General features: G+C 61.4%; 57 protein-coding genes (1 of these 57 running past the window's edge). 32 read left to right on the plus strand and 25 right to left on the minus strand.

All coding sequences use genetic code 11. From position 1 onward, the window contains the following. Window positions 1-131 precede the first annotated feature (131 nt). Window positions 132-368 (plus strand): DUF1127 domain-containing protein, encoded by a 237-nt coding sequence (locus tag ACZRN6_RS21990; protein ID WP_464008835.1) that lies wholly within the window; start codon window positions 132-134, stop codon window positions 366-368. 1 nt (window position 369) lies between these two features. Here ACZRN6_RS21990 and ACZRN6_RS21995 read toward each other — a convergent pair whose 3' ends face one another. Continuing rightward, window positions 370-1,662 carry an NAD(P)/FAD-dependent oxidoreductase gene (locus tag ACZRN6_RS21995; protein ID WP_322148391.1) on the minus strand — a complete coding sequence of 431 codons (1,293 nt, stop codon included), beginning with the start codon at window positions 1,660-1,662 and terminating at the stop codon, window positions 370-372. Between the two features lie 115 nt (window positions 1,663-1,777). Between ACZRN6_RS21995 and ACZRN6_RS22000 the strand changes: the two genes are divergently transcribed. Then, window positions 1,778-2,131 (plus strand): YkgJ family cysteine cluster protein, encoded by a 354-nt coding sequence (locus tag ACZRN6_RS22000; RefSeq protein WP_008439419.1) that lies wholly within the window; start codon window positions 1,778-1,780, stop codon window positions 2,129-2,131. A 62-nt stretch (window positions 2,132-2,193) separates the two neighbouring features. On the opposite strand, the gene ACZRN6_RS22005 is transcribed toward ACZRN6_RS22000, so the two are convergent. After that, on the minus strand, window positions 2,194-2,682 hold the full coding sequence (locus ACZRN6_RS22005; RefSeq protein ID WP_003177284.1) for an Lrp/AsnC ligand binding domain-containing protein: 489 nt from the start codon (window positions 2,680-2,682) through the stop codon (window positions 2,194-2,196). Between the two features lie 156 nt (window positions 2,683-2,838). Between ACZRN6_RS22005 and dadA the strand changes: the two genes are divergently transcribed. The 6 genes from dadA to ACZRN6_RS22035 all read left to right on the plus strand — a co-directional run bounded on the left by dadA (window position 2,839) and on the right by ACZRN6_RS22035 (window position 8,943). After that, window positions 2,839-4,140 (plus strand): D-amino acid dehydrogenase, encoded by a 1,302-nt coding sequence (gene dadA, locus ACZRN6_RS22010; protein ID WP_464008836.1) that lies wholly within the window; start codon window positions 2,839-2,841, stop codon window positions 4,138-4,140. Further along, window positions 4,112-4,465, plus strand: a complete 354-nt coding sequence (locus ACZRN6_RS22015; RefSeq protein WP_088422082.1) for a RidA family protein — start codon at window positions 4,112-4,114, stop codon at window positions 4,463-4,465. The genes dadA and ACZRN6_RS22015 overlap by 29 nt, the downstream gene beginning before the upstream one ends. A gap of 79 nt (window positions 4,466-4,544) precedes the next feature. Next, window positions 4,545-5,621: an alanine racemase gene (gene alr, locus ACZRN6_RS22020; protein ID WP_322148388.1), complete on the plus strand. Its 1,077-nt coding sequence runs from the start codon at window positions 4,545-4,547 to the stop codon at window positions 5,619-5,621. 116 nt (window positions 5,622-5,737) lie between these two features. Continuing rightward, window positions 5,738-6,286, plus strand: a complete 549-nt coding sequence (locus ACZRN6_RS22025; protein WP_003208755.1) for a cupin domain-containing protein — start codon at window positions 5,738-5,740, stop codon at window positions 6,284-6,286. A gap of 182 nt (window positions 6,287-6,468) precedes the next feature. Then, a complete protein-coding gene (locus ACZRN6_RS22030; RefSeq protein ID WP_003208757.1) occupies window positions 6,469-6,885 on the plus strand; it encodes a c-type cytochrome in 417 nt (138 codons plus the stop codon). Window positions 6,886-7,020: 135 nt separating this feature from the next. Further along, complete coding sequence (locus ACZRN6_RS22035; protein WP_322148387.1) at window positions 7,021-8,943, plus strand: acetyl-CoA hydrolase/transferase C-terminal domain-containing protein; 1,923 nt, start codon at window positions 7,021-7,023, stop codon at window positions 8,941-8,943. Window positions 8,944-9,103: 160 nt separating this feature from the next. On the opposite strand, the gene ACZRN6_RS22040 is transcribed toward ACZRN6_RS22035, so the two are convergent. Both ACZRN6_RS22040 and rep read right to left on the minus strand, forming a co-directional pair. After that, on the minus strand, window positions 9,104-9,676 hold the full coding sequence (locus tag ACZRN6_RS22040) for a xanthine phosphoribosyltransferase (RefSeq protein ID WP_008439415.1): 573 nt from the start codon (window positions 9,674-9,676) through the stop codon (window positions 9,104-9,106). A gap of 57 nt (window positions 9,677-9,733) precedes the next feature. Next, entirely contained in the window at window positions 9,734-11,743 is a 2,010-nt protein-coding gene (rep, locus tag ACZRN6_RS22045; protein WP_177086562.1) for a DNA helicase Rep, read from the minus strand. 267 nt (window positions 11,744-12,010) lie between these two features. Here rep and ACZRN6_RS22050 point away from each other — a divergent pair, with 267 nt between their 5' ends. Next, entirely contained in the window at window positions 12,011-13,681 is a 1,671-nt protein-coding gene (locus ACZRN6_RS22050; RefSeq protein WP_322148386.1) for a putative bifunctional diguanylate cyclase/phosphodiesterase, read from the plus strand. Between the two features lie 157 nt (window positions 13,682-13,838). Here ACZRN6_RS22050 and ACZRN6_RS22055 read toward each other — a convergent pair whose 3' ends face one another. After that, a complete protein-coding gene (locus ACZRN6_RS22055) occupies window positions 13,839-15,242 on the minus strand; it encodes a NorM family multidrug efflux MATE transporter (protein WP_322148385.1) in 1,404 nt (467 codons plus the stop codon). A gap of 152 nt (window positions 15,243-15,394) precedes the next feature. On the opposite strand from ACZRN6_RS22055, the gene ACZRN6_RS22060 reads away from it, so the two are divergent. Further along, window positions 15,395-16,315: a LysR substrate-binding domain-containing protein gene (locus ACZRN6_RS22060; protein WP_464008837.1), complete on the plus strand. Its 921-nt coding sequence runs from the start codon at window positions 15,395-15,397 to the stop codon at window positions 16,313-16,315. Between the two features lie 179 nt (window positions 16,316-16,494). Continuing rightward, window positions 16,495-18,471, plus strand: a complete 1,977-nt coding sequence (locus ACZRN6_RS22065; protein WP_464008838.1) for a methyl-accepting chemotaxis protein — start codon at window positions 16,495-16,497, stop codon at window positions 18,469-18,471. A gap of 117 nt (window positions 18,472-18,588) precedes the next feature. Here ACZRN6_RS22065 and ACZRN6_RS22070 read toward each other — a convergent pair whose 3' ends face one another. Then, window positions 18,589-19,512 (minus strand): ABC transporter six-transmembrane domain-containing protein, encoded by a 924-nt coding sequence (locus ACZRN6_RS22070; protein ID WP_464008839.1) that lies wholly within the window; start codon window positions 19,510-19,512, stop codon window positions 18,589-18,591. A gap of 114 nt (window positions 19,513-19,626) precedes the next feature. Here ACZRN6_RS22070 and ACZRN6_RS22075 point away from each other — a divergent pair, with 114 nt between their 5' ends. Next, window positions 19,627-20,211, plus strand: coding sequence for a TetR/AcrR family transcriptional regulator (locus tag ACZRN6_RS22075; RefSeq protein WP_464008840.1), 585 nt, complete (start codon window positions 19,627-19,629; stop codon window positions 20,209-20,211). On the opposite strand, the gene ACZRN6_RS22080 is transcribed toward ACZRN6_RS22075, so the two are convergent. Then, window positions 20,198-21,694: a YifB family Mg chelatase-like AAA ATPase gene (locus ACZRN6_RS22080; RefSeq protein WP_464008841.1), complete on the minus strand. Its 1,497-nt coding sequence runs from the start codon at window positions 21,692-21,694 to the stop codon at window positions 20,198-20,200. The two genes, ACZRN6_RS22075 and ACZRN6_RS22080, sit on opposite strands and share 14 nt — an antisense overlap. A gap of 97 nt (window positions 21,695-21,791) precedes the next feature. Then, window positions 21,792-22,700: a LysR family transcriptional regulator gene (locus ACZRN6_RS22085; protein ID WP_322148379.1), complete on the minus strand. Its 909-nt coding sequence runs from the start codon at window positions 22,698-22,700 to the stop codon at window positions 21,792-21,794. 234 nt (window positions 22,701-22,934) lie between these two features. Between ACZRN6_RS22085 and cfa the strand changes: the two genes are divergently transcribed. After that, window positions 22,935-24,047 carry a cyclopropane fatty acyl phospholipid synthase gene (gene cfa / locus ACZRN6_RS22090; protein ID WP_464008842.1) on the plus strand — a complete coding sequence of 371 codons (1,113 nt, stop codon included), beginning with the start codon at window positions 22,935-22,937 and terminating at the stop codon, window positions 24,045-24,047. Between the two features lie 50 nt (window positions 24,048-24,097). Here cfa and ACZRN6_RS22095 read toward each other — a convergent pair whose 3' ends face one another. Then, window positions 24,098-24,358 (minus strand): accessory factor UbiK family protein, encoded by a 261-nt coding sequence (locus ACZRN6_RS22095; RefSeq protein ID WP_003208783.1) that lies wholly within the window; start codon window positions 24,356-24,358, stop codon window positions 24,098-24,100. A 419-nt stretch (window positions 24,359-24,777) separates the two neighbouring features. On the opposite strand from ACZRN6_RS22095, the gene glnK reads away from it, so the two are divergent. The 4 genes from glnK to sutA all read left to right on the plus strand — a co-directional run bounded on the left by glnK (window position 24,778) and on the right by sutA (window position 27,557). Beyond that, on the plus strand, window positions 24,778-25,116 hold the full coding sequence (gene glnK, locus ACZRN6_RS22100; protein WP_002555808.1) for a P-II family nitrogen regulator: 339 nt from the start codon (window positions 24,778-24,780) through the stop codon (window positions 25,114-25,116). Window positions 25,117-25,151: 35 nt separating this feature from the next. Next, complete coding sequence (locus ACZRN6_RS22105; protein ID WP_322148323.1) at window positions 25,152-26,492, plus strand: ammonium transporter; 1,341 nt, start codon at window positions 25,152-25,154, stop codon at window positions 26,490-26,492. 209 nt (window positions 26,493-26,701) lie between these two features. Further along, window positions 26,702-27,127 carry a secondary thiamine-phosphate synthase enzyme YjbQ gene (locus ACZRN6_RS22110; RefSeq protein ID WP_003208787.1) on the plus strand — a complete coding sequence of 142 codons (426 nt, stop codon included), beginning with the start codon at window positions 26,702-26,704 and terminating at the stop codon, window positions 27,125-27,127. 103 nt (window positions 27,128-27,230) lie between these two features. Then, entirely contained in the window at window positions 27,231-27,557 is a 327-nt protein-coding gene (gene sutA, locus ACZRN6_RS22115; RefSeq protein ID WP_322148322.1) for a transcriptional regulator SutA, read from the plus strand. Window positions 27,558-27,743: 186 nt separating this feature from the next. On the opposite strand, the gene ACZRN6_RS22120 is transcribed toward sutA, so the two are convergent. The 6 genes from ACZRN6_RS22120 to lptM are packed head-to-tail and all read right to left on the minus strand — an operon-like array spanning window position 27,744 to window position 32,321. After that, entirely contained in the window at window positions 27,744-28,439 is a 696-nt protein-coding gene (locus ACZRN6_RS22120) for an HAD family hydrolase (RefSeq protein ID WP_464008843.1), read from the minus strand. After that, a complete protein-coding gene (gene xerC / locus ACZRN6_RS22125) occupies window positions 28,436-29,335 on the minus strand; it encodes a tyrosine recombinase XerC (protein ID WP_464008844.1) in 900 nt (299 codons plus the stop codon). The genes ACZRN6_RS22120 and xerC overlap by 4 nt, the downstream gene beginning before the upstream one ends. 2 nt (window positions 29,336-29,337) lie before the next feature. After that, complete coding sequence (locus tag ACZRN6_RS22130) at window positions 29,338-30,054, minus strand: DUF484 family protein (protein WP_464008845.1); 717 nt, start codon at window positions 30,052-30,054, stop codon at window positions 29,338-29,340. A 13-nt stretch (window positions 30,055-30,067) separates the two neighbouring features. Then, window positions 30,068-30,898 carry a diaminopimelate epimerase gene (gene dapF, locus ACZRN6_RS22135; protein ID WP_464008846.1) on the minus strand — a complete coding sequence of 277 codons (831 nt, stop codon included), beginning with the start codon at window positions 30,896-30,898 and terminating at the stop codon, window positions 30,068-30,070. 4 nt (window positions 30,899-30,902) lie between these two features. After that, entirely contained in the window at window positions 30,903-32,150 is a 1,248-nt protein-coding gene (gene lysA, locus ACZRN6_RS22140; protein WP_322148316.1) for a diaminopimelate decarboxylase, read from the minus strand. 9 nt (window positions 32,151-32,159) lie between these two features. Further along, window positions 32,160-32,321, minus strand: coding sequence for an LPS translocon maturation chaperone LptM (gene lptM / locus ACZRN6_RS22145; protein ID WP_322148315.1), 162 nt, complete (start codon window positions 32,319-32,321; stop codon window positions 32,160-32,162). A gap of 239 nt (window positions 32,322-32,560) precedes the next feature. Here lptM and cyaY point away from each other — a divergent pair, with 239 nt between their 5' ends. The 3 genes from cyaY (at window position 32,561) to rnk (ending at window position 33,667) form a co-directional block, all read left to right on the plus strand. Beyond that, window positions 32,561-32,893, plus strand: a complete 333-nt coding sequence (cyaY, locus tag ACZRN6_RS22150) for an iron donor protein CyaY (RefSeq protein ID WP_322148314.1) — start codon at window positions 32,561-32,563, stop codon at window positions 32,891-32,893. A 2-nt stretch (window positions 32,894-32,895) separates the two neighbouring features. After that, entirely contained in the window at window positions 32,896-33,114 is a 219-nt protein-coding gene (locus tag ACZRN6_RS22155; protein WP_322148313.1) for a DUF1289 domain-containing protein, read from the plus strand. Window positions 33,115-33,256: 142 nt separating this feature from the next. Beyond that, entirely contained in the window at window positions 33,257-33,667 is a 411-nt protein-coding gene (gene rnk, locus ACZRN6_RS22160) for a nucleoside diphosphate kinase regulator (protein ID WP_322148312.1), read from the plus strand. Here rnk and ACZRN6_RS22165 read toward each other — a convergent pair. The 3 genes from ACZRN6_RS22165 to ACZRN6_RS22175 form a co-directional block, all read right to left on the minus strand. Further along, a complete protein-coding gene (locus ACZRN6_RS22165) occupies window positions 33,664-36,504 on the minus strand; it encodes a class I adenylate cyclase (RefSeq protein WP_464008847.1) in 2,841 nt (946 codons plus the stop codon). The genes rnk and ACZRN6_RS22165 overlap by 4 nt on opposite strands. 168 nt (window positions 36,505-36,672) lie before the next feature. Next, window positions 36,673-36,921 (minus strand): TIGR02647 family protein, encoded by a 249-nt coding sequence (locus ACZRN6_RS22170; protein WP_322148310.1) that lies wholly within the window; start codon window positions 36,919-36,921, stop codon window positions 36,673-36,675. A gap of 186 nt (window positions 36,922-37,107) precedes the next feature. Next, on the minus strand, window positions 37,108-37,392 hold the full coding sequence (locus ACZRN6_RS22175; protein ID WP_322148309.1) for a hypothetical protein: 285 nt from the start codon (window positions 37,390-37,392) through the stop codon (window positions 37,108-37,110). A 125-nt stretch (window positions 37,393-37,517) separates the two neighbouring features. Here ACZRN6_RS22175 and ACZRN6_RS22180 point away from each other — a divergent pair, with 125 nt between their 5' ends. Further along, window positions 37,518-38,177: a glutathione S-transferase family protein gene (locus ACZRN6_RS22180; RefSeq protein WP_322148308.1), complete on the plus strand. Its 660-nt coding sequence runs from the start codon at window positions 37,518-37,520 to the stop codon at window positions 38,175-38,177. A gap of 110 nt (window positions 38,178-38,287) precedes the next feature. Here ACZRN6_RS22180 and argH read toward each other — a convergent pair whose 3' ends face one another. After that, the gene (argH, locus tag ACZRN6_RS22185) at window positions 38,288-39,682 is read right to left on the minus strand and encodes an argininosuccinate lyase (RefSeq protein WP_464008848.1); all 1,395 of its coding nucleotides are present in this window, start codon (window positions 39,680-39,682) and stop codon (window positions 38,288-38,290) included. Window positions 39,683-40,199: 517 nt separating this feature from the next. Here argH and ACZRN6_RS22190 point away from each other — a divergent pair. The 7 genes from ACZRN6_RS22190 (at window position 40,200) to rsd (ending at window position 46,598) form a co-directional block, all read left to right on the plus strand. Further along, window positions 40,200-40,946: a LytR/AlgR family response regulator transcription factor gene (locus ACZRN6_RS22190; RefSeq protein ID WP_322148306.1), complete on the plus strand. Its 747-nt coding sequence runs from the start codon at window positions 40,200-40,202 to the stop codon at window positions 40,944-40,946. A gap of 138 nt (window positions 40,947-41,084) precedes the next feature. Further along, window positions 41,085-42,026: a hydroxymethylbilane synthase gene (gene hemC / locus ACZRN6_RS22195; RefSeq protein WP_322148304.1), complete on the plus strand. Its 942-nt coding sequence runs from the start codon at window positions 41,085-41,087 to the stop codon at window positions 42,024-42,026. Beyond that, window positions 42,023-42,790, plus strand: a complete 768-nt coding sequence (locus tag ACZRN6_RS22200) for a uroporphyrinogen-III synthase (RefSeq protein ID WP_464008849.1) — start codon at window positions 42,023-42,025, stop codon at window positions 42,788-42,790. The genes hemC and ACZRN6_RS22200 overlap by 4 nt, the downstream gene beginning before the upstream one ends. 18 nt (window positions 42,791-42,808) lie before the next feature. Then, window positions 42,809-43,927 carry a uroporphyrinogen-III C-methyltransferase gene (locus ACZRN6_RS22205; RefSeq protein ID WP_464008850.1) on the plus strand — a complete coding sequence of 373 codons (1,119 nt, stop codon included), beginning with the start codon at window positions 42,809-42,811 and terminating at the stop codon, window positions 43,925-43,927. A gap of 5 nt (window positions 43,928-43,932) precedes the next feature. Continuing rightward, window positions 43,933-45,174 (plus strand): heme biosynthesis protein HemY, encoded by a 1,242-nt coding sequence (locus ACZRN6_RS22210; RefSeq protein WP_322148301.1) that lies wholly within the window; start codon window positions 43,933-43,935, stop codon window positions 45,172-45,174. Window positions 45,175-45,411: 237 nt separating this feature from the next. Beyond that, complete coding sequence (locus ACZRN6_RS22215) at window positions 45,412-45,933, plus strand: disulfide bond formation protein B (RefSeq protein WP_322148299.1); 522 nt, start codon at window positions 45,412-45,414, stop codon at window positions 45,931-45,933. A gap of 206 nt (window positions 45,934-46,139) precedes the next feature. Continuing rightward, the gene (rsd, locus tag ACZRN6_RS22220; protein WP_169386855.1) at window positions 46,140-46,598 is read left to right on the plus strand and encodes a sigma D regulator; all 459 of its coding nucleotides are present in this window, start codon (window positions 46,140-46,142) and stop codon (window positions 46,596-46,598) included. Window positions 46,599-46,651: 53 nt separating this feature from the next. Here rsd and ACZRN6_RS22225 read toward each other — a convergent pair whose 3' ends face one another. Next, on the minus strand, window positions 46,652-47,317 hold the full coding sequence (locus ACZRN6_RS22225) for an FKBP-type peptidyl-prolyl cis-trans isomerase (RefSeq protein WP_322148298.1): 666 nt from the start codon (window positions 47,315-47,317) through the stop codon (window positions 46,652-46,654). Window positions 47,318-47,509: 192 nt separating this feature from the next. On the opposite strand from ACZRN6_RS22225, the gene ACZRN6_RS22230 reads away from it, so the two are divergent. After that, a complete protein-coding gene (locus ACZRN6_RS22230) occupies window positions 47,510-48,736 on the plus strand; it encodes an AlgP family protein (RefSeq protein ID WP_464008851.1) in 1,227 nt (408 codons plus the stop codon). On the opposite strand, the gene ACZRN6_RS22235 is transcribed toward ACZRN6_RS22230, so the two are convergent. Continuing rightward, window positions 48,733-49,194, minus strand: a complete 462-nt coding sequence (locus tag ACZRN6_RS22235; protein WP_464008852.1) for a TIGR02444 family protein — start codon at window positions 49,192-49,194, stop codon at window positions 48,733-48,735. The genes ACZRN6_RS22230 and ACZRN6_RS22235 overlap by 4 nt on opposite strands. A gap of 50 nt (window positions 49,195-49,244) precedes the next feature. Between ACZRN6_RS22235 and ACZRN6_RS22240 the strand changes: the two genes are divergently transcribed. The 3 genes from ACZRN6_RS22240 to ACZRN6_RS22250 all read left to right on the plus strand — a co-directional run bounded on the left by ACZRN6_RS22240 (window position 49,245) and on the right by ACZRN6_RS22250 (window position 52,553). Beyond that, window positions 49,245-51,155: an ATP-binding cassette domain-containing protein gene (locus ACZRN6_RS22240; protein ID WP_464008853.1), complete on the plus strand. Its 1,911-nt coding sequence runs from the start codon at window positions 49,245-49,247 to the stop codon at window positions 51,153-51,155. Next, entirely contained in the window at window positions 51,155-51,718 is a 564-nt protein-coding gene (locus ACZRN6_RS22245) for a mechanosensitive ion channel family protein (RefSeq protein WP_003208843.1), read from the plus strand. Before ACZRN6_RS22240 ends, ACZRN6_RS22245 begins: the two co-directional genes overlap by 1 nt. A 202-nt stretch (window positions 51,719-51,920) precedes the next feature. Beyond that, complete coding sequence (locus ACZRN6_RS22250) at window positions 51,921-52,553, plus strand: LysE family transporter (RefSeq protein WP_003208844.1); 633 nt, start codon at window positions 51,921-51,923, stop codon at window positions 52,551-52,553. A 138-nt stretch (window positions 52,554-52,691) separates the two neighbouring features. Here the strand turns inward: ACZRN6_RS22250 and ACZRN6_RS22255 are convergent, their stop codons facing one another. The 4 genes in view from ACZRN6_RS22255 to ACZRN6_RS22270 are tightly spaced (at most 29 nt apart) and all read right to left on the minus strand, a layout consistent with a single transcriptional unit that may run on beyond the window. Further along, window positions 52,692-53,435, minus strand: coding sequence for a penicillin-binding protein activator LpoB (locus ACZRN6_RS22255; RefSeq protein ID WP_322148291.1), 744 nt, complete (start codon window positions 53,433-53,435; stop codon window positions 52,692-52,694). Between the two features lie 3 nt (window positions 53,436-53,438). Further along, entirely contained in the window at window positions 53,439-54,026 is a 588-nt protein-coding gene (gene lpoB, locus ACZRN6_RS22260; RefSeq protein ID WP_322148290.1) for a penicillin-binding protein activator LpoB, read from the minus strand. Window positions 54,027-54,055: 29 nt separating this feature from the next. Continuing rightward, a complete protein-coding gene (locus ACZRN6_RS22265; protein ID WP_322148288.1) occupies window positions 54,056-54,427 on the minus strand; it encodes a YcfL family putative periplasmic lipoprotein in 372 nt (123 codons plus the stop codon). A 10-nt stretch (window positions 54,428-54,437) separates the two neighbouring features. Then, window positions 54,438-55,337 carry the 3' portion of a COG3014 family protein gene (locus ACZRN6_RS22270; protein ID WP_464008854.1) on the minus strand. 498 nt of this gene lie beyond the right edge of the window, so the window shows 900 of its 1,398 coding nt (coding positions 499-1,398); the start codon falls outside the window, past its right edge; the stop codon is at window positions 54,438-54,440.

Genomic DNA, 55,337 nt, shown 5'->3' on the forward strand with positions numbered 1-55,337 from the left:
GTAGCCGCTGCTCGCAAGCTGGTCACCATGCTTAACGCAAGAATGCGCGAAGCCTTGAAGGCTGCCGCGCATTTGGCTTGAGAACACAGTTGCTACGTACTCATGGCAATACGTAAATGAGGGGCAGGAAAATGAGCGGTTTGAGCGATGTGCGGTTGGCGCTACACAGTCAGGAGCTGGAAGCTGGGCAGGAGCGGCGCATGGGGGCGCGTATGACGGCCCCTGTACTGGGTTCATGGGCGATGTTCTGGCGCCGCATGCACACGCGCAAGACCTTGCTGGGACTGACCCCGGAGCAGCTGCGTGACGTGGGCCTGAGTGCCGAACAGGCGCGCCGGGAGGGCGTAAAACCCTTCTGGCGCGGTTGATTCAGGCCAGTTCTTTCAACCGATGCCAGAGCATTCCCAGCGCCAACAGCGGCGAGCGCAAATGCTTGCCGCCGGGGAAGGTGATGTGTGGCACTTTGGCAAACAGGTCGAACCGCCCGCTTTGCTGGCCGCTGATGGCTTCGCCCAGCAGTTTGCCCGCCAAGTGGGTGGCATTGAGGCCGTGGCCGGCATAGGCCTGGGCGAAATACACGTTGGGTTGGTCGGCCAGCCGGCCGATTTGCGGCAGGCGGTTGGCGCCGATGCCGATCATGCCGCCCCACTGGTAATCGATTTTCACGTTGGCCAATTGCGGGAACACCTGCAGCATCTTCGGACGCATGTAGGCGCCGATGTCCTGTGGGTCGCGTCCGGAATAATGGCAGGCGCCGCCGAACAGCAAGCGTCGGTCAGCGGACAGCCGGAAGTAGTCCACTGTCACCCGTTGGTCACACACCGCCATGTTTTGTGGGAGCAATTCGCCCGCCTGGGCTTCGCTCAATGGCTCGGTGGCGATGATGTAGCTGCCGGCGGGCAGCACCTTGCCGCTCAGGTGCGGGTTGAGACCGTTTAAATAGGCGTTGCAGCCCAGCACCAAGGTCTTGGCGCGTACGTTGCCAAAGGCTGTGTGAACGTTGACCTCTGGGCCGTAGTCGATGCGCACCGCCTCGGAATGCTCGAACAACTGCACACCCAGTTGCTGCGCGGCAGCCGCTTCGCCGAGGGCCAGGTTCAGCGGGTGCAGGTGGCCGGAGCCCATGTCGATCATGCCGCCCACATAGCGGTTGGAACCGATCACGCTGGGCATTTCGCCCGCTTGCAGCAGGCGCACTTCGTGGCGGTAACCGAGGCTTCGCAGCTCTTCGGCATCGGCGGCCAGGTGTTCCAGGTCGCGGGGTTTGTTGGCCAGGTCGCAGTAGCCCCAGGTCAGGTCGCAGGCGATCTGCGAACGTTCGACCCGCTGGCGCACGATTTCCACGGCTTCCAGTCCCATCAGTTTCATCTGGCGCACACCCTCGGTGCCGATGACGTTGGTGAACTGATCCAGGCCATGACCGACGCCACGAATCAGTTGCCCGCCATTGCGCCCGCTGGCGCCCCAGGCAATTTTGCGGGCCTCCAGCAGGACCACGCTGAAACCACGCTCGGCCAGTTCCAGGGCGGTATTCAGCCCTGAAAAGCCGCCGCCGACCACGCACACATCGGCCACGATTTCACCTTTCAGCACCGGATAATCAGGCTGCGGGAAACTGCTGGCGGCGTAGTAGGAATTGGCGTGCCGGGCGCTGGCGGTCATGGGGAGCATCCCTGTTTGGAAAATTTGACGCAGGATACAGCGGTCGGACGAAGCTGTCTCACCGCGGGCTTTTAGGGCAGAATCCACGCCTATTTGCCGTTCGGTCCGTGTGTCAATGAGTTGCAACAGTCAGAAAGTCAACGCGCTGCGCCGGCAGATTCCCTCGTTCGAGTGCGTCCCGGGTTGCCACGACTGCTGCGGGCCGGTGACCACGTCCACCGAGGAAATGTCGCGCCTGCCGCGCAAGACTGCCGCCGAGCAGGAAGCGGCGATGGACGAACTCAACTGCGTGCACCTGGGGCCCAACGGCTGCACCGTGTACGACGAGCGTCCACTGATTTGCCGCCTGTTCGGCACCACGCCGACCTTGCCTTGCCCCAACGACCGCCGCCCGGTGGAGTTGATCCACCCGAGGGTGGAAAAGCAGATTCACGCGTACATGGCGAGCACGCGGCAAGTGCTGGTCTAGGGGCCCTGGTCCAACCGTGTGGGGCCGGCTTGCTCGCTCCCACATTGAGTCGTGGTGCTGGCTCAATCGGGGATCGGCAGGCTCAAGCTCTCCTTTACCTCTTCCATCACGATATAGCTCTTGGACTCCCGTACGTGGGGCAGCTTGAGCAGGATATCGCCGAGTAATTTGCGGTACGACGCCATTTCCGAGATCCGCGCCTTCACCAGGTAATCGAAATCCCCTGACACCAGATGGCACTCCAGCACGTGGGGCAGCTTCAATACGGCGCGTCGGAATTCTTCAAAGGTGTCGCCAGACTTGTAGTCCAGGCTGATCTCGACAAACACCAGCAAACTGCCCTTCAAATGCTGCGGATTGAGCCGGGCGTTATAGCCCATGATGATCCCTTCGCGCTCCAGGCGCCGGACGCGCTCAGTGCACGGCGTGGTCGACAGGCCGACCTTTTCCCCCAGCTCAGTAAACGAAATTCGCCCGTCGGCCTGCAGGATACGCAGGATGTTGCGGTCGATCTTGTCCAGTTCCCGCTTGGTCTGAGTGTTGGTCCGCATAGGGGATGCTCCTCCGTGAAAAGGGTTTTTGCCGAGAATTGTCGCCAAATATAGGCAGTTATATAGTGAAATGCACTGGTGATTGCTTTTTATACTGCCCACATCTTTGTGCTGAACAACAAACGTCAGCGGTCTGGCCGTGATGAGGGAATAAAAATGCGCGTTCTGGTCTTGGGTAGCGGTGTCATTGGCGTGGCCAGTGCCTACTATTTGGCACGAGCTGGTTTTGAAGTGGTCGTGGTCGACCGTCAGCCGGCCGTGGCCATGGAGACCAGTTTTGCCAACGCCGGGCAAATCTCGCCGGGCTACGCCTCGCCATGGGCTGCACCAGGTGTGCCGCTCAAGGCCATCAAATGGCTGCTGGAGCGCCATGCGCCGCTGGCGATCAAGGCCACCGCCGATATCGACCAATACCTGTGGATGGCGCAGATGCTGCGCAATTGCACCGCCAGCCGTTATGCGGTGAACAAGGAGCGCATGGTGCGCCTGTCCGAGTACAGCCGCGATTGCATGGACGAACTGCGCGCCGAGACTGGCATTGCCTACGAAGGCCGTACCCTGGGGACTACGCAACTGTTCCGCACCCAGGCCCAGCTTGATAGTGCCGCCAAGGACATCGCGGTATTGAAAGAATCCGGTGTGCCTTACGAACTGCTGGACCGCGCCGGCATTGCCCGCGTCGAGCCGGCCCTGGCCAGCGTCACCGACATTCTCGCCGGTGCCCTGCGCCTGCCGAACGACCAGACCGGCGACTGCCAGATGTTTACCACCCGCCTTGCCGAGATGTGCAAGCAACTGGGTGTCGAATTCCGCTTCGAGCAAGATATCCAGCGCCTGGACTACGCGGGTGACCGGATCAACGGCGTGTGGGTCGACGGCAAGCTGGAAACTGCCGACCGCTACGTGCTGGCCCTCGGCAGCTACTCGCCGAAACTGCTCAAGCCACTGGGAATCAAGGCGCCGGTGTACCCGCTCAAGGGTTACTCGATGACCGTGCCGATCACCAACCCGGCGATGGCCCCGACCTCGACCATTCTCGATGAGACCTACAAGGTCGCGATCACCCGTTTCGACAACCGCATTCGCGTCGGTGGCATGGCTGAAATAGCCGGTTTTGACCTGTCGCTGAACCCGCGTCGGCGGGAAACCCTGGAGATGATCGTCAACGACCTTTATCCTCAGGGCGGTGACTTGAGCCAGGCCAGTTTCTGGACCGGCCTGCGCCCGACCACCCCGGACGGCACGCCGATCGTGGGTGCGACCCCGTTCAAAAACCTGTTCCTGAACACCGGCCACGGCACCCTCGGCTGGACCATGGCCTGTGGCTCTGGTCGTTTGCTGGCGGACTTGATCGCGAAGAAAACCCCGCAGATCAGCGCTGCAGGCCTCGATATTTCCCGTTACGGCAACCACCAGGAGTCCGCAAAACATGTCAATCCAGCGCCAGCTCACCAATGAGCGCATGAGCCAGATCGTTGTTCACAGCGGTACCGTGTATCTGGCAGGGCAAGTCGGCGACGACATGAGTGCCGGGATCGAGCAGCAGACCCGCGAAACCCTCGTCAATATCGAGCGTTTGCTGGACCTGGCCGGCACCGACAAGAGCAAGTTGCTGTCGGTGACCATCTACCTGAAAGACATCGACGCCGATTTCGCCGGGATGAACGCGGTATGGGACAAGTGGCTGCCAAAAGGCGTCGCGCCGGCCCGTGCCACGGTTGAAGCGAAGCTCTGCGAACCGCAAATCCTGGTCGAGCTGTCGGTTGTGGCTGCTCTGCCTTAAGCAAAACTCCTCTCCCGGTGCCCGCGTTGTCAGCAGGTGCCGGTTTTTTCTTCTCACCGCCGCCTAGAAGCCTGCCGCCATGCGTCCTGCCCGTGCCCTGATCGACCTCCAAGCCCTGCGCCATAACTACCAACTGGCCCGTGAAGTCACGGGTGGGGCCAAGGCCCTCGCCGTGATCAAGGCGGACGCCTACGGCCACGGTGCCGTGCGCGTGGCCCAGGCGCTGGAAGCCGAGGCGGACGGGTTTGCCGTGGCGTGCATCGAGGAAGCGCTGGAGCTGCGGGCCGCCGGGATTCGCGGGCCGGTGTTGTTGCTCGAAGGCTTTTTTGAAGCCGACGAGCTGCCGCTGATCATCGAGCATGATTTGTGGTGCGTGGTGCATTCGCTGTGGCAGCTGGACGCGATTGAACAGGCGCAACTCAGCAAGCCGCTGACCGTGTGGCTCAAGCTCGATTCGGGCATGCACCGTGTTGGCTTGCACCCCAAGGACTACCACGACGCCTACCAGCGCCTGCTGGCCAGCGGCAAAGTCGCGAAGATCGTGCTGATGAGCCACTTCGCCCGCGCCGATGAGCTGGACAGCACCAGCAGCGAAGAGCAAGTAGCGGTGTTTGAAGCGGCGCGCCAGGGCTTGTCGGCCCAGGTCAGCCTGCGCAATTCGCCGTCGGTGCTGGGCTGGCCGAGCGTTGCCAGCGACTGGGTACGCCCTGGCATCATGCTCTACGGCGCCACGCCGTTTGGCGAAGACCAGGCCATCGCCGCGCGTTTGCAGCCGGTGATGACCCTTGAATCGAAAGTCATCTGCGTACGTGAACTGCCGGCCGGCGAACCTGTGGGCTACGGCGCCAGGTTCATCACCCCCAAACCAATGCGCATCGGGGTAGTTGCCATGGGCTACGCCGACGGCTACCCGCGCCACGCGCCGACCGGCACCCCGGTGCTCGTGGCCGGCCAGCGCAGCCAGTTGCTGGGCCGTGTGTCGATGGACATGCTGTGTATCGACCTGACCGATGTGCCCCAGGCTGGGCTCGGTTCCACCGTCGAGTTGTGGGGCAAAAACATCCTCGCCAGTGACGTTGCCACCGCCGCCGACACTATTCCCTACCAGATCTTCTGCAACCTGCGCCGAGTGCCACGGCTCTATTCCGGCGCTTGAGCGGCACCCACGAATGGCAGATCCCGGGATTTAGGCCAAAGTGTTGTAAATACTGAACGCTGTCGCCATGATAACGCTCAATTACAACAACGCCTGAATCCTAGGAGGCTCCTGCATTGGACGTCGGCGAACGACTGCAATCCATCCGTAAACTGAAAGGTCTTTCCCAGCGTGAGCTTGCCAAGCGCGCGGGCGTCACCAACAGCACCATTTCGATGATCGAAAAAAATAGTGTCAGCCCCTCCATCAGCTCCTTGCGCAAGGTGCTGGGCGGCATTCCCATGTCGATGGTGGAGTTCTTTTCCGAGGAGATCCTCCAGGAAAAACCGACCCAGATCGTCTATAAAGCCAATGAGCTGATCGACATCTCAGACGGCGCCGTCACCATGAAACTGGTGGGCCGCGCGCACCCGAGCCGGGCGATTGCGTTCCTCAACGAGATCTACCCGCCAGGTGCTGATACCGGCGAAGAGATGCTCACCCATGAGGGCGAGGAAACCGGGATCCTGGTGGAAGGTCGCCTGGAGCTGGTAGTGGGCCTTGAAACTTTTGTGCTCGAAGCCGGCGATAGCTACTACTTTGAAAGCACCAAGCCGCACCGTTTTCGCAATCCGTTCGAAGTGCCGGCGCGACTAATCAGCGCAGCCACACCCGCGAACTTTTAAGAAAAGAGGCGTCCTGCCTATGTCGCAGAGACACCCGTAGCTGCATTCCGCCCTGCTGAATCTCCCTTTGGTTAATAGGGTTGTTTCGGCGGGACGGGCTAACCGTTATACTTTCGCCGCCTGCGAAACCGTGGCCGCAGGCGTGAATAGCCACCATTGAGGGTGAACGCGTGAACCTAATTATGAAAATGCTGGCTGCACCAGCAACCGTACTGGCCCTATGGGCTGTCAGCGCTCAAGCTGCGACCAATGATGAAATTGCCAAACGCCTGGAGCCGGTCGGCCAAGTCTGCGTCCAGGGCCAAGAGTGCAAGGGGATGGAAGTGGCAGTGGCTGCGGGCGGCGGCGGTGGCGCGAAATCGCCGGATGATGTGATCGCCAAACACTGCAACGCTTGCCACGGTACCGGCCTGTTGGGCGCGCCGAAAATTGGCGACACCGCCGCCTGGAAAGACCGCGCAGACCACCAGGGTGGCCTCGACGGCCTGCTGGCCAAGGCCATTACCGGCCTGAACGCCATGCCGCCAAAAGGCACCTGTGCCGACTGCTCGGATGCCGAGCTGAAAGGCGCGATCGAGAAGATGTCGGGTCTGAAATAAACCGATCTTCGCCAAAAAAGCCGCTGACCAGCGGCTTTTTTGTGCCTGCGATTTGCCTTTTGAGGCTGTTCTTTGCAGCAAAGACCCGGCAAGCTCGGTCCAACCCCAATTCATGGAATGTTCGGGAGAAGTCGGATGGTGCAGTTGTGTTCAATCGAGCAAGCGGTCGACGACGTACTGGCACGGTTGCCGGCGCATATTCACATGGGCTTGCCCCTGGGCCTGGGTAAACCCAACCTGTTCGTCAATGCGCTGTACCGGCGCATCGCCAAGTTGCCGGACCGGGCGCTCACGATCTACACCGCCTTGGCGCTGGGCCGTCCCACCTTGGGCGATGGTTTGCAGAAGCGCTTTCTCGAACCCTTTATCGAACGGGTTTTTGGTGACTATCCCGAGCTGGATTTCCTCGCTGCGCTGCGCAAGGACAACCTGCCCGCCAACATCCGTGTGCAGCAGTTCTTCATGCAGCCCGGCAGTTTGCTCCACAGCCTTTCGGCGCAGCAGGATTACGTCAGCAGCAACTACAGCCACGCCGCCCGGGACATCAACGCCGCTGGCCTGAACCTGGTGGCACAACTGGTCGCCAGCAGCGCCGAACACCCGGACCGCCTGAGCCTGAGCTGCAACCCCGACATTACCCTCGACCTGTTGCCGATGATCGCCAAGCGCCGCGAGGCCGGTGAGACCATTCTGGTGGTGGGCCAGGTGCACAGTGATTTGCCCTACATGCCCGGCGACGCCGAACTGGGCATGGACGAATTCGACTTCCTGATCGACGAGAAGGACAGCACCACGCTGTTCTCCACCCCGAACATGCCGGTGGGTTTCCAGGACCACTTTATCGGTCTGCACGCCAGCACCCTGGTACGCGACGGCGGCACCTTGCAGATCGGCATCGGCTCCATGGGCGATGCGCTGACCGCGGCCTTGCTGGCGCGCCAGGCGGATAACGAGGCGTATCGCCTGTTGCTCACCGACCTGGATGTGTACCAATGGGCGCCGCTGATCAGCCATGAAGGCGGCGTCGCGCCGTTCGCCCGTGGCCTGTACGGTTGCAGCGAAATGTTCGTCAACGGCCTGCTGGTGCTGGCTGATGCCGGGATTTTACGGCGCAAGGTGTACCCGGACGTGGCGACTCAGGAGCGGGCCAACGCCGGCACCCTGGACGAAGCGGCGCAGACCGACGGGATTTCTGTGCATGGCGGCTTTTTTCTCGGGCCGCGCAGTTTCTACGAGCGCTTGCGGGACTTGCCACAGAGCAAGCGCCTGGAATTCAACATGACCCGCATCAGCTACATCAACGAGCTGTACGGGCAGGAAGAACTCAAGCGTTTGCAGCGCCTGGATGCGCGGTTTATCAACAGCGCGTTTACCGTGACCCTGATGGGCGCGGGCGTCGCCGACCAGTTGGAAGACGGTCGCGTGCTCAGTGGCGTTGGCGGGCAATACAACTTCGTCGCCCAAGGCCATGCGCTGGAAGGCGCGCGCTCGATCCTGATCCTGCGCAGCTGGCGTGAATCGGGTGGTGACGTCAGTTCCAATATTGTCTGGGAGTACGGGCACTGCACCATTCCTCGGCACCTGCGGGACATCGTCATCACCGAATACGGCATTGCGGATTTGCGCGGGCAGACCGATGCCAAGGTGATCGAGGCGTTGCTGAATATCACCGACTCACGGTTCCAGGAGGACCTGATCGAACAGGCGCAAAAGGCCGGGAAATTACCGAAGGACTTCCAGCTGGATCCGCGGTTTGCCGACAACACGCCGCAGCGGTTGCAGGCGATTCAGGCGCGGCACCCACGGTTGTTCCCGGAGTATCCGTTGGGGTGTGATTTCACCGAGCAAGAGCGGGATTTGTTGCGGGCGTTGAACTGGCTCAAGAGCAAATTCAAGCTGACGGAGATTCTGGAGCTGGGCAAGGCGGCGCTGGATGCACCGCAGCCGGAGGCGTTTCCCGAGCATTTGGTGCGGATGCGGCTGGATAAGCCGGAGGGGTTGAAGGAGGACTTGTATCAGCGCCTGCTGCTCGCCGGCCTACAGGCCACTGCACACTAACAAACACCACAAATCAAATGTGGGAGCTGGCTTTTGTGGGAGCTGGCTTGCCTGCGATAGCATCAACTCGGTATGAATGAAGTACCGAGGTGCCTGCATCGCAGGCAAGCCAGCTCCCACATTTTGAATTGTGTTCACTCGGGATTTGCAGCGCTGCAAATTACTCGATGAAGGTCACCACACCACCCGCCAGCGACTGAACCCGCGCCAGCGACTCAACCCGATAACCCTGCGCATCCAGCTCCGCACGGCCACCCTGGAATGACTTCTCGATCACAATCCCCAGGCCTGCGACGGTTGCGCCGGCCTGCTTGATGATCGAAATAAGCGCCTGGGACGCCTTACCATTGGCCAAAAAGTCATCGATGATCAGCACGCGGTCGCTGCTGGTCAGGTGGCGCGGGGAAATTGCCACGGTGCTTTCGGTTTTCTTGGTGAAGGAATACACCGTCGCCGACAGCAGGTTTTCGGTCAGGGTCAGGGACTGCTGCTTACGCGCGAAGATCACCGGCACGCCCAGGTTCAGGCCGGTCATGATCGCCGGCGCAATGCCCGAGGCTTCAATGGTGACGATCTTGGTAATGCCCGAATCCTTGAACAACGCAGCGAATTCGTCACCGATCAGTTTCATCAGCGCCGGGTCGATCTGGTGGTTCAGAAAGGCGTCGACCTTGAGTACCTGATCGGAAAGCACGATGCCTTCTTCGCGAATTTTCTTGTGCAGTGCTTCCACGAAAGCTTCCTCTGTTGGCGCAACACGCGCCGAAAGTAGATTAAAAAGTAGTCGATTCTAGCGCTTTAACATCGCGCGTATATCCGCCAGGGCGGTGTTGCCGCGAACGGCTTTGACTTCGGTCGGTGTGTCGTCGTTGCCTTCCCACGCCAGGTCGTCCGGCGGCAGTTCGTCGAGGAACCGGCTCGGGGCACAATCGATGATCTCGCCGTACTGCTTGCGCTTGGCGGCAAAGGTAAAGGCCAACGTCTGACGCGCGCGGGTAATGCCCACGTAGGCCAGACGCCGTTCTTCCTCGATGGTGTCGGCTTCGATGCTGGAGCGGTGTGGCAGGATTTCTTCTTCCATGCCCATGATGAACACGTAGGGAAATTCCAGCCCCTTGGAGGCATGCAAGGTCATCATCTGCACGCCTTCGGCGCCGTCTTCTTCTTCCTGCTGGCGTTCAAGCATGTCGCGCAAAACCAGCTTGCCGATGGCGTCTTCGACGGTCATCTCGCCTTCTTCGTCCTTCTCCAGGGTGTTTTTCAACGCCTCGATCAGGAACCACACGTTGCCCATGCGGTAATCGGCAGCCTTGTCGCTGGAGCTGTTGGTGCGCAGCCAGTTCTCGTAGTCGATGTCCATGACCATGCTGCGCAAGGCGCTGATCGGGTCTTCGCCGGAACACTGCTCGCGCACCTTGTCCATGAAGCGTTTGAAGCGCGCCAGGCGATCGGTGAAGCGGGTATCGAGGTGCTCGCCCAGGCCGATTTCATCGGTGGCGGCGTACATCGAGATCTTGCGTTCGGTGGCGTAGTTACCGAGCTTTTCCAAGGTAGTCGAACCGATTTCCCGGCGTGGGACGTTGATCACCCGCAGGAAGGCGTTGTCGTCATCCGGGTTCACGATCAACCGGAAGTAGGCCATCAGGTCTTTCACTTCCTGGCGTCCGAAAAAGCTGTTGCCGCCCGACAGGCGATACGGAATCTGGTGGTGCTGCAGCTTCAGCTCGATCAGCTTGGCCTGGTAGTTGCCGCGGTACAAAATCGCAAAGTCGCTGTAGGGCCGGTCGGTGCGCAGGTGCAGGGTCAGCAGTTCGACGGCCACGCGTTCGGCTTCGGCGTCTTCGTTGCGGCAGCGGATCACGCGGATCTCGTCGCCGTGGCCCATCTCGCTCCACAGCTGTTTTTCAAACTCGTGGGGGTTGTTGGAGATCAGCACGTTGGCGCAACGCAGGATGCGGCTGGTGGAGCGGTAGTTCTGCTCCAGCATCACCACTTTAAGGGACGGGTAATCGTCCTTGAGCAGCATCAGGTTTTCCGGGCGGGCACCGCGCCAGGCGTAGATCGACTGGTCGTCATCGCCCACGACGGTGAACTGGTTGCGCGTGCCGATCAACAGCTTCACCAGCAGGTATTGGCTGGCGTTGGTGTCCTGGTATTCGTCCACCAGCAGGTAGCGGACTTTGTTCTGCCACTTTTCGAGGATGTCGGCGTGTTCCTGGAACAGCTTTACCGGCAGCAGGATCAGGTCGTCGAAGTCCACCGCGTTGAACGCCTTGAGCGTGCGCTGGTAGTGGGTGTAGACGATGGCGGCAGTCTGTTCCTTGGGGTTGCGCGCGGCTTCCAGGGCTTCGGCGGGCAGGATCAGGTCGTTTTTCCACGAGCCGATCATGTTCTTGATCTCGTCGACGCCGTCGTCGCCCGCGTATTCCTTTTGCATGATGTCGGTCATCAAGGCCTTGACGTCTGTCTCGTCAAAGATCGAGAAGCCCGGCTTGTAGCCCAGGCGCACATGCTCCTTGCGGATGATGTTCAGCCCCAGGTTGTGGAAGGTACACACGGTGAGGCCACGGCCTTCGCCACCCTTGAGCAGGGTGCCGACACGCTCTTTCATTTCCCGCGCCGCCTTGTTGGTAAAGGTCATGGCGACGATGTACTGGGCGCGGATGCCACAGCTCTGGATCAGGTGCGCGATCTTGCGGGTGATCACGCTGGTCTTGCCGGAACCGGCACCGGCGAGCACCAATAGAGGGCCGCCGACGTAGTTCACGGCTTCTTGCTGCCGGGGATTGAGTCGGGACATACGAAATTTTGGAAGTCATTGATCAAAAGGGCGGGCATTTTAACAGGCTGGCAAGATTCTGCTGCCTCTGAACGACAGTGTGACGTACCGCTCGATCTAAATTTGCCGGTTTTGTTACTTTGCCGCAGGATGTACAGGGTATTTAGGACTATTGTTCGCTCTAGAGCCGCACAGTGCGTATTTGATAACCCATATCATTGGTCATTATCTGGCCGCACGTCATAATGCCCGCCGCCAACGAAATTTTGCAGAGTCTAGGGAGCTAGCTTGTCTACGCCTGTCGAACCCTTGCGTTTGCTGCTACTGGCCGATACGCCGGCGTGGGCAGCGTTATTGCGCGAGTGCCTGGCGCCGATGGGCGACGGTGCTGTGCTGATCAGCGCACCAAACTGGGAGTCTGTGAGCAATCTGTTCGATGACAATCACAGTGCGGTGTTGTTGACCACAGCCAACCTTCAGCCCGGCCCCGGTCGTTGCAGCTTGCCCACCGTATTGCTGTTGGAAGAGGAACCGTTGGTTTCTCCCCTGGGCGTCAGCGACTGGCTGATCCTGAATGTATTGGATGCGGATACATTGCGCCGCTGTCTGCGGCATGTGCGTGAGCGCGGTGTGTTGGAAAACACCCTGCAACGCCTGGCCGAGCAAGACCCGCTGACCGGCATCGCCAACCGTCAGGGTTTCCAGACCCTGTTGACCGCCCGCCTGGCGGAAAACGAAGGCCGTGGCGTGGCCCTCGGTCACCTCGACCTGGACAACTTCCGCCATGCCAATGATGCCCTCGGCCACCAGGCTGGCGACCGGCTGATCCTGCAAGTGGTGTCGCGGCTCAAGAGCCAATTGGAAGCCGGCGATCAACTGGCACGCCTGGGCAGCGATGAATTCGCCCTGCTGATCGATACCCGCCGTGCGCCCCAGCGCGCCGAATGGATGGCCGAGCGCATCGTCGAGGCGATGGCCGAACCGTATTGGGTGGATGGCGAAAGCCTGCTGATCGGTTGCAGCCTCGGCGTGGCCCATGCCCGCGCCAAGGCTGGCGCCGACCCGCTGATGTGGCACGCCCACATCGCCATGCAGCAAGCCAAGAGCACCCAGGGCTGCACCTTTCATATCTTCAACGAACGCATCAACCGCAATGCCCGCAGCCTCGCCGACCTTGAAAGCGAACTGCGCCGGGCCTTGCGCCGTGACGAACTGGAACTGCATTACCAGCCCCGGCTGGACCTGGACGATGGGCATATCGTCGGCCTCGAAGCGCTGGTGCGTTGGCGCCACGGTGAGCGCGGCCTATTGCCTCCGAGTGAATTCGTGCCACTGGCCGAGCAGAGCGGCTTGATCGTGCCGCTGGGCTACTGGGTGATCTCCCGGGCCCTGCGCGACATGCAGGACCTGCGCGCGCGCGGGATTGCGCCGTTGCACATGGCGGTCAACCTGTCGTTCCGCCAGTTCCAGGACAGCCAATTACTCAGCACCCTCAGCCGGCTGATTGCCGAGCGCGGCGTGGAAGCCCAGTGGCTGGAGTTTGAACTGACGGAAACCGCCGTGATGCGCCGCAGCGACCTGGTCAAGCAGACCATGGACGCCCTTGGCCGGCTGGGCGTGCGCTTTTCCCTGGATGACTTCGGCACCGGCTTCTCGTCGTTCGTGCACCTGAACAGCCTGCCGATTGCCTTGCTGAAGATCGACAAGAGCTTTGTTGGTGGCATGGAAGAGCGTGAAGAAAACCGCAAGTTGGTCCACGCCATGATCAACCTGGCGCACAACCTGAACCTGGAGGTAGTGGCTGAGGGCGTGGAAACCGCAGAGCAACTGGCGTTGTTGCGGCTGTTCGGCTGTGATCAGGCCCAGGGCTACCTGATCAGCAAGCCGTTGCCGTTGGCCGAACTGGTGGAATACCTGACGTTTGGTGACAGCCAGGAGTTGGTGGGCGGCGTGATCTGACTGTGTAAACCCGATCAAACTGTGGGAGCCCGCTTTTGTGGGAGCTGGCTTGCCTGCGATAGTATCACCGCGGTGTGTCTGACCTACCGAGGTGCCTGCATCGCGGGCAAGCCCGGCTCCCACATAAGCCAACTCCTACACTGACCGAGTACAGTCGTTACTCAGGCTGTGCGGCTTGAAACCCACGTTGGGTTTCAGGCTCCTGGCGAATCATCCGCTTCATCTTGCGTTCAAACGCCCAGGTCAGGCTCACTGCCGCGCATGCCAGGCCCAGGGCCAGGCCCCACCACACGCCGGTTGGCCCGCCGCTGAGGTTAAACGCCATCAGCCACGCGGCCGGTGCGCCGATCAGCCAGTAGCAACCCAACCCGACCAAAAATGTGGTCTTGGCATCCTTGAGCCCGCGAATGCAGCCCATGGCGATGGTCTGCACGCCGTCGAACAGCTCAAACCACGCAGCCACCGCCAGCAGGCTGACCGCCAGGTTGATCACATCGCGAAACGCCGGGTCATGCTGGTCGAGGAACAAGCTGATCAGTTGATGCGAGAACAACCACAGCACCGCGGCAAAGCCCAGCATCACCAGCCCGCCAAAGCCGATGCCAACCCGCCCGGCCAGGCGCGCTTGCAACAGGTTGCCGGCACCGAAATGCTGGCCGATGCGCATGGTGATCGCGTAGGACATGCCCGCCGGCACCATGAACGCCACCGACACAATCTGCAGGGCAATCTGGTGCGCAGCCAATTGCGTGCTGCCCATGGTGCCCATGCACAACGCCGCGAACGCAAACAGCCCGACCTCCACCGCGTAGGTGCCGCCAATCGGCAGGCCCAGGCGCCACAGTTCCCGCAGGTAATGCAGGTTGGGCCGCAGCAGGCCTTTACGCAGCGGGTACGCGTCGTAGGCGCGGTTGTATTTGATGTACCACATCAACGCCAGGGCCATGCAGTTGGCGACAATGGCTGTGACCAGGCCAATGCCCACCAGCCCGAGTTTCGGCAGCCCGAACATGCCTTCGATCAAGGCGTGGTTGAGCAGGTAGTTGATCACCGTGCCGCACAGGCTGATGACCATTACCGGCGTAGCCTTGCCGATTGCACTGGTGAAGCCGCGCAAAGCCATGAACGTCAGGTAGCCGGGCAGGGCGAACGGCAGGATGGTCAGGAACTGCCCGGCGGACGCGACGTTGGTTTCGGTCTGGCCGAACATCAGCAACACCGGCTTGAGGTTCCACAACAGCAGGCCGGCCACCAGCGCCATCAACCAGGCCAGCCACAGCCCGGCCTGGGTCAGCCGGGTAGCGCCTTCGATGTCGCCCGCACCCTGGCGGATAGCTACCAATGTGCCCACGGCCGCGATCACGCCGATGCAGAAAATCGACACGAACGAATAGCTCGCTGCACCCAGGCCGCCGCCGGCCAGGGCCTCGGGGCTCAGGCGGGCCATCATCAGGGTGTCGGTCAGCACCATCAGCATGTGGGCCAACTGTGAGGCAATCAGCGGCCCTGACAGCCGCAGAATGGCCCAGAGTTCGGTACGTGCCGGATGCTGCATGATCATCACGCTCAAAAATTCAGGGAAGGGTGGAAGGGTTGATTCTCGGCGCTCGCAGCGCATTGCACAAAGGGATAAATCCGATGGCTCGCATGATTAAAACTCATGCTTGAGTGATTCTGGTAGGGTTCCAGGATTGCGCCGTCGGAGCTTTCAGCATGTCTCGTCGTCTTCCTCCTCTTTACGCCTTGCGCGCGTTTGAAGCTGCCTCTCGCTACAACTCGTTCACCCGGGCGGCGGAAGAGTTGTCGATCACGCAAAGTGCGGTGAGCCGGCACATTCGTACCCTGGAGGAGCATTTTGCCTGCCGCCTGTTCCAGCGCAGCGGCCGCATCTTGCAGCTCACCGAGGCGGCGCGCCTGTTGTTGCCGGGCGTGCGTGAAGGGTTTGCGGCGCTGGAGCGCGCTTGCCATACGCTGAATACGGAGGACGACATCCTGCGGATGAAGGCGCCGTCCACCCTGACCATGCGCTGGCTGCTGGCGCGGCTCAGTCGCTTCCGGCATTTGCAGCCGGGCAATGAAGTGCAACTGACCAGCGCCTGGATGAGCGTCGACGAGGTGGACTTCAACCAGGAGCCGTTCGATTGTGCGGTGTTGTTGAGCAATGGCCATTTTCCGCCGGACTGGGAAGCCAGCTACCTGTTCCCGGAGCTGCTGATTCCGGTGGGCGCACCCAACTTGTTGAGTGACGGCCCCTGGGACGTTGCACGGCTGGCAACTGCCGAATTGCTGCACCCGACGCCCGACCGGCGCGACTGGCGCTATTGGCTGGAGCGCATGGAACTGTCATCCCAGGTGTCGCTCAAGGGCGGCCAGGTGTTCGACACATTGGAGTTGGGCATGATCGCCGCCGCCCGGGGCTACGGCGTGTCCATGGGCGACTTGTTGATGGTGGCCGAAGACGTGGCCCAGGGCCGCCTTAGCCTGCCGTGGCCAACCGCTGTGGCCAGTGGGGAAAATTACTATTTGGTGTGGCCGAAAACCCGGCCCGGTGGTGAACGTCTGCGAAGGCTGGCGGACTTCCTCCAGGGTGAGGTGCAGGCGATGGAATTGCCTCGGGTGCAGCGCCTGGATTGAGCTGAGGGTGCGCTGGGGGGGCAATCGTTTGCGTGATACCCCTGTGAATCGCTCAAGTATTGAGCCTGCCCGCCGAAGTAGGGTTGTTGGAACTACCGTTCTACAACGTTTCCCCTATTAGAATTATGCCGAGCAGCGCTATGAGATCAGGATGATCCTGGCCTCGGCCAGGAGCCTTCATGTCTCAACCTCGCGCCCGGATCGCCTCCCAATTGGGCCTTGCCCTCGCCGTGATACTGGCTGTCGTCATCAGCGGCAGCACGGTGTTCGCCCTGCGTTCACTGGACTCCGCCAACCTCGACACCCGCGAGGAGCACCTGGCCAGCGAGGCCCGGTTGCTGGCAGACCAACTCAACACCTTCCACAGCACCCTGCGCGAAAGTACCCAGCGTTTGAGCGGGCTGTTTGAAAAGCGCTTCAGCGCCGGCTTGAGTGTGCGCCCAGAGCAACCGGTGACGGTGGCGGGTGTGCGGACGCCAGGGCTGTACCTGGGCGAGGAAGTGCTGAACAACAACTTCGCTGAAGTGGATGAGTTCAAGCAGATGTCCGGCGGCGTGGCGACCTTGTTCGTGCGCAGCGGCGAAGACTTTATTCGCGTCAGCACGTCCCTGACCAAACAAGACGGCAGCCGCGCCATCGGCACGGCGCTGGATCATCAGCATCCGGCGTATCAACGTCTGCTCGGCGGGCAGGGTTACGTCGGCCGTGCGGTGTTGTTCGATCGCTCCTACATGACCCAATACAGCCCGGTGCGTGATGCCAGCGGCAAAGTGATTGCGGTGCTGTTTGTCGGTTTCGATTACACCGACGCGCAGAACGCCCAGTTCGACAACCTCAAGCGCTTCCGCATCGGCCAGACTGGTTCCCTGGCGCTGCTGGATGAACAGAAACATTGGCTGGTGCCGCCGGCTGGTGTGCAGGCGCTGGATCAATCGATTCCGGTGATGCTCGACCTGGCCGCCAAACCCGGCAATGGCCGTTTCTGGAGCGACAAAAACGAAGACTTCTACAGCGTTGCGGTGCCCTTTGAAGGCGGCCCGTGGTCGGTGGTGGCGAGCATGCCAAAAGCCGAAATTCGCGCGGTGACCTGGTCGGTGGGTATTCGCCTGGTGATCGGCAGCTTGCTTGCGATGCTGCTGGCGGTGGGCGCGGCGGTCTGGTTGCTGCGCAGCAAGTTGCAGCCTTTGGGCGATCTGGTGCGTCAGGCCGAAGCCCTGGGCGCCGGTGATTTGAGTGCGCGCCTGAACGTTTCCAGCCATGACGAAATCGGCCAGTTGGCCCGCAGTTTCAACCAGATGGGCGAAGCGCTGTCGACCATGGTGTCGCACATTCGCAAGGCGGCTGAAGACGTCAACAGCCGCGCCCAGGCGCTGTCGGGTTTGTCTGGCGGCGCGTATGAGGGCATGGAGCAGCAGTCTGGCGAGATCACCAGCATGGCCGGCGCGGTGGAAGAGTTCAGCGCCACCTCGCTGAACATTGCCGACAACATGGGCAACACCGAGCGCCTGGCGCAGGACAATGCCCAGCAAACCAAGATCGGCCGCACCTCGATGCAAGAAGCGTCGTCGTCCCTGGAGCACATCGCCACTGCGCTGAACAGCACGGCCACGGTGATCAACACCCTGGGCCAGCGCTCCCAGGAAATCGGCGGGATCGTCGGGGTGATCACCGCGATTGCCGAACAGACCAACCTGCTGGCGCTCAACGCCGCCATCGAGGCGGCGCGGGCCGGTGAGCAGGGGCGTGGGTTCGCGGTGGTCGCCGATGAGGTGCGCAACCTTGCCTCGCGTACCCGTCAGGCTACCGATGAGATTTCCGTGATGATCCAGAGTATCCAGCAGGAAACCGGCAACGCCATCAGCACCATGGAGCAAGGCAACGTGCTGATGCAGGAAGGCCTGGCGCGCAATGCTGATGTGGCATCGGCGCTGGCGCGGATTGATGAGCAAAGCCGCTCGGCGGGCCAGCAGTTCGCCGCGATTACCACCGCCACCCAGGAACAGAGCAGCACCGCGACCTTGTTGAGCAGCAACCTGCAGAGCATTGCCCTGGCCAACAGCGAACAGCGTGAAGTGGTGTCGAACCTGGCGATTACCGCCAAGGAACTGGAAACCCTGGCGGCAGGCTTGCGGCATGAGGTTGACCGGTTTCGTTGATTGACTGTTCGGGCCTCATCGCGGGCAAGCCCGCTCCCACAGTTGACCACGTTGTTCTGGAGTACACGGTCGACTGTGGGAGCCGGGCTTGCCCGCGATGACGGCCGACCCGACGCCTCAAACTTCGGATCGGTCGCCCAGCCCCGGGTCCACACGCTTGCCAATGTCCTTGAGGCGCGCCAGTTGGTCGACCATCCCTGGCGCCTCATCCAGGCTGCTGACAAAGGTCCACAGGTAAGTCATCACCGCATACACGTGGCCGGCCTTGACCGCCGGCGACAGCGCCAACTGGCTGATCGCAACCACAAACAGCAGTGCCGCCAGCGTGCCGATAAACAGGAACGCTGCGGCCTCGCGGTCCGATAGCCAGATGCGCAGGCGTGACAGCACCTGGTAGTGCCGCTGCAAGGTCTGCGCACCGACCTTTTCCACCAGGCCGATTTCCTTTTCCAGGCGGTCATTCAGGCGCTCATGCAACTCCTGATTGCGCCGGGCAAAGCGTGGCAGCAGGGTGGTGCACAGCACCAGCGCACTCAGGCACGCGAGGCCGATCCACGGCTCGATCACCAACAACATCACCGCCGCACCAACGATGGACACCAGCGCCGTCGCGATGGTTGGCACGTGTTTTTCGAAGAAGTCCACAAAGTCCCGCGCCAGCACCACCCGCGCCGCGGCCCGTGATGTGCTGTGGTTTTGCAGGCGCTGGTTGAGAATCACCGGCACTGCGAGGTCGGCGTAGATACGGGTGAAGGTGCGCGTATCCAGCGCCCGTCGCGCCGCCCCGACTACCCAGAACGCCAGCACCACGGCGGCGTAGAACAGCGCACTGCCGGCGTCGCCACGGATAATTGAGTCCACCGCGAACCCGGCAAACAGCGGGTAGGCCAGCAGCAGTGCGTTCTCCAGCGCCACCAGCGACAAGGTGCAGAACAGCTTGCCGGGATACGCCTTGGCAATCGCCTTGAGGGTTTGGCTGGCGGATTGTTGCCCGATCTTTTTGCTTTGTTCGATCAGGATTTGCGGTGTTACGGATGACATGGGGTGCACCAAGGGTGAGATAAGCGCTAGTATTGAGCGACTGCTCAAGTATCCTTGAGCGACCGCTCAAAAAGCAAGCGCCGCCGATCTGCCGGTGCCTGAAGGAAAGGCCTCATGTTGCGTATCGACCGTAAAGACCAGATCATCGCCGCCGCCCTGGAGCTGTTTCGCAGCAAGGGGTTTGCCGATGTTTCCACCCGTGACCTGGCGGAGCACGCCGGGCTGTCTCGCAGCCATGTCTATCACTACTTCAGCGATTGGAAAGAACTGCGCCGCGAAGCGTTCGTGCGGTTTGCCAATGAGCAACTGGACGAAGTGCGCGCACCACTGGTGGATCTACCGCCGCTGCAAGCACTCGAAGGTTTTTTGCGTGACTGCTTGCCCTCCACGGCAGACGCCGGTTGGGCGCTGTGGCTGGATGCCTGGGACGAAGCCATGCACGACGAGCCATTGGCCCAGGCTTACCTGGTGATCAACGCCCAGTGGCAAGCCATGCTCGCCGAGATCATCGAGCAAGGTGTAGCGGCCAAGGTGTTTCGCTGTGAGTCGCCCAAGCGCGCTGCGCGACAATTGTTCGCCGTAGCCATGGGCTATGCCGATGACCTGTTGCTCAAACCCTCCATTGAGTCGGCTGAAGCGGTGATGGATGAGGTGATGGAAGTGGCGGGGTTGCTCCTGGCGTTGCCTAGGAAGAGCTAGCGGGCCGGTACTGCAAGGCTTCCGCCAGATGATGGCGGGCAATGGCTTCCACCTGTTCCAGGTCGGCCAGGGTGCGCGCGACCTTGAGCAAGCGATGGGCTGCCCGCAGCGACAGCGTCAGCCGTTCGCACGCGCTCTCCAGCCAGCCTTCGTCGGTTTTTTCCAGCTTGCAGTGCTGGCGTAGCCCCGGCAGGTCGAGAAACGCATTGGCGCAGCCCTGGCGCCGTTGTTGCCGCTCCCGAGCCTCGGCGACGAGCATGGCCGCGCTGGCGGTGTCATCGCCGGACTGTTTGGCCGGGTTCAGCGCGGTGCTTTCCCGGGCGACGGTCACGTGCAGGTCGATCCGGTCCAGCAGCGGCCCCGAGAGTTTGTTGCGATAACGCTGGATCTGCTCCGGTGTGCAGCGACAACGCCCGCTCGGCTCACCCACGTAGCCGCAGGGGCAGGGGTTCATTGCCGCCACCAACTGAAAGCGCGCCGGGAAACTCACCCGGTCGCGGGCGCGGGAAATCACGATATGCCCGGATTCCAGCGGCTCACGCAGCACCTCCAGGACCTTGCGATCGAACTCCGGCAACTCGTCGAGAAATAACACGCCGTGATGGGCGAGGGTAATTTCCCCCGGCTGCGGTTTCGAGCCGCCGCCCACCAGCGCCGGGCCTGATGCTGAATGGTGCGGCTGGCGAAACGGGCGGTGCGGCCAATGGCTCAGTGGCGCCAGGCTGACCACCGACTGAATCGCCGCCACCTCCAGCGCTTCCTGTTCACTCAAGGGTGGCAACAACCCCGGCAGACGGCTGGCGAGCAAGGTCTTGCCGGTGCCTGGCGGCCCACTGAGCAGCAGGTTGTGAGCGCCCGCCGCGGCGATCAATAACGCACGCTTCGCCGCCAGTTGGCCTTGCACTTCACTGAGGTCGGGGTAGGGCTTGTTCAGGTACATCAGGCCACTGGAAACGAAGGGTTCGATTGGTACATGACCGTTCAGGTGCGCCACCACTTGCAGCAGATGATCCACCGCAATCACCTTCAACCCCGAGGCCAGGCACGCCTCTTCGGCATTCGCCCGAGGCACGATCAAGGTGCGCCCGGCCTTGCGCGCCGCCAGCGCAGCGGGCAACACCCCTTTTACTGCGCGCACCTCGCCGGACAACGCCAACTCGCCCAGGCATTCCACATTATCGAGGGTCAGCGCTGGCACCTGCACACTGGCGGCAAGAATCCCCAGGGCAATCGCCAAGTCAAAACGCCCGCCGTCCTTGGGCAGGTCGGCGGGCGCGAGGTTGAGGGTGATGCGGCGGGACGGGTATTGCAGCGCAGAGTTGAGAATGGCGCTGCGCACGCGGTCTTTGCTTTCCTTGACGGCGGTTTCCGGCAGGCCCACCAGCGTCAGCGACGGCAAGCCGTTGGCCATGTGCACCTCGACGGTGACGGCGGGCGCTTCGACGCCTATCTGGGCGCGACTGTGGACGATGGCGAGGGACATGCTCGATCCTTGAAATGAGTGGCCGCTTCCTGCGGTTTTTCAAGGGTAGTTGAGCGTTGGCCGAGCGCGGCAGCGAGGTTTTACAGAACGTATCGTGCTACTGGTCACATGGCGCCACGCACAAAAACTCCTTCGCCAACGTCAACCACGCCTGCGCCGCAAACGACAGCTTGCACTGCCTGCGCCACGCCAGCATCAGCCGCCAGTTCAGGGCCGGCGATTGTATTTGCGCAATGCTGAATTGGCTGGCGTCCAGGGTGTCGCAGAACGTCCGGGGCAGCAGGGTGATGCCCACACCCAGCCGCACCAGGGAGGCGATAAAGTCCCACTGGCTGCTGCGGCCGCTGATGCGCGGCACAAAACCGGCTTGGGCGCACGCATCGAGTACAAATTGGTTAAGGGTGAAGGTGTCATCGTAAAAGATGAATTCGCAGGCTTGCAGCTCGCTCAGTTCTACTGAGCTACGTCCTTGCCAGGGCGAGTCATGGGGCGCGAGCAGGCACAGCGGCGATTCAAACAAAGGCATGGATTCGAATTCGGACCAGATGTCCGCCACCCGCGGCGAGTCCAGGATGGTGCCGAACTCCAGCGTGCCCTGGCGCAGGTCCTGGATGGTGGTGTTGCCGCCGATTTCGAAAAGCTTCAGTTCGATCTTCGGGTAGCGGGCGTGATACGCCGCGAAGATGGGTGCCAATGCCAGGTGGGTGGAGGGCGAAAGCCCCATGCGCAAAGCGCCGCGCTCTACCTGCTGGAGGTCTTGCAGCTCCACGGTCATTTCATCGTGCAGCGCGATCATTTCCTTGGCGCGCTTGAGCACAATCTGCCCGGCGTCCGTCAGGATGAAGCGTTTTCCCATGCGGTCGAGCAGCTTCAGGCCAAGGCTTGACTCCAGCTGCTGCACCATTTTGCTTACCGTCGGCTGGGTGAGGTGCAGTCTCACGGCGGCTTTGGTGAAGCTCTGCTGGTCCACGACTTCCACGAAATAACGCAGTGCCCTGATGTCCATGTTGCATTCCAATTTCGCATGGTTTTCATAAGATTAATTCATTATATCTTTAAAAATTGGCTGGATAAGATTTGTTACATCTGTTCCCAGCCAGCGTTCCCCGTGAGGCCAACAGGGCTTTGCCAGACGCTTCCATGGCCAGATTTCTCGCAGTGTATGAATCAAAGGCAACGCTATTTCTGGAGAGCAATTGTGCTTAACAAAACGCGTCATTCTTTTTCCGGTTCTGATGAGATGTCTCAGGGGGCGCGCTTCGTAAGGGAGTTGCTGGCGCAGGCGCAGATTGAGGTCAACGGGTCGTCGGCGGCGGATATGCAGCTGCACCACAGTGACACGTTCGACCTGGCACTGGCCAAAGGCAACCTTGGCCTTGGCGAGAACTACATGGATGACGGCTGGGACGTCGAGGCGCTGGATGAGTTTTTCTACCGGCTCATGCGTTCCGGGGTGATTGACCAGGCCAACCCGGCCACCTTGTTGTTTCATGCATTCAGCTCCCGATGGCTGAACCTGCAAAACAAAAAGCGCGCCTGGCAAGTCGGCGAGGCGCATTACGACCTCGGCAACGACTTCTACGCGAGCATGCTCGACTCGCGTATGACTTACACCTGTGGCTACTGGAAGGACGCCACCACCCTGGAACAGGCGCAGTTCGCCAAACTGGACCTGATCTGCAGAAAACTGGGCCTCAAGCCGGGCTTGCGCGTGCTGGATATCGGCTGTGGCTGGGGGAGTTTCATGAGCCATGCCGCCGAGCATTACGGTGTGGAGTGTGTCGGCGTGACGATCTCCAAAGAGCAGGCAGAGTGGGGCCGCGCCAAGTACGCCCATCTGCCGATCGAGTTTCGTCTGCAGGACTATCGGGATATCGACGAGCAATTCGACCACATTGCCAGCGTCGGCATGTTTGAGCATGTGGGCCGCAAGAACCATCGGACGTATATGGAGGTGGCCAACCGCTGCCTGAAAGACGATGGGCTGTTCCTGTTGCACACCATCGGCAAGAACCAGCGCAACAGCACGCCCGACCCATGGATCGACAAATACATCTTCCCCAACGGGGATTTGCCCTCGATCGGGCAGATTGGCGACGCTGTGGACGGTTTATTTGTTGTCGAGGATCTGCACAACTTTGGCGCTGATTACGACAAGACGCTGATGGCCTGGTGCGAGAACTTCGAACGGGCTTGGCCGGATTTTGCAGAAACCTTCGGCCGGCGCTTCTACCGGATGTGGCGCTATTACCTGCTGTCGTGTGCCGGTGCGTTTCGCGCGCGGGATATCCAGTTGTGGCAGTGGGTATTGTCGAAGAAGGGGGTTGTCGGCGGGTATCAGCGGGTAAGTTGATGGTTACAACGGCTTAATGGGGCAGGCGAAACCTGCCCCGGTTGGCCGGTTTATTCGGCGGCCGGCGTCAATCGCGCTTCCAGCTCCGCCACCTTGGCCTCAAGGCTCTCCAACCGCGCCCGAGTGCGCGCCAACACCACCATCTGGCTATCAAACTCTTCCCGGCTGACCAGGTCCAGCTTGCTGAAACCGCTTTGCAGCAATGCCTTGAACTGGCTTTCAATTTCGTTGCGCGGCAGCGGCGTGTCGCTGCTGAACAGGCGGGAGGCGTGGCCGCTCAGGGCGTCGAGGAGGTCTTTGGGCGCGAGCATGGGAAATAGTCCGGAAAATCTGTTGGCCGCCAGTGTATCACGCAGCGTCTATAGTCTTTTCCAGCGGCTGCGGCGCACGCTTTTCGCGCATCGGGCCGGGCGGTCACGCACCGTTTTCGTGCGTATCTTCGCCGCCGTGGCGCCCGGCAGGTGTGTGCAAGCGAACAAAGGACTGATTTCAGTGATTTTTACGGAGCTGGCAAGCTTTCTGCTTAGACGATCATGACCCATGCACTGATGCAGTCGCTGTGACGATGCAGTGCGCCGACGGAGCGGGGTAGGTTTCGTCACCAGTGGTTAGCGAGCGTTGCAATGGCAAATGCCAAGGCGACGAAGCGTTACAAAGCCAGGCACTGCGCTTAGACTTGAGACGGGTTTGTTTTCCTGGGGCAAGTCCACCAATTCGGGAGAGAGTTTTCATGAAGCTAGTCACTGCCATCATCAAGCCGTTCAAGTTGGACGATGTACGCGAGTCACTGTCCGAGATCGGCGTGCAGGGCATTACCGTTACTGAGGTCAAAGGCTTCGGTCGGCAGAAGGGTCACACCGAGCTGTATCGCGGCGCGGAATACGTGGTCGATTTCCTGCCAAAGGTGAAGATTGATGTCGCCATTGACGACAAGGATCTTGACCGGGTTATCGAGGCGATAACCAAGGCTGCCAACACCGGCAAAATCGGTGACGGCAAGATCTTCGTGGTCAATCTGGAACAGGCTATTCGCATCCGTACCGGCGAAACCGATACCGACGCAATCTAAGCCGCCAAACCCCCAACGCCCCAGGAGAAAACAATATGACTCTGCGTAAATTCGCAGGGCTAGGAGCCCTGTTGTCCCTCGTAATGCCGGCCCTGGCCATGGCGGCGGACCCAGTACCTGCTCCAGTCCTCAATTCCGGCGACACCGCGTGGATGCTCACGTCCACCGCGCTGGTACTGTTTATGACCATTCCAGGCCTCGCGCTGTTCTACGGCGGCATGGTTCGCTCCAAAAACATTCTTTCCGTGATGATGCAGTGCTTCGCCATCACCGGCCTGATCTCCATTCTGTGGTTCGTCTACGGCTATAGCCTGGCGTTCGACACAACCGGTATGGAAGCAGGCGTCGTCAACCTCAACTCGTTTGTGGGCGGCCTGTCCAAATTGTTCCTCTCGGGTGTGACCCCGGCCAGCATCACCGGCCCGGCGGCGTTGTTCCCTGAGTCGGTGTTCGTGACCTTCCAGATGACCTTCGCGATCATCACTCCGGCGCTGATCGTCGGTGCGTTCGCCGAGCGTATGAAGTTCTCCGCGATGCTGATCTTCATGGGCGTCTGGTTCACCCTGGTCTACGCACCGATTGCCCACATGGTGTGGGGCGGTCCGGGTTCGTTGCTGGGCGACTGGGGCGTGCTGGACTTCGCAGGCGGCACCGTGGTGCACATCAACGCCGGTGTTGCCGGCCTGGTAGCGTGCCTGGTACTGGGCAAGCGTAAAGGCTTCCCAACCACCCCAATGGCACCGCACAACCTGGGTTACACCCTGGTGGGCGCGGCCATGCTGTGGGTAGGCTGGTTCGGCTTCAACGCCGGCTCCGCGGCTGCGGCCAACGGCACCGCCGGCATGGCGATGCTGGTGACCCAGATCGCTACCGCTGCTGCGGCGCTGGGCTGGATGTTCGCCGAGTGGGTCACCCACGGTAAGCCAAGTGCCCTGGGCATCGCCTCGGGTGTTGTCGCTGGCCTGGTGGCAATCACTCCAGCCGCTGGCACTGTGGGCCCGATGGGCGCCCTGGTGATCGGCCTGGCTGCCGGTGTGGTGTGCTTCTTCTGCGCCACTACCCTGAAACGCAAGCTGGGCTACGACGACTCCCTGGACGCCTTTGGCGTGCACGGTATTGGCGGTATCCTCGGCGCGATCCTGACCGGCGTATTCGCGGCACCAGCGATGGGCGGCTTCAACGCCACCACCACTGACATCGCGGCACAAGTCTGGATCCAGTGCAAAGGCGTCGGCTTCACCGTCATCTACACGGCTATCGTGACCTTCATCATCCTCAAGGTGCTGGACGTGGTGATGGGCCTGCGGGTGACCGAAGAAGAAGAGGCTGTGGGCCTCGACCTGGCGCAACACAACGAACGCGGCTACAACTTGTAAGTACGCGAAAAAAAGATGCCCGGCTTGCCGGGCATTTTTTTGCCTGGGGTTTGTCTGTGGCTAAAGGTGTATGGGTTTTTTCACGACTTTGTGATGGGATCCGCACTGCACTTTTCGGTGTGCGAATGTCTTACAGGCATGTAGGCGTATTCGGCACTTTGTTTTTTCCCAGAGCGCGCTAGAATGCGCGCCGATGTGCGGAGAACTGTATGTGGCAACAGACCCTGATAACCCTGCGGGCCAAGCCCCGGGGCTTTCATCTGGTGACGGACGAGTTGCTCGCCGGCCTGCCTGAATTGAAGGCCTGTCGGGTGGGACTGTTGCATTTGTGGCTGCAGCACACCTCGGCCTCGTTGACGGTCAACGAGAATGCCGACCCGGCGGTTCGCCGTGACTTCGAGCGTTTCTTCAATGCGCTGGTGCCGCAAGGTACGGCGGGATATGAACACAACGACGAAGGTCCGGATGATCTGCCGGCGCACTTCAAGGCCAGTCTCCTGGGCTGCCAGCTGAGTTTGCCGGTAAGGGCCGGCCGCTTGGCGATGGGGACCTGGCAAGGTGTTTATCTGGGCGAGCACCGTGATCATGGCGGTGCTCGTAAAGTCCTCGCCACCTTGCACGGTGATGGGGCATAAGCCACTGGTTATCCTGTGGATGTTGATTTTTTTCCGGCGGCCGTCGACAGGTGGCGAAGCTGGGCTATAACTAATCTGCTTTTCGCAAGTCATGAGGTAGAACATGAGCGACGATGATCTGGAAAACGACGACCTCGAAGTAGGCGACGACGACGAAACCGAGGAAGGTCTTGAGGCGGCTGCCGAAGACGTGGCTGACGACGACGGTGGCGAAGATGCACCGGCCCCGGCAGCCAAGGGCAAGGCCAAGGCTGCGGTGTCGGTTGACGAACTGCCGAGCGTAGAAGCCAAGAACAAAGAGCGCGATGCGCTGGCCCGTGCGATGGAAGAATTCCTCGCTAAAGGCGGCAAAGTGCAGGAAGTCGAGGCTAACGTGGTGGCAGATCCACCGAAGAAGCCGGATAACAAGTACGGCAGCCGGCCTATCTAAGGCCTGTTGTCTGCTTGCTGAAAAAGCCCGCCGTCGCTGCGGGCTTTTTCATGGGCGCTACAAAACGGAATTGCGCCCGTTCTCGTAGCAGCTGTCGAGCCTTGGCGAGGCTGCGTCGGCGGCCTGCCTGACACACCGCAAACGCAGCCTCGCCAAGGCTCTGCAGCTGCTACGGTAAGTTCGGGGTCACTTCCAGCGGGTCAGGATTGCTGGCAACTCGGTCAGGCTGCGAATCTCGGCATCCGGCAATTTCTCGGCTTCCCAGGCTTTGCCCGCCGGGTTGAACCACACCGCCCGCAGTCCCGCCTGTTGCGCCCCGGCGATGTCGTCCCCGGGATGGTCCCCGACGTGCACCGCTGCGTCCGGCTCAACGCCGCCGCGCTGCAAGGCCTCCTGGAATAACCGTGCATCCGGCTTGGCGATACCAATGTCTTCGGCCCGCAATGCAAAGTGAAAGTAGTCCGCCAGGCCCACACGCTGTACGTCGGCATTACCGTTGGTGATTACCCCCAGCAAATAGTGCTGGCGCAGCGCCTGGAGCATCGGCTCGGCCTCGGGAAATACCGTGAGCTGGTGGCGAGCATGGATAAATGCTTCAAAGCACACGTCGGCCATCTGCGCCGCTTCCGGTAGCGGGTACCCAGCCTCTTCGAAGGCGTACTGCAGCACCTTGTGACGCAACACGCTGATGCGATATTTGAGCTCCGGATGGCGTTGCAGCACCTGCTGGCGAAGGCTGGCGAACTTCTCCAGAGGCAAGTCACCGACCTTGGTGGCATGGGTGGCCAGCCACTCGCGCATCGACGCCTCGGCGCTGACGATGACCGGCACGTTATCCCAGAGCGTATCGTCCAGGTCGAAGGTGATCAGCTTGATGCTCATGAGTCACTGCCCTTAATGCGTTTGGCCCGTGGATGGGCGCTGTCGTACACCGTCGCCAGGTGCTGGAAGTCCAGGTGGGTGTAGATCTGGGTGGTCTTGATATCGGAGTGGCCCAGCAGTTCCTGCACCGCGCGCAGGTCCTGGGACGACTCCAGCAAATGGCTGGCAAAGGAGTGCCGGAGCATGTGCGGGTGCAGGTTTTGCCCCAGCTCGCGCTCACCCGCCGCCTTGACCCGCACTTGAATGGCCCGCGGCCCGAGGCGACGGCCTTGCTGGCTGATAAACACCGCGTCGTCCGCCGGGTTGGCCAGCGCACGCAGTGGCAACCACAGCAGCAAGGCTTCGCGGGCCTTTTTGCCCACTGGTAATACGCGGGTCTTGCTGCCTTTGCCGAGCACTTGCACCAGGCCATCGGCGAGGTCCAGTTGCTCAAGGTTAAGCCCGGTCAGCTCTGACAGGCGCAGGCCCGAGGAATAGAACAGTTCAAGGATCGCCTGGTCGCGGTGGGCCAGGAAGTCATCTTCCACGGCGCCATCGAGCAATTGCAGGGCACGATCCGCGTCGAGAGTCTTGGGCAGGCGTCGTTCGCCCTTGGGCGGCGCCAGGCCGTTGGCCGGGTCGTGGTCGCACAGGCCTTCGCGGTTCAGGTAGTGATAGAGGCCGCGCACCGCCGACAGCAGGCGCGCCAGGCTGCGGGAAGATTGGCCTTGCTGGTGCAGACGGGCGATCAGGCTGCGCAAGCCCTGGATATCCAGAGCGTTCCAACTACCGATGTGGTGTTTTTCGCAAAACGCCAGGACCTTGTTCAAGTCCCGCCGGTAGGCTTCCAGGGTATGCGGCGACACCTGGCGCTCGCTGCGCAGGTGAGCGCAGTAGGCGTCCAGTTGTCGTTCCATGGCTAGCGCACCGCGCGCAATGCAGTGGTGAAGCGTGGCAGCACGCGGCCCAGCACTTCGGCGATGTAGCTCAGGAACAGCGTGCCCACCGAGCTTTTGTAGTGCTGCGGATCACGGCTGGCGATGGCCAGCACGCCATGCAGCCCTTGATGACTCAGGGCGACCACGGCCGTGGAGCCGATCTGCTGGCGCTGCTCGGCGCCAAACAGGAAGTCCAGCTCATGCTCACGCAAGGTGCCGCTGATGGTCTTGCCTTCGCAGAGCAGGCCGCCGATGGCGGTCTGGGCATCGCTGCCACTGACCCAGCGGCCCACCGGCATCGGGTTGTCGCTGAACAGGATCAGGCTGACAAAAGGCACTTGGAAGTCCTGGCGCAGGCTGTCTTCGGCGGCAATCACTGCCTCTTCCAGGCTGGCGGCGTCCATCAGGGTCAGCACCAGGCGGCGGGTCTTTTCTAACAAGCGGTCGTTGTCGCGGGCCACGTCCATCAGCTGCGAGAGCCGATGGCGCATCTCGATATTGCGCTCGCGCAGGATCTTCATCTGCCGTTCCACCAGCGACACGGTATCGCCGCGCTGGTGGGGAATACGCAGGGCCGGCAGCAGTTCCTCGTGTTCGACGAAGAAGTCCGGATTAGCCTCCAGATACGCCGCAACAGCTGCGGCCTCCAGACTTTCGCTTGGGGATGCTTTCGCGGGTACTTGAGGCTTATCAGTCATTGGATTGGCTCACTCATAGACGGACCTGTCCTTCGTAGACGCGGGTGGCCGGGCCGGTCATTTTCACCGGTTGGCCAGGGCCTGCCCATTCGATGGACAGACGTCCGCCGGGCAGGTCGATTAGCAGCGGCGAATCCATCCACCCCTGGCTGATCGCGGCTACGGCAGCGGCGCATGCACCGGTACCGCAGGCCTGGGTTTCGCCGGCACCGCGTTCCCAGACGCGCAACTGCGCACGAGAACGGTCGATGACCTGCAGGAAACCCACATTAACCCGCGCCGGAAAGCGCGGGTGGTTTTCGATCTTCGGTCCCAGTTCGTGAACCGGTGCGCTGTTGATGTCATCCACCCGCAGCACGGCATGGGGGTTGCCCATCGACACAGCGGCCAGGTTGACGGTCTTGCCGTCCACGTCAACGGCGTAACTCAGCGCTTGCTCGGCGGCCTGGAACGGAATGTCCGCCGGCACCAGCCGTGGAGCGCCCATGTTGACGCCGATCTGGCCGTCGCTGCGAATATCCAGCTCAATGATGCCGCTCTTGGTCTCGACGCGAATCTGCCGCTTGGCGGTCAGGCGCTTGTCCAGCACAAAGCGGGCGAAACAGCGGGCACCATTGCCGCACTGTTCCACTTCGGAGCCGTCGGAGTTGAAGATCCGGTAACGGAAATCCACTTCCGGGTTGCTCGGTGCTTCCACCAGCAGCAACTGGTCGAAGCCGACACCGGTGTGGCGGTCGCCCCACAGTTTTGCGTGCTTGGGCAGGATGTGCGCGTGCTGGCTGACCAGGTCCAGGACCATGAAGTCATTGCCCAGCCCGTGCATCTTGGTAAAACGCAGCAACATGACCTTACTCCGGCAGCAGGCTTTCGCCAGCAAACAACTCGGCTACCGTCTCGCGGCGACGCACTTCAAACGCTTGATCACCGTCCACCAGCACCTCGGCGGTACGCCCGCGGGTGTTGTAGTTGGAGCTCATGACAAACCCATAGGCACCAGCCGAATGCACGGCCAGCAGGTCGCCTTCTTCCAGGGCCAGCTGACGTTCCTTGGCCAGGAAGTCGCCGGTCTCACAGATCGGGCCGACTACGTCGTAGCTGCGGCCTTCTCCCGCGCGAGGCTTGACGGCCGTCACGTCCATCCAGGCCTGGTACAGCGCAGGGCGGATCAGGTCGTTCATCGCCGCGTCGACGATGGCGAAATCCTTGTGCTCGGTGTGCTTGAGGTACTCGACCTGGGTCAGCAGCACGCCGGCGTTGGCGACGATATAGCGGCCCGGCTCGAACATCAGCGTCAGGTCGCGGCCTTCGGTGCGCTCACGCACAGCCTTGATGTAGTCGCTGACCAGCGGCGGCTCTTCATCGCGATAACGCACGCCCACGCCGCCACCGAGGTCGATGTGGTGCAGGTAGATGCCGCACTCGCCGAGGCGGTCGATCAGCGCCAGCAGGCGGTCGAGGGCATCCAGGAACGGTGGCAGGCTGGTCAGTTGCGAGCCGATATGGCAGTCAACGCCCAATACTTCCAGGTTCGGCAACTGCGCGGCGCGGATGTACACGTCTTCGGCGTCGGCGATGGCGATGCCGAACTTGTTCTCTTTGAGACCGGTGGAAATGTACGGATGAGTGCCGGCGTCGACGTCCGGGTTGACCCGCAGGGAGATCGGCGCACGAACGCCCATCTCGGCGGCCACCACTTGCAGGCGCTCCAGCTCGTCGGTGGACTCGACGTTGAAGCAATGCACGCCCACTTCCAGGGCGCGGCGCATGTCTTCGCGGCTCTTGCCGACACCGGAGAACACAATTTTGTCAGCCGTGCCGCCGGCGGCCAGCACACGCTCAAGCTCGCCACGGGACACAATGTCGAAACCGGCGCCAAGGCGCGCCAGGACATTCAGTACGCCCAGGTTGGAGTTGGCTTTTACGGCGAAGCACACCAGGCTTGGCGTGCCTTCCAGCGCGTCGGCGAAGGAGCGGTATTGGGCTTCGATGTGAGCACGGGAGTACACGTAGGTCGGGGTGCCAAAGCGCTCGGCAATGGCGGACAGCGCGACACCTTCCGCGAACAGCTCGCCGTCACGGTAGTTAAAAGCGTCCATGATGTTCCCTTAGTAGGAGTCGTGCTTATGCGCTTTGGTTTGCGACGATTGCGCCTGTTCATTCGGGTCTTTGCTGTCATCGGGCAGATACAGCGGGCCTTTTTGACCACAGGCACTAACGAGGCAAGCGACCGCGACGAGCGCAGCAAGGGAAGAGATCAGGCGCTTCATGGCGAAATCCTTGAATATGCATTAATTGCGCCCGAGTATACCGACCACCCGCCAGATTGCCTATGCGCCGAAATACCCGTCCGGCGGGGCTTTGCCGAGTTTGTCGCGATTGTACTTACATCAACCGAGGATAATTCACACGGCTGCGGGTAATGAAATCGGTATCCTTTGCAATCATGATGGTGCGTCCGTATTGTGCGGCGCTTGAGCGAGACCAGACACTTTTCGAGGTTCCCACAATGAGTTTGACCGAAGCCCGTTTTCACGACCTGGTGGATGCGACCCAGCAAGCGCTGGAGGATATTTTCGACGACAGCGGTCTGGATGTGGACCTGGAGAACTCGGCCGGTGTGCTGACCGTCAAGTTTGAAAATGGCACCCAACTGATTTTCAGCCGCCAGGAACCTCTGCGTCAGCTCTGGCTGGCGGCGCGCTCCGGTGGTTTTCACTTTGACTACGATGAAGAAGAAAATCGCTGGACCCACGACACCACCGATGAGCTCTTGAGCGAAATGCTTGCACGCCTCACCCAGGAACAAGCCGGCGTCGAGCTGGACTTCGACGAGATCTGATCGTGACGCAGCCCGCACCCGCACGCCCGCCCAAGCCGCTGTTCAGCAATGTCAGCCCGGCGGTGCCGTCACCTTGTATCAGCTTATGTCGATTGGATGAGCACAAAGTCTGCCTCGGTTGCTTCCGGCACGTGGAAGACATCCGCGAATGGCGCTCTGCCGATGATGCGCGCCGGCGCGTGATTGTCGACCAGGCCGAGCAGCGCAAAGCCGACGCCTGACCCTCAAGTCAGGCCGTCTTGTTTATTTATTGTGCTGTGGTAGTGTCCGGGTACACCTCAACTCATCGAGGTCCGTGAGAACCCCGCCTTTTCCTGGCGGGGTTTTGCTTTTTTGTGCAGAAAAAAGGAGTCTGCCTGAATCATGACCGCACCTTCCATCATCCTCACCCGTCTTGACGTGCAGCGTCTTGAGCAACTGATCGACCGTGTAGGCGAGTCGTCGCCGGGCGTTGAGGCCCTGCAACACGAACTCGACCGCGCCGAAGAAGTGGTTGGCCACGATGAAGTGCCTGCAACGGTCGTGACCATGAACTCCAGCGTGCATTGCCGTGAACAAGGCAGTGGCAAGGACTATCACCTGACCCTGGTCTACCCCAAGGATGCGAACGCCGACGAGGGCAAAATCTCGATCCTGGCGCCGGTGGGCAGTGCGTTGCTGGGCCTGCAAGTCGGCCAGCACATCGATTGGCCAGCACCGGGTGGCAAGACCCTCAAGCTTGAACTGCTGGGCGTCAAAGACCAGCCGAAAGACGGTGGCGCCTTTCCCCTCTAAACCTGGCCCAGCGCCTCGTTGAGCGCCAGTTCCAGATCAGCCTTGTAGCGCAGGTACAGATTGCTCGGGCTTTGAACATCACCGAGCAGGCCAGACAGGTCCAGATCGGTGATGTAGCAGCGGTAACGTTCGGCCTCCCGGCGTTGCCCGACGATTTCATGGGCGACCACCGCAAACAGTTGGTCGCCAAATTCCAGCTCGGAAAACTCCCGTTGATTGCAGTACAAGGTGATGCCCACCTGGCCCGGTGCGGCCTTGCCGATAATCGCCTGCACGTCGTAGAACGGCTTGTTGGCCGGGGTTTGCGGCGCCGGGCGTGGTTCGGCCCGGCGCGCGCGGCCACTGCCCGACGGCAACAGCTGGTAATACAGGATTTGCACCGCGCCAAGCGGCTGCTGCGGGTCCAGCGGCAGCAGCGCGTCGCGGCGATAAATGATCGACTGCAAGAAGCGCTGCAATGGCACCAACAGGCTTTGCTCGTCGTGAAACGGCAAGCGCTGCTGCCACAGCGCGTTGAATTCATCCAGCACGTACAGCTCGGCAATCCCCTCGTTGATCCGGTAGAACACTTGCACGCAGTCGGGCAGGCCCATGGGCAGCAACAGCGCCAGGTCGTGGTCTTCCAGGGCCATGGTGTCCAGGTGCAACGGGCTGTAGCTGGCCAGTTCTTCGCTGAGGTAGGTGATCAGCGCGTCCTGGGTTGCCAGTGACACGTGGTTGGCCTGGCCGGGCGTCAGTTCCATCACGTGATAGTGCTGTTGCACCTGCACCAGGTAGCGGTGGTTTTCCTGGCCCAGCAGCAGGTTTTGCGCGGTGTCGAAGATCTCTTCCACGCGCTGGGCAATGAATTGCGCGCGGTTGTGGCAGAAGCAACGCACGCGCAACCGCGGCAAGTGATTGGCCGGCAATTGATTGAGGTAATCGCGCAGGCAGTCGAGCAGCGCGTGCGGGCCGTCGTAGCGGCTGACCATCACCTCGTTCCAGCTGTTGACGGTGACCTGGTCCAGGGTCAGCACCAGGTTTTCCCGCACGCCCGCGTAACTCAGGGAGTCGGTGCGCTCGGTGGTCATCAGGATGTTCAGGTCGCGGTGGTGCTTGAGCGGGTCGACGCCGACGTTGATCAGCAACAGCACTTCCTCGGGCACCGCCGAGCGCAGCAGGCGTTCCTCATCCACGCTGGCCAAGGGCAGGACGACGGTCTGTTGCAGGCTGCCCAGCAGGTTGAACAGCTCGAATTCGGTCATGTCACTGGTGCCAGGATGCAAGGCCAGGCGGGTGCTGCTGTCGATCACGCCATTGCGGTGGCACCAGGTGAGCATTTCCAGCAGGTCGCGGCTGCGCTTGATCGGCGCAAAGTGCTCCCATTCCAGGGCAGTCAGGCTGCCGTTGTAGAGGCCCCAATGGTGCTGGCCCGGCTCTTTGCGGTTGGGCGACTGCACCAGGGTCAGGGTGTCTTCGGCCAAGTCCGGGGCGATGCCGGGGTTGATGAACTCGACCTTGCCGGCCTTGCGCTCGAACGCGGCATACAGGCGGCGGCCAAGCACATTGAGGTCGCGTTTGTTGATCAGGCTGACGGTCTGTTCGGTACGCGCAAACTGGGTCAGGAAGCGATAGCTGTAGTTAAGCTCGTTGACCAGTGCGCGGCGCTCGGAGGCCACTTGCCGGACCTTCCATTGGCTGCGGCTATCCAGCAAGGCCAGTTGGCGCTGATCCCAACCCCACTCATTGGCCAGGCGCTCCAGCAGCAAACGTTGCCAGCCGGATGAGCGCTGGCCGGCACTGAGCTTGCGGTTGACCTTCAGGTACAGGCTGCGCCGGACCAGTTCCAGGCGCTCGGGCTCGTTGCGGGTTTTGAGGTATTCCTCGATGCGGCGGTAGACCACGATGTACGGGTCGAGCTCGTCCAGGTCCATCTGGTTGGCAAACACCGCGCGCTTGAAGCGCAGGCTCAGGCACTGCACCTTCGGGTGCTCGCTGGCGTACACCTCGGTCAGCAGGAGTTTGAGTACCGATTTGTAGGGCGATTCGATGCCCTTGAACAGCTGCCACAGGCCGGCGCCGATAAATTCGCCCGGCGGAATGTGCGCCAGGTGGCCCAGGTCGAGGGTCTCGTCGGCGCGGATAAAGCGCTTGGAGATCAGCGCATGGGTGAATTCGGCGTAGCGCGTTTCTTCGTACACCGGCACCAGCCACCAGATCGGTGTGCGCCCGGCCAGCCAGATCGCGGTGCGATAGAACTCGTCCAGTAGCAGGTAATGCTGGCTGGTCCCGCAGTCTTCGGAGCTCAGTTGCGTGTCGCGCTCGCCCTGGATAAACCGCGTCGGCTCGATCAGGAAGAAGTGCGCCTCGGCGCCCATGCTCAGGGCCCAGGTTTCCAGCAGCTGGCATTTCTTGCGCAACTCGGCCAGTTCGTTCTCGCTGAGGTCGGCAGCGTGGCAGACCCACACGTCCATATCGCTTTGATCGGCCTGGGCCAGCGTGCCCAGGCTGCCCATCAGGTACAGCCCGTGAATCGGTCGCGGCGGGTTGCCGTGACGGGGCTTGTAGGAAAACGTGCGGGTCAGGCGCTGGGCCTCGGCCAAGGCTTGGGCGTCGGGCTCAAAGTTCGACAGGCCGGCCGGCGTGCTGCCCGACACATAGCCCGGCAGCAGCGGGTGATTGACGTGGAAAAACAGCGGCAGCAGCGTCAGTACGCTTTGCTGGCGTGGCGTCAGCCCTTCAATGGCCCGGGCCATGCGCCCGTCGTTCAGTGCCAGAAACCGCGCGCGCAACTGGGCCAGCACCTTGCGGTCGATGCCTTCGTCCAGGTCGGGGCGGATTTCGTGGGTGCGGGTCATGTCGAACTCGGTGGCTCGCAGGGCCCGACGTGGGCGGCCGTGTGGGAGTTTACAGCCAGTAGCGTAGGAGGTTTAGAGGGATTTTGTTTTTGGCGTCAGAATTTTATCGCGGGCACAGGAATGCCCGCGGAATCCATGAAAAGAGGACTCCGTGGGCGATACGAGGTGTCAGGCGGCTTCTTTGCTGGTTGTCAGAATAGTCAGCAGGCTTTGTGCGTGTTCAGCAGCATCCCGGCCAAGGCTGGTGAGGTAACCACCGTCTGGCTGGTCGATCAGGTCTTTATCAAACAGGCGCCGGACAGCGGCAATGGCAGTGGGAGCGGCAGTCTGATGAACTTTCAGACCTTCCTGGGAGCTGCCCAGGTTGAAGAGTGCAAGGATTTCCAGTTCGGCAACCAACTCAGGGGTATACGACATAAGGACTCCAGACTTTCTAGGAATTTTTAGACGTTAGCAGCCATAAGGTGAACGCACTTTGGCGAGCTGTCCAGTGTGTAGGAGCGAGCTTGCTCGCGAAGGGCGTTAACGATAACGCTGGCATCCTGAATACGCGCGGTGTAATGGCGTTTTTCGCGAGCAAGCTCGCTCCTACAAAGGCCGGTGCTATTGCTTCTCCGGCGGCAGGTCAGGCAGGGCGCGCAAGGCAGTTTCATACCATTCGGTATTGAAGGCGCGGTCTTCTTCGAGCAGGGCGTCGATTTCGATGGCGAGTACGTGGGCCATCATTTGCAGGATATCTTCGCGCTCGTAGCCCACCAGGGTCAGCTTGTTGAACGTGGCTTTGGCGGCGGGCGGGTTGTCGCTTTCGAGCTGGTTTTCGATCGCTTCAATCAGGGTGGTCTCGGCGAACTCTTCTTCGTCGTTGTCGATATCGGTTGGCTCGCTCATGGCAGGCTCCTAGAGGAAAGGGCGCCAGTCTACCCCCATTCACTCGGGTGATGCTGCTGGTCAGGCGCGGCATCCCGATCTATAACCACTGCTGCCAACCCCGTACACGGCCTGGAGGCTTTGTGATGCTCAAGCTTTATGGATTTTCGGTCAGCAACTACTACAACATGGTCAAACTGGCGCTGCTGGAGAAAGGGCTGCCCTTCGAAGAGGTGCCTTTCTATGCGGGCCAGACCCCTGAGGCGCTGGCAGTAAGTCCGCGAGGCAAGGTGCCGGTGCTGGGCGTCGAGCAAGGCTTCATCAACGAAACCAGCGTGATCCTCGAATACATCGAACAGACCCAGGGCGGGCGGTCGCTGTTGCCAAGCGATGCGTTTCAGCGGGCCCAAGTGCTGGCGTTGTGCAGGGAAATCGAGCTGTATATCGAACTGCCGGCCCGCGCGTGTTTTGCCGAGGCGTTTTTTGGCATGCCGGTGCCGGAGGCGATCAAGGAGAAGTCCAGGGCTGAGTTGTTGCTGGGGATTGGCTCGTTGGGGCGGCACGGGAAGTTCGCGCCGTATGTGGCGGGGGACAGCTTCACGATTGCGGATTTGTATTTTGTGTACAGCGTGGACCTGGCGTGTGCAGTGGCCGGGAAGCTGTTCGGGCTGGATCTGTTGGCTGAGATGCCGAAGGCCAAGGATTTGCTGGCGCGCTTGCAGGCGCTGCCGAATGCCCAGCGGGTAGCGGCGGACAAGGAGGCGGCGATGCCGGCGTTTATGGCGATGGTTGCGGCGAAGAAGTAGATAGCTGGCGTCTGTGAGGGCGCCATCGCGGGCAAGCCCGGCTCCCACAGGTGACCGAGTTGTTCTGAAGAACTCGATCTACTGTGGGAGCTGGCTTGCCTGCGATGCTTTTAGCGGCTTGCGAGCAACGCCTGGCCGCGAACCACGGCAGCCTTCACCTGCGCCGGTGCAGTCCCGCCGACATGGTCACGGGCATTCACCGACCCTTCGAGGGTCAGTACCGCAAACACGTCCTGTTCGATCTGGTCGCTGAATTTGCGCAGTTCTTCCAGGCTCATTTCTGCCAGGTCTTTGCCACTCTCCACACCATATTTCACGGCATGCCCAACGATTTCGTGGCAGTCGCGGAACGGCAGGCCACGGCGAACGAGGTAGTCCGCCAGGTCGGTGGCGGTGGAGAAGCCGCGCAGGGCCGCTTCACGCATGATGGCGTGCTTGGGCTTGATCGCTGGGATCATGTCGGCAAAGGCCCGCAGCGAGTCGCGCAAGGTGTCGGCGGCGTCGAACAGCGGTTCCTTGTCTTCCTGGTTGTCCTTGTTGTAGGCCAGCGGCTGGCCCTTCATCAGGGTCAACAGGCCCATCAGCGCGCCGAAGACACGGCCGCTTTTGCCGCGCACCAGTTCCGGCACGTCGGGGTTTTTCTTTTGCGGCATGATCGAGCTGCCGGTGCAGAAGCGATCTGGCAGGTCGATGAACTGGAATTGCGCACTGGTCCACAGCACCAGCTCTTCGGAGAAGCGCGACAAGTGCATCATCGCAATGCTGGCCGCGGCGCAGAATTCGATGGCGAAATCACGGTCCGACACGCCGTCCAGCGAGTTGCCGCCCACGGCGTCGAAGCCCAGCAGTTGCGCGGTGTATTCGCGGTCGATCGGGTAGGTGGTGCCGGCCAGTGCGGCGCTGCCCAGAGGCATGCGGTTGGCGCGCTTGCGGCAGTCGACCAGGCGCTCGTAGTCGCGACTGAGCATTTCGAACCAGGCCAACAGGTGGTGACCAAACGTCACAGGCTGTGCGGTTTGCAGGTGGGTGAAGCCGGGCATGATAGTGCCGGACTCACGCTCTGCCTGCTCCAGCAGGCCTTTTTGCAGGCGGGTGATCTCTGCCAGGATCAGGTCGATCTCGTCCCGCAGCCACAGGCGTATATCGGTGGCCACCTGATCGTTACGGCTGCGCCCGGTGTGCAGTTTCTTGCCGGTCACACCGATGCGGTCGGTGAGGCGAGCCTCGATGTTCATGTGCACGTCTTCCAGGTCGACGCGCCAGTCGAAGGTGCCGGCTTCGATCTCACCACGGATGGTGGTCAGGCCGTCGATGATGCTGTCGCGTTCGGCATCGGTCAGCACACCGACCTTGGCCAGCATCGTGGCATGGGCGATCGAGCCCATGATGTCGTGGCGGTAGAGGCGCTGGTCGAAAGTGACGGAGGCGGTGAAGCGCGCGACGAAGGCGTCGACGGGTTCACTGAAGCGGCCGCCCCAGGACTGGTTGGTCTTGTCGGTGCTCATGGATTCGCTCGTGATCTGCTGGAAAGAGGGCATGAAAGTGTGGCGCCGATAATAACAGGGTTGCCCCCGGAGGCGACGATGCCTGGGCGCGGCATTTTTATTTGTTTCCAAGATGGCTAAGTGCCTTGCCGCCGACCTCGCGCAGGACGAGACTGGAGGCGGAACTGAATGTGATGTTTATTGAAACGATATTTGACGATTGAGCAATATCGTCGCTGCGAGCGTCTACAGTTGCACTGATAGGGAAGGTGCAGTGCACCAATGCCAGGCGATGAGGTCGAACGCCTGGCTATCCATTTAGAAAGGGGGTGTTCGTATTGTGTATCAGCAAACCCTACGACGATGCCCGAAGGCAGCAGACTTTGGGCGCGATTGAACAGGTCCGGGTAAATATTGGTGCCACTCTCGGGGCACTTTTTGCCGCTCGCGCTAGTCTTAGCGTGGATCGCCGTGACGGAAGTCACCGCACCTGTCTACGCTATCCTTGTGCGAGACTCACGCAGGAATCCAGCGCAATATGAATGTCCTGATCGTTGATGACGAACCCCAAGCCCGCGAGCGACTGAGCCGTTTGGTCAGTGAACTCGAGGGTTACAACGTCCTTGAGCCGAGCGCCACCAGTGGCGAGGAAGCCTTGGCCCTTATTGACAGCCTCAAGCCGGACGTCGTGTTACTCGATATCCGCATGCCGGGCCTTGATGGCTTGCAGGTGGCCGCCCGCCTGAGCGAGCGAGAGTCGCCGCCTTCGGTGGTGCTGTGCGCCTCCCAGGACGAGTTCTCTTCCGAGGCCCTGGATGCCAGCGGTGCCAGTTTCCTGGTCAAGCCGATCAATGCCGATGCATTGCTTCGTGCCTTGAAAAAAGCCGAGCGTCCCAATCGCGTCCAACTGGCTGCCTTGACCCAGCCCGCAGCCCAGGGCGGCAGCGGGCCGCGCAGCCATATCAGCGCCCGCACCCGCAAGGGCATCGAACTGATTCCCCTGGACCAGGTGGTGTATTTCATTGCCGATCACAAGTACGTGACCTTGCGTCACGAGGCCGGTGAGGTGCTGCTCGATGAGCCGCTCAAGGCGTTGGAAGACGAATTTGGCGACCGCTTTGTGCGTATCCACCGCAATGCACTGGTGGCACGCGAGCGCATCGAGCGCCTGCAGCGCACGCCGCTTGGGCACTTTCAGTTGTTCCTGAAGGGCCTCAACGGCGACGCCTTGATTGTCAGCCGGCGCCACGTCGCTGGTGTGCGCAAGATGATGCAGCAGCTTTAGCCCGAGGGCTGACGCGCGCTTCACCGCCCATATCCCGGTGCGACGCGGCCAGGGAGGCCCCGCACTTGCTGATTCAAATCAAAGCGCATTTGCCTGAGCTGTTATTATCTGCCGTATCTATTCAGTACGGATTGATCCATGTCCTCTCGCGAAATCCGCATCGCCACCCGTAAAAGCGCCCTGGCCTTATGGCAGGCCGAGTACGTCAAAGCACGTCTTGAACAGGCCCATCCCGGCCTCACGGTGTCCCTGGTGCCCATGGTCAGTCGCGGCGACAAGCTGCTTGATTCGCCACTGTCGAAAATCGGCGGCAAGGGCCTGTTCGTCAAGGAACTGGAAACCGCGCTGCTGGAGCACGAAGCCGACATCGCCGTGCATTCGATGAAAGACGTGCCCATGGACTTCCCTGAAGGCCTGGGCCTGTTTTGCATCTGCGAGCGCGAAGACCCGCGCGACGCCTTCGTGTCCAATACCTACGCGTCACTGGATGAACTGCCGCTGGGCAGCGTCGTCGGTACCTCCAGCCTGCGTCGCCAGTCGCAGTTGCTGACCCGCCGCCCAGACCTGCAAATCCGCTTCTTGCGAGGCAACGTCAACACCCGCCTGGCCAAGCTGGACGCCGGTGAGTATGACGCGATTATTCTCGCGGCAGCCGGCCTGATCCGCCTGGGTTTTGAAGACCGCATTACCTCGGCCATCAGCGTCGAAGACAGCTTGCCGGCGGGCGGGCAGGGCGCTGTGGGCATCGAATGCCGCACCGCCGACAGCGAAATTCACGCACTGCTCAAACCCCTGGATCACCACGAAACCGAAATTCGCGTCACCGCCGAACGCGCCCTGAACAAGCACCTCAACGGTGGCTGCCAGGTGCCAATCGCCTGCTATGCCGTGCTTGAAGGCGAGAACCTCTGGCTGCGTGGGCTGGTGGGCGACCCGAGTGGTGGTTTGCTGCTCACCGCCGAGATTCGCGGGCCGCAAAGCGAGGCCAACAGCCTGGGTATCCAGGTTGCCGAGGCGCTGCTGGAAAAAGGCGCCGGAGCCATTCTGCAAGCGGTGTACGGCGAGGCCGGCCCGCAGTGACGCAATGGCGTGTGCTGCTGACGCGGCCTGCCAAGGAGTCGGCAGCCCTGGCGGCGACGTTATCCGAAGAAGGGTTTTTCAGCAGCACCCTGCCGCTGCTGGAGATCGAAGCGCTGCCCGTCACGCCGGAACAGCAAGCAGCTTTTCGCGAGCTCGATCGCTATTGCGCAGTGATTGTGGTGAGCAAACCAGCGGCGCGCCTGGGCTTGCAGTTATTGGCTCAACACTGGCCACAGCCACCAGACTTGCCCTGGTTCAGTGTGGGCGCCGCTACGGCGCAGGTATTGGCCGACTACGGCCTCGGCGTCAGTTATCCCCAGGACGGCGACGACAGTGAAGCCTTGCTACAGCTGGCGACCTTGCGCAAGGCTATCGCACGGCCTGGTGCACGGGTGCTGATCCTGCGGGGCGAGGGCGGGCGCGAGCTGCTGACTGAGCGTTTACGCGAGCAAGGTGCTAGTGTCGACTATCTTGAGTTGTATCGCCGTTTCCTGCCGGACTACGACGGTGCAACCCTGACCCAACGCATAAACGTGGAACGCTTGAACGGCGTGGTGGTCAGCAGTGGGCAGGGTTTTTTACACCTGCAAGCCCTGGCCGGCATAGATTGGCCCCAGGTGGCACAGCTGCCGTTGTTCGTGCCCAGCCCGCGAGTCGCCGAGATGGCGCGTGCTGCTGGCGCGCAAAAAGTTGTGGATTGTCGTGGCGCGAGTGCCGCGGCTTTGTTAGTGGCGTTACGGAGCTTTTCCGTTCCCACTCTCTAATACGCAAAGGATGGATACGTGAGCGAAACAGCCTTGCCTAAAGATGAAGCTCAACCCGCGCTTGATGCGCCTGTTGAGGCACCGGTTACCACCGCCCCGCGCCGTGGCAACGGCCTGGCCATCGTCGCCTTGTTGCTCGGCGCCGCCGGCGTTGCCGCCGGTGGCTGGGGGATCTGGCAGGTCCGCGCACTGCAGGCGAGCAGCCAGCAACAGCTGGGCCAGGTGCAAACCCTGGACGACCAATCCCAGAGCCTCAAGCAGAGCCAGCAGCAGCTGTCGGCACGCCTGGGGCAACTGCCGGGCGCTGAGGAGCTGGAAGAGCGCCGTCGTCTGGTGGCGCAATTGCAGGGCGACCAACAGCGCTTGAGCCAACGCCTGGAAACCGTGCTGGGTGCCAGCCGCCAGGACTGGCGCCTGGCCGAAGCCGAACACCTGATCCGCCTGGCCAGCCTGCGTCTTTCTGCCTTGCAGGACATCAACAGCGCTCAAGCGCTGGTCCAGGGCGCTGACGAAATCCTTCGCGAACAGAGTGACCCGGGCTCCTACGCCGCCCGTGAGCAATTGGCCAAGAGCCTCGCCGCGTTGCGCAGTGTGGAACAACCGGACCGTACCGGGTTGTACCTGCAGCTGGCCGCACTGCGCGATCAGGTTGTGCAACTGGCAGCCATCGCTCCGGAATACCAACTCCCGGAAGCCGCCAGCGAGGGCCGTCCGACTACTGATACGGATAACCGCTGGAGTCAGTGGTGGGAACAGATCTCGCGGTACTTCCGCATCGACTTCAACCCGGATGACAACATTCGTCCGTTGCTGGCAGGGCAAGGTTTGAACCAGGTGCGCCTGGCCCTGAGCCTGGCGCTGGAGCAAGCGCAATGGGCGGCGCTCAACGGTGAGCCGGCAGTGTACGCCCGGTCGCTGGGCGAGGCTCGCAGCGTGTTGCAGGACAACTTCAATCAAGACAACCCGCAAAGCAAAAACATGCTGGCCCGTATTGCCGAGCTTGAGCCCAAGGCCGTCTCGGTGGTGACGCCGGACCTGGCCGCGAGTCTGGCCGCCGTGCAGGCTTACCTTGACCGTCGCCACCTGTCTGCCGAGGAAGCCAAGGCTTCTGCTGGCAAACCGGCGACCCAGGAGTAAAGCCGATGAAGCGTTTCTATGTGATCCTGGTGCTGGCGATTGCGATCGCCTTGGCACTGGCTGTGGGCATTTCGAAACACACCGGTTACGTACTGATTACCTATCCCCATGTGCTGCATTACGAGTCCGGGCTGTGGTCGACGCTGGTGGCGTTGTTTGCCATTGGCCTGGTGATCTACCTGGTCAGGGCGCTCTTGGGCCTGGTGCTGACCTCGGGTGGGGTGGTCAACCCGTGGTCGCGGCGCAATCGCAGCCGGCGGGTTCAGGTCGCCATCGAGCAAGGTCAGATGGACCTCGCCGAAGGGCGCTGGGCCAGTGCCGAGCGTCATCTGCACCGGGCTGCCGAAGCAGAGCGCCAGCCATTGCTGTACTACCTCGGCGCGGCCCGCGCGGCCAATGAGCAGGGGCGTTACGAGGAGGCGGACAGCCTGCTGGAGCGCGCGCTTGAGCGTCAGCCCCAGGCCGAGCTGGCGGTGGCCTTGAGTCATGCGCAGTTGCAGATGGACCGTGGCGACACGGACGGTGCCCTGGTTACGTTGCAAGCCATGCATGAGCGCCATCCCCATAACGTCCAGGTGCTGCGCCAACTACAGCGCCTGTATCAGCAACGCGGTGATTGGTCTTCGGTGATCCGGCTGCTGCCGGAACTGCGCAAGGACAAGGTACTGCCGCCTGCGGAGCTGGCCGACCTGGAGCGTCGCGCATGGGGCGAGAACCTGACCCTGGCCGCCCAGCGTGAAGAGCAAGGCGAGGCGGGCCAGCAATCCCTTGAGCGGGCGTGGCAACAATTGACCTCGGCCCAGCGCCAGGAACCACAACTGGTACTGGCTTACGCCGAGCAACTGCGTCAATTGGGCGCGGATGCCAAGGCTGAAGAGGTGCTGCGCACGGCGCTCAAGCGCGAGTACGACAGCCACTTGATCAGGCTCTACGGCCTGCTGCGAGGCAGCGACCCGGCGAAGCAGTTGAAGTTTGCCGAAGGCTGGCTCAAGGACCATCCGGGCGATGCCAGCCTGTTGCTGACACTTGGCCGCCTGTGCCTGCAAAACAGCTTGTGGGGCAAGGCGCGGGACTACCTGGAAAGCAGCTTGCAGGTGCAACGCAACCCCGAAGCATGCGCCGAGCTGGCGCGCCTGCTCGCGCAGCTGGGCGACACCGAGCGCAGCAACCAGTTGTTCCAGGAAGGCCTGGGCCTGCTCGACAAGCGATTGTTGGCCTCACCGCTGCCGGTACCGGCCCGGGTTTGACGTAGGATGCAGCACCGGGGTTGGCTGAGAAATGTCTGCCGGCCAACCCTCCAACGTCGCCCGATAGCTGTAGTTAATACGGCTTGTAGTAAACTCCTACGCAGACGCGCGTTTAATCGCTCATCTTCTGATGGGATATCCCTACGTTCTCGCGGAATCGTCTGCTCCGGCGCGTATTGAAAGGGGTAAGGCCTTTCCTCTACCGTAACTACCTATCTCTTGCGTTGCGGATAAACAATGTCTTTGGCCCCCTCACGCTCCCTGTTCCTCCTGGCGTTTTTGGCCGGTGCGCTGACGCTGGGCGCGTCCTTTTACCTGGAATACGCCGCAGTTTTGCGTCCTTGCTTCCTGTGCCAGGTGCAACGAATTCTTGTGGCTGCCTTCACCCTGATCAATCTGGTGGCGGCGATTCATGGGCCCAGGCGGTCCGGGATCTACTTGTATTGGCTGGCGAGCATGGCCTGTGCGGTGCTCGGCGCCACTACGGCAATACGTCAGGTGCTGCTGCAAAATACGCCGCCGGAACAGTTGCCCGCTTGTTGGCCCGGCCTTCAGCCCATGATCGAGAGCCTGTCGTTGCGGGAGGCGTTGGCGCTGATCTTCAAGGGCTCCGTCGACTGCGTCGAAATCAACTGGACGCTGTTCGACTTGAGTATTCCCGAGTGGAGCCTGCTGTTCTTCGTGGCCATGCTGATCCTTGGCATAGCGCAGTTCTCGAGGTTGCTGTTAAGCCAGCGTTTTGGCCTTGCACGGCACTGACAGGTGCCCGCAGGTTGTAGGAAGGGATTAAACACTTGTATGAACTTTCTCTCCTGCGTAACTTGATGCCATAGTCGTGCGGGCATAATCTGGCCCGCACGCGTTATTGAAACAGACTGTTCGATGCACCTTTGCCCGGTTGCCGCTTTAACCTTGAAGTGTTGCGCGGGCAGCAGGCGGCACCCCTATAGGGAAGAGAGATCATCATGCTGGAAAGTTGTCAGAATGCTCAGGAACGCTGGGGTGGGGTGCATAAACTGATCGATGGTTGGTTGAAGGCGCGTCACGAACTGGTTCGGGCCTTTGATGCTCTCGGTGCAAAGCCCGAAGCATTAGGGGAGAACCGCAAGCCGTTGCAGGAGTTCTGTGGCGTATTGGTTGATTACGTTTCGGCGGGGCACTTTGGTGTCTACGAGCAGTTGACCAAGGAGGCCGAGGCCTTCGACGATCAGCGTGGCCTGGACTTGGCCGAGACGATTTACCCACGCATCGACGTCATCACCGAGAAGCTGCTGGCCTTCAACGACCTGTGTGATGCCGGCAAGTGTGTTGCAGAAAAATTCAAAGAGTTGGGTGGCTTGCTGCATGAGCGATTCGAGCTGGAAGACTGCCTGATCGAAGTGCTGCACAATGCCCACAAGGAAGAGTTGACGGCTAAAGCCTGACTCGCCGCAACATACAAAAACGGTGCGCATTGCGCACCGTTTTTCGTTTGGGTTCAGGCGCCCGCGCCGAGCAATTCGATCTCAAATACCAGTGGCGTGTAAGGCGGGATCAACTCGCCGGCGCCATCAGCGCCATAGGCTTGGTTGGATGGAATCACCAGTCGCCATTTTGCGCCTACCGGCATCTGTTGCAACGCGCTTCGCCAGCCACTGATCACACTGTCCAGGCGAAACCACTGGGGCTGTGTGCTCTTGTCGAAGACCGTCCCGTCGGGTAGCTGCCCAACGTAATTCACTTGTACGCGATCATCGGCCGCAGGCTTTTTCCCGCTGCCGGGGGCCAACTCGGTCAACAAGATTCCGTCTGCCAATTCGCGTACCCCACTTTTGGATTTCTCGGTGGCTAAAAATTGTTGCTCGGCCGCGAGCGCCTTTTCACTTTGTGGTGCTCGATTGTCTGGTGCGTTCTGCGCCTCGTGCTGGGCAAGGACCTGTTCGATGCGCGTGTCGTCCAGGGCCAGTGGCTTGCCTTGGTAGGCCTGTTTGAGGCCGTCGATCAGTGCCTCGATCTGCAGGGCAGGCATCTCCTGGCGCAGGCGTTCACCCAGGCTCGCGCCCAGGCTGTAGGCCAGGTCGTGGTCATCTTTGGAGGGGGACTTCTCGCTCGCATTGGCCACTGACAGCACCACGCTCAACACTAAAAAAACGTAACGCGACATGGGCGTTCTCCAGCCGAAAGTGCGATGGATTATGCCAGTGTGAATGCTTAAAAAGTGGCGAGGTTTTTCGTTATATCGATAAGAATTTTCGTGTGGTGCAACGCAAGCCAATCGATACTGTCAACATGCCCTAGCGGCGGTAAGAGCAGAGGGCTAGTATGAGCCGCACCCACGTCAGCCAGGAGGTAAACCATGTCGGCCAAACAGAAGCCTGTAAATACCCCGTTGCATTTGCTCCAACAACTTTCGGGCAGCCTGCTCGAACATTTGGAAAGCGCCTGTTCACAAGCCTTGGCTGATGCTGAGAAGTTGCTCGCCAAGCTTGAAAAGCAACGCGGCAAAGCTCAGGAAAAACTGCACAAGTCCCGTACCAAACTGCAAGGCGCAGCGACCGCTGGCAAAGCCAAGGCACAAGCCAAGGCCAAGGACGCCGTCAAAGAACTTGAGGACTTGCTCGATGCCCTCAAGGATCGTCAATCCGAAACCCGCACCTATATTTCCCAACTCAAGCGTGATGCTTCCGAGAGCCTGAAACTGGCTCAGGGCATTGGCCGTGTGAAGGAAGCTGTAGGCAAAGCACTGAGCACCCGTGCACCGGCTAAAGCCGTTGCAGCCAGCGCGGCGAAAAAGCCAGCCAGCAAAGCAGTCGCTGCCAAGGCACCTGCAAAAGCTGCGGCCAAGCCTGCGGCAAAAGCACCGGCTAAACCGGCTGCCAAACCTGCTGCAAAAAAAGTAGCTGCCAGCGCTGCCAAACCAGCGGCTAAAACCGCTGCTGCAAAACCAGCTGCCAAGCCAGCCGCTAAAACTGCTGCTGCAAAACCAGCCGCCAAGCCAGCTGCTAAAACTGCTGCTGCAAAACCGGCCGCCAAGCCAGCCGGTAAAACTGCTGCTGCAAAACCGGTCGCCAAGCCAGCCGCTAAAACTGCTGCTGCAAAACCGGCCGCCAAGCCAGCCGCTAAAACTGCTGCTGCAAAACCAGCTGCCAAGCCAGCCGCTAAACCAGCTGCTGCAAAACCAGCCGTCAAGCCAGCTACTAAAACTGCTGCTGCAAAACCAGCTGCCAAGCCAGCCGCTAAAACTGCTGCTGCAAAACCAGCTGCCAAGCCAGCCGCTAAACCAGCTGCTGCGAAACCAGCTGCCAAGCCAGCTGCTAAACAAGCTGCTGCAAAACCAGCTGCCAAGCCAGCCGCTAAACCAGCTGCTGCGAAACCAGTTGCCAAGCCAGCCGCTAAACCTGCTGCCGCAAAACCGGCCGCTACCAAACCAGCCGCCAAGCCTGCACCGGCCAAGCCAGCTACTTCAGCTGCAAAGCCTGCGACCCCAGCCGCACCGGCTGCCAGCACCGCAGCGCCAACCGCTCCGGCCAGCAGCACGGCTGCACCGGCAGCACCAAGCGTCACCCCAACCAGCGCTTCCTAAGTGCCGGTGACCGCGGCGCGCAGCTGATGCAGCGCGTCGTGGTCAAGGTTGGCGGCTCCGGTCGCCAGTCCTTCAAGCCATGCTTGATTGTTCACCTCGGCCATCGGCCAACCCTGCGCCACGTCTTCCAGGCGCGATAACAACAGCCGTTCGGCTTCCAGCTCCAGCGCCTTGACCCTTTCCCGTAACGCTCCCAGTTCAGCATCGTGTTGCGCCGTAGCCCGCCATTGCATGCGGATTTTGCGCAGCGGTTCAACCACGTCGGCCTGCCACGGGCCGCAGGCGTCTTGCAGTGCCTGCACACGCGACGGCTGCGGCGCCACACCGCGCTGCTCCAGCCACAGCCCGCACAACACCAGGCACACATCAGCCCCTTGCGCCTGCAAGCGCAGGCACGCGTCCTCGGCGCCCGGGCGGGCGTAGGTCGAGAGGGCAAAGCTCCACAGGTCAGCGCACATATTCACACCCAAGCCAGCGGGCAACGAAGCTGGTAGACTCCGCCGCCATTATGATCCGACTTCAAAGCCTAACATTACAGCGTGGCCCGCAACGTCTTCTTGAAGACGCCGAGCTGACCCTGCACGCCGGTCACAAAGCCGGCCTGATCGGTGCCAACGGCGCCGGCAAATCCACGTTGTTCGCCCTGTTGCTGGGTGAGCTGACGCCTGACTCCGGGGATTGCCTGCTGCCGGCCGACTGGCGCATCGCCCATATGCGCCAGGAGATCGACACCCTCGACCGCATTGCGATCGACTACGTGCTCGATGGCGACCTGCGCCTGCGCCAGGTGCAACACGACCTCGCCGAGGCCGAGAACGCCCAGGACGGTGCCGCACAGGCCCGCCTGCACTCGGAACTGGACAGCGCCGACGGCTACACCGCCGATGCCCGCGCCCGCAAGATGCTCGCCGGCCTTGGCTTTACCAACGAACAGATGGATCGCCCGGTTGCCGACTTCTCCGGCGGCTGGCGCATGCGCCTTAACCTGGCGCAGGCACTGATGTGCCCCTCTGACCTGTTGCTGCTCGATGAACCGACCAACCACTTGGACCTCGATGCGATCCTGTGGCTGGAAGACTTCCTGAAGGCGTACCCGGGCACCCTGCTGCTGATTTCCCACGACCGGGATTTCCTCGATGCCGTAGTGGACAACATTGCCCACGTCGACCAGAAGAAAATCACCCTGTACCGCGGTGGCTACAGCGCCTTCGAGCGCGCCCGTGCCGAACGCCTGGCCCAGCAGCAGCAGGCCTACGAGAAGCAACAGGCGCAACGCGCGCACATGGAAAGCTACATCGCCCGGTTCAAGGCCCAGGCCACCAAGGCCCGTCAGGCCCAGAGCCGGATCAAGGCGCTGGAGCGCATGGAAGAACTGTCGGCGGCCCACGTCGACTCACCGTTCGACTTTGTGTTTCGCGAGTCGGTGAAAATCTCCAGCCCGCTGCTGGACCTGTCCGATGCCCGCCTGGGTTATGGCGACAAGACCATCCTCGAGAAGGTCAAGTTGCAGCTCACCCCCGGCGCGCGGATCGGCTTGCTTGGCCCCAACGGCGCGGGCAAGTCGACACTGATCAAGAACCTTTCGGGCGAACTGCAGCCCCTGGCCGGTCGCCTGGTGCGCGGTGAGAACCTGGTGGTGGGCTACTTCGCCCAGCACCAGTTGGACTCCCTCGACGCCAAGGCCAGCCCGTTGCTGCACCTGCAACGCCTGGCACCGACCGAACGCGAGCAGACCCTGCGCGACTTCCTCGGTGGTTTCGACTTCCGTGGTGCGCGCATCGACGAGCCGGTGCTGAATTTCTCCGGTGGCGAAAAGGCCCGCCTGGCCCTGGCGTTGATCGCCTGGGACCGGCCCAACCTGTTGCTGCTCGACGAACCGACCAACCACCTCGACCTGGAAATGCGCCTGGCGCTGACCATGGCCCTGCAGGAATTCAGCGGTGCGGTGTTGGTGGTGTCTCACGATCGCCACTTGCTCAAGAGCACCACCGATAACTTCCTGCTGGTGGCTGACGGCAAGGTCGAGGAGTTCGACGGCGACCTGGAAGACTACGCCCGTTGGCTGTCTGACTACCGCCTGCGCAACGCGCCGGTCAGCAACACGCCGGTCAACCCGGACAAGACCGACAAGAAGGCCCAGCGCCAGGCCGCGGCGGCATTGCGTCAGCAACTGGCCCCGCACAAGCGTGAAGCCGACAAGCTGGAAGCCGAACTGGGCAAGATCCACGAGAAGCTGGCGAAGATCGAAACCAGCCTTGGCGACAGCGCCGTGTACGAGCCGGCCCGCAAGGATGAATTGCGCGACCTGTTGGCCGAACAGGCCAAGCTCAAGGTGCGTGAAGCCCAGTTGGAGGAGACCTGGATGGAAGCCCTCGAACTGCTGGAATCCTTGCAAGCGGAGCTGGAGGCGCTGTCCTGATGGAAGCGTTGCAACTGCCGCTGCCAGCGCAATGGATCGCGCCGATCTGGGTCGCCGTACAAATTCTGCTGATCCTGCTGGCCGGCTACTTCGCCCAGCGTTTTGTCGCCAAATGCCTGAACCGCCTGGGGGAACGTTACCCGTTCCCGCCGCAGTTGCTGATGCCGCTGCGCGGCGGCCTGCGCTGGCTGATCATGGGCAGTGCGCTGATATTCGTGCTGGAGCGCCTGGGCGTGTCCGCCACGGTGCTGTGGACGGCGCTGTCGGGCTTTGTGGCGGTGGCGGCGGTGGCATTTTTTGCCATGTGGTCGGTGTTGTCGAACTTGCTGTGCGCGATCCTGATCTTCACCGTGGGGCCGTTCCGCCTTGGCGATGTGGTCGAGCTGGTGGACACCGTCGACAAACCCGGGGTCAAAGGCCGGGTGGTGGCGATCAACCTGCTCTACACCACGCTGATCGAAGTGGAAGAGGCCGGCACGGGCAGCGTTATGGTGCAAGTGCCCAACAGCCTGTTCTTCCAGCGCTCGGTGCGCCGTTGGCGCGGCAGTGACGTGCTGCCTTAACCTGTGGCGAGGGAGCTTGCTCCCGCTGGGCTGCATAGCAGGCCCAAAAAAGCCGGGAGCGCTACGCACTCCAGCGGGAGCAAGCTCCCTCGCCACAGCAAGCTCCCTCACCACAAAGGCGCAGCCTAAAATTTTTGTAGCCATTTCTCGGCCGGCAGCGTTAGTTTAGAAACATTCAGCAAACTAAGCTCTGAGGTGTGGAATGGCGCTCGACACATGGCTGGCCTTTTTCCTGGCCAGTTGGATCATCAGTCTCTCTCCTGGCGCTGGCGCCATTGCGTCGATGTCCAGCGGCCTGCAATACGGGTTCTTGCGCGGCTACTGGAATGCCTTGGGCTTGCAACTGGGCCTGGCAATGCAAATCGCTGTTGTCGCCGGCGGCCTGGGCGCGATTCTCGCGGCATCCTCCACGGCGTTCTACGCGATCAAATGGTTTGGCGTGGCGTACCTGGTGTACCTGGCGATCAAGCAATGGCGCGCACTGCCTACCGACCTTAGCGATGACGCGGCGATTCGCCCGATCGGCAAGCCGATGGCGATGATGTTCCGCGGGTTCCTGGTCAACGCCAGCAACCCCAAGGCGTTGGTCTTCATGCTGGCGGTACTGCCGCAGTTCGTGAACCCACAGGCCCCGCTGCTGAACCAATACCTGATCCTGGGCGCGACAATGATCTGCGTGGACATGATCGTGATGGCCGGCTACACCGGGCTGGCCTCGAAAGTGTTGCGCCTGTTGCGCACACCGAAGCAGCAGAAGCGCATGAACCGCACGTTTGCTGGCTTGTTCGTTGGGGCGGCGGGGTTCCTGGCCAGCTTGCATCGCGCAACGGCGTAACTGACGGAACCGGATCAAAAATGTGGGAGCTGGCTTGCCTGCGATAGCATCACCCTGGTGTAACTGATACACCGAGGCGTCTGCATCGCAGGCAAGCCAGCTCCCACATTTGTTTTGTGTTGCCCGTGCGTTTGGTGATCAGCGCAGGATCTTCGGCGCTTCATCCCGTGGCAGGTTATTGCGCAACGCAGGCTGCCCCGGGCGGTCCTGATAACCCCCGCCAAGTTGCTCGGCCAATTGCCGCGCAACATCCTCGCCCAGCGCCTTCGACACTTCCCGCACCACGCGAGGCCGGTTCAGGCTCACGCGCACATCGCGGTTGTTCACAAGCTTGGTGTCCTGGCCTTCGCCCATGGCGGTAAACGCCGAGGTGATTTCAAAGGTGCGGGTGTTGATCAGGCTGAAATCCGCCACCAGCGTCAGGCCCAACACCGCGGAATAACTGTTGGTGTGGTCCAGCGCATTCACGTCCTGGGTAAAGTCGATGTCCGACAAGGTGCCAAACAGCACGTAGTCCGCACCCTTGAAATTACCGGCCTTGATCCGCTTGATCACGTCATACACATCGCCCTTGGCGTCAGCGGTGTAAGGCGTGCCCTGCACCAGTTGGAACTGCCGCGACTTGAGGATTTCACCCTTGATGTCGCCGCTGAACTTGCGCAGCTCGGTTTGCTCGATGTAGCTGGTACGGCTCTCGTACTCGCTGTAGCTCGACCCGCCGCTGGCGTTGTAGGCGTTGGCCTGGAAGTTGTTGCTGGCCGCGACCTGGTGGATGTACTCCTCCACCCGGGCCTCGTAGGCCAGGTCGGTCACTGCGATCTTCGGTGCGGCCGAGGCGCCAAAGGCGCACAGCAGGCCGATCATGCCGATCCATGCACGCATTGTTCAGCGCTCCGTGGTCTTGCGGATTTCTTTTTCGTCCATCCATTCGGCCAGGCCGCTTTCGACGTCGACCAGTTGCAGGCTGAATTTGTAGAACACGTCCTTGTAGTCCGAGCTGCGTTTGACGATGGAACTGATGGAGCCTTCAAGGCGGTACTTGGCGGCGACCATGTTGCCGGTCTTGCTGACGGTCGACTTCTTGTACAGGCCGCTCTGGTTCTGCAACTTCAGCTGGTCGACCTGGCTTTGCATGTCGGTGTTGTCGCTGGCGAAGCGGGCGGTGCCGGTTTTCATCAGTTGGGTCTTGATCGAGGTGGTGATCTCGCGGGTATCGATGTACTCGCTGGTCTTGTTCTTCACCTCATACACCTGGACCACCGGGCGGCCCTGGAGGATGCCGGACTGGGCCAGGGAGCGGGTCATGGTTTCGGCGATCATCTGCAGGTCAGTGGAGCCGAACTCGTTGGTCACCAGTTCCACGGCCTTCGTGTCGCCATAGCTGATGTTTTTACCGCCCAGTACCGGCGAAGTGTTGGCGCAGCCGCTGGCCAGGACGGCCAGCACGGCGAGGAGCGAAAAGCGTGCAAACATGGGGGAATCTCTCAAAAAGGCTGGACGGCTCAAGGGGTTTTGACTTCAAGGCGGAAGTCGGCGGCCTGGGGCAGGTTGGCGATGGCCGGCAGGAAGGTTGCCTGGTTCGCGTAGAGGTTCAGTACCTTCCAGGTCTCCTCATCGCCCACCGGGAAGCCGTCGGCGCCCAGCCAGGCGAAGCGGTAATACATCATCTGGTTGCTGCTGGTGATGTTGCTCAATTGCACCTTGGCGGTCAGAAAGCCGTTCTCGCGGGCCACCCGGATGGCACCGACGGCGACGCCCTTGAACTTGCCCATCACCACGACTTTGCTCGCGGCGCTGCCGGGCTCCGGCGGTGGCGGGGTGGCGCAGCCGGCCAGCAGGATCAGCGCCAGGGCGCCGAGGATGAAATGACGCATAGCGTGCTCCTTAAGGTTGTTTGAGAGTGGCGATGGCTTGCGGTGGGTTGCTTCGCACCACGTGGGCCGCAAGACCGCCGGCGAATACCTGGTTGCCAACCACCCGCAGGGTGATCACCTGGTAGCGCTGGTCGGCCTTGACCGTTACCAGCGTGCCGCCCAGCGCGTTGGGCAGGCTGACCTGGTGCTCGCCGTGCTTGAGGCGCAGGCGTGTCACCTGGGTCATGTCTGGCAGGGTGCGCCAGGTGCGGGTGTCGGCGCCTTCGGTGACGGCCGAGGCGATGCCGAGTACCAGGCCCGCCATCGGGCTGGTTTTGTTCAGGTTGTTCTGGGTAATACCGCGAGTGACTGCGCGCACGGTGGTGCGCAGGATGATCCCCGGCATGTCATCACGCAGGGCGCGGCGGGACATGGCGGTAGTGCTATTCAGGGCAGTGAGATTTTGCTGTTGGCCGTCGACACCGATCTGGGCGAAGGTCGCGGTGGAGGTGTCGGGCTTGATCACCGGGAACGACAGCGGGGTGATCACCAGATGGCCGTCGATGGGGATCGGCAGGGGCAGGCGAATCGAGTCGCGGGCTGGCGCCAGGCCGCTTTGCACCACGATCAGCACGTCGGTCTCGTCGGCGCCGACCCTGGACTTATCCAGGTCGAGCAGGGCCTGCTCCAGCAGCGGAGTGTTGGGGCGCAGTTCGGCGGCCTTGCGATAGCCTGGCGCGGCCAGGTCTTTTTCGCCCAGGGCTTCGTAGACGAAACCGGCCAGGTAATGGCTGAACGCGCTCTGGTAGCTGTTCTTCAGGCCCACCACCTCCGGTGCATTGAGGCTTTCGACCGGGTAGCCACGCAGGTCTTTGAACTGGGTCTCGATGCCTTGGCGCTCGGCTTCGTTTTCGCGCTTGAGGTATTCCTT

This window comes from Pseudomonas sp. A125, from assembly GCF_055409485.1.

Coding starts and splice junctions, on each gene's coding strand:
- lpoB (WP_322148290.1), bottom strand. CDS start 54,026: ATGTTTGCACGCTTTTCGCTCCTCGCCGTGCTGGCCGTCCTGGCCAGC.
- ACZRN6_RS22030 (WP_003208757.1), top strand. CDS start 6,469: ATGAAAATGCTGGCTGCACCAGCAACCGTACTGGCCCTATGGGCTGTC.
- ACZRN6_RS22265 (WP_322148288.1), bottom strand. CDS start 54,427: ATGCGTCATTTCATCCTCGGCGCCCTGGCGCTGATCCTGCTGGCCGGC.
- ACZRN6_RS22210 (WP_322148301.1), top strand. CDS start 43,933: ATGAAGCGTTTCTATGTGATCCTGGTGCTGGCGATTGCGATCGCCTTG.
- ACZRN6_RS22240 (WP_464008853.1), top strand. CDS start 49,245: ATGATCCGACTTCAAAGCCTAACATTACAGCGTGGCCCGCAACGTCTT.
- ACZRN6_RS21995 (WP_322148391.1), bottom strand. CDS start 1,662: ATGACCGCCAGCGCCCGGCACGCCAATTCCTACTACGCCGCCAGCAGT.
- ACZRN6_RS22215 (WP_322148299.1), top strand. CDS start 45,412: ATGTCTTTGGCCCCCTCACGCTCCCTGTTCCTCCTGGCGTTTTTGGCC.
- ACZRN6_RS22130 (WP_464008845.1), bottom strand. CDS start 30,054: ATGACTGATAAGCCTCAAGTACCCGCGAAAGCATCCCCAAGCGAAAGT.
- xerC (WP_464008844.1), bottom strand. CDS start 29,335: ATGGAACGACAACTGGACGCCTACTGCGCTCACCTGCGCAGCGAGCGC.
- ACZRN6_RS22110 (WP_003208787.1), top strand. CDS start 26,702: ATGTGGCAACAGACCCTGATAACCCTGCGGGCCAAGCCCCGGGGCTTT.
- cyaY (WP_322148314.1), top strand. CDS start 32,561: ATGAGTTTGACCGAAGCCCGTTTTCACGACCTGGTGGATGCGACCCAG.
- ACZRN6_RS22070 (WP_464008839.1), bottom strand. CDS start 19,512: ATGTCATCCGTAACACCGCAAATCCTGATCGAACAAAGCAAAAAGATC.
- lysA (WP_322148316.1), bottom strand. CDS start 32,150: ATGGACGCTTTTAACTACCGTGACGGCGAGCTGTTCGCGGAAGGTGTC.
- ACZRN6_RS22105 (WP_322148323.1), top strand. CDS start 25,152: ATGACTCTGCGTAAATTCGCAGGGCTAGGAGCCCTGTTGTCCCTCGTA.
- rsd (WP_169386855.1), top strand. CDS start 46,140: ATGCTGGAAAGTTGTCAGAATGCTCAGGAACGCTGGGGTGGGGTGCAT.
- ACZRN6_RS22085 (WP_322148379.1), bottom strand. CDS start 22,700: ATGGACATCAGGGCACTGCGTTATTTCGTGGAAGTCGTGGACCAGCAG.
- alr (WP_322148388.1), top strand. CDS start 4,545: ATGCGTCCTGCCCGTGCCCTGATCGACCTCCAAGCCCTGCGCCATAAC.
- dadA (WP_464008836.1), top strand. CDS start 2,839: ATGCGCGTTCTGGTCTTGGGTAGCGGTGTCATTGGCGTGGCCAGTGCC.
- ACZRN6_RS22005 (WP_003177284.1), bottom strand. CDS start 2,682: ATGCGGACCAACACTCAGACCAAGCGGGAACTGGACAAGATCGACCGC.
- ACZRN6_RS22245 (WP_003208843.1), top strand. CDS start 51,155: ATGGAAGCGTTGCAACTGCCGCTGCCAGCGCAATGGATCGCGCCGATC.
- ACZRN6_RS22120 (WP_464008843.1), bottom strand. CDS start 28,439: ATGAGCATCAAGCTGATCACCTTCGACCTGGACGATACGCTCTGGGAT.
- ACZRN6_RS22080 (WP_464008841.1), bottom strand. CDS start 21,694: ATGTCCCTCGCCATCGTCCACAGTCGCGCCCAGATAGGCGTCGAAGCG.
- ACZRN6_RS22015 (WP_088422082.1), top strand. CDS start 4,112: ATGTCAATCCAGCGCCAGCTCACCAATGAGCGCATGAGCCAGATCGTT.
- ACZRN6_RS22075 (WP_464008840.1), top strand. CDS start 19,627: ATGTTGCGTATCGACCGTAAAGACCAGATCATCGCCGCCGCCCTGGAG.
- ACZRN6_RS22230 (WP_464008851.1), top strand. CDS start 47,510: ATGTCGGCCAAACAGAAGCCTGTAAATACCCCGTTGCATTTGCTCCAA.
- ACZRN6_RS22065 (WP_464008838.1), top strand. CDS start 16,495: ATGTCTCAACCTCGCGCCCGGATCGCCTCCCAATTGGGCCTTGCCCTC.
- ACZRN6_RS22190 (WP_322148306.1), top strand. CDS start 40,200: ATGAATGTCCTGATCGTTGATGACGAACCCCAAGCCCGCGAGCGACTG.
- ACZRN6_RS22060 (WP_464008837.1), top strand. CDS start 15,395: ATGTCTCGTCGTCTTCCTCCTCTTTACGCCTTGCGCGCGTTTGAAGCT.
- ACZRN6_RS22225 (WP_322148298.1), bottom strand. CDS start 47,317: ATGTCGCGTTACGTTTTTTTAGTGTTGAGCGTGGTGCTGTCAGTGGCC.
- hemC (WP_322148304.1), top strand. CDS start 41,085: ATGTCCTCTCGCGAAATCCGCATCGCCACCCGTAAAAGCGCCCTGGCC.
- rep (WP_177086562.1), bottom strand. CDS start 11,743: ATGTCCCGACTCAATCCCCGGCAGCAAGAAGCCGTGAACTACGTCGGC.
- ACZRN6_RS22235 (WP_464008852.1), bottom strand. CDS start 49,194: ATGTGCGCTGACCTGTGGAGCTTTGCCCTCTCGACCTACGCCCGCCCG.
- glnK (WP_002555808.1), top strand. CDS start 24,778: ATGAAGCTAGTCACTGCCATCATCAAGCCGTTCAAGTTGGACGATGTA.
- ACZRN6_RS22170 (WP_322148310.1), bottom strand. CDS start 36,921: ATGTCGTATACCCCTGAGTTGGTTGCCGAACTGGAAATCCTTGCACTC.
- ACZRN6_RS22255 (WP_322148291.1), bottom strand. CDS start 53,435: ATGCGTGCATGGATCGGCATGATCGGCCTGCTGTGCGCCTTTGGCGCC.
- lptM (WP_322148315.1), bottom strand. CDS start 32,321: ATGAAGCGCCTGATCTCTTCCCTTGCTGCGCTCGTCGCGGTCGCTTGC.
- ACZRN6_RS22095 (WP_003208783.1), bottom strand. CDS start 24,358: ATGCTCGCGCCCAAAGACCTCCTCGACGCCCTGAGCGGCCACGCCTCC.
- dapF (WP_464008846.1), bottom strand. CDS start 30,898: ATGTTGCTGCGTTTTACCAAGATGCACGGGCTGGGCAATGACTTCATG.
- argH (WP_464008848.1), bottom strand. CDS start 39,682: ATGAGCACCGACAAGACCAACCAGTCCTGGGGCGGCCGCTTCAGTGAA.
- ACZRN6_RS22175 (WP_322148309.1), bottom strand. CDS start 37,392: ATGAGCGAGCCAACCGATATCGACAACGACGAAGAAGAGTTCGCCGAG.
- ACZRN6_RS22000 (WP_008439419.1), top strand. CDS start 1,778: ATGAGTTGCAACAGTCAGAAAGTCAACGCGCTGCGCCGGCAGATTCCC.
- ACZRN6_RS22055 (WP_322148385.1), bottom strand. CDS start 15,242: ATGATCATGCAGCATCCGGCACGTACCGAACTCTGGGCCATTCTGCGG.
- cfa (WP_464008842.1), top strand. CDS start 22,935: ATGTCTCAGGGGGCGCGCTTCGTAAGGGAGTTGCTGGCGCAGGCGCAG.
- rnk (WP_322148312.1), top strand. CDS start 33,257: ATGACCGCACCTTCCATCATCCTCACCCGTCTTGACGTGCAGCGTCTT.
- ACZRN6_RS22165 (WP_464008847.1), bottom strand. CDS start 36,504: ATGACCCGCACCCACGAAATCCGCCCCGACCTGGACGAAGGCATCGAC.
- ACZRN6_RS22035 (WP_322148387.1), top strand. CDS start 7,021: ATGGTGCAGTTGTGTTCAATCGAGCAAGCGGTCGACGACGTACTGGCA.
- ACZRN6_RS22250 (WP_003208844.1), top strand. CDS start 51,921: ATGGCGCTCGACACATGGCTGGCCTTTTTCCTGGCCAGTTGGATCATC.
- sutA (WP_322148322.1), top strand. CDS start 27,231: ATGAGCGACGATGATCTGGAAAACGACGACCTCGAAGTAGGCGACGAC.
- ACZRN6_RS22180 (WP_322148308.1), top strand. CDS start 37,518: ATGCTCAAGCTTTATGGATTTTCGGTCAGCAACTACTACAACATGGTC.
- ACZRN6_RS21990 (WP_464008835.1), top strand. CDS start 132: ATGAGCGGTTTGAGCGATGTGCGGTTGGCGCTACACAGTCAGGAGCTG.